Source organism: Porphyromonas uenonis 60-3 (assembly GCF_000174775.1).
Lineage (GTDB): Bacteria > Bacteroidota > Bacteroidia > Bacteroidales > Porphyromonadaceae > Porphyromonas > Porphyromonas uenonis_A.
The window spans coordinates 1-42362 of the sequence record NZ_ACLR01000069.1 but is presented as its reverse complement, the minus strand read 5'-3'; the positions used below and the strand labels follow the sequence as shown (position 1 = coordinate 42362).

Annotated in this window: 42 protein-coding genes, 1 tRNA gene and 1 CRISPR repeat array; of the genes, 8 read left to right on the top strand and 35 right to left on the bottom strand. The window is 53.8% G+C overall.

Annotation, left to right across the window (positions count from 1 at the left end; genetic code table 11):
* Positions 1 to 44 precede the first annotated feature (44 nt).
* Positions 45 to 816: direct repeats of the CRISPR family, unit length 33 nt; unit sequence GTTTCAATTCACGCACCCCGTGTGGGGTGCGAC.
* Positions 817 to 1014: 198 nt separating this feature from the next.
* The 11 genes from cas2 to PORUE0001_RS02140 all read right to left on the bottom strand — a co-directional run bounded on the left by cas2 (position 1015) and on the right by PORUE0001_RS02140 (position 11900).
* Entirely contained in the window at positions 1015 to 1305 is a 291-nt protein-coding gene (gene cas2 / locus PORUE0001_RS02190; protein ID WP_007364789.1) for a CRISPR-associated endonuclease Cas2, read from the bottom strand.
* Positions 1305 to 2336, bottom strand: a complete 1032-nt coding sequence (gene cas1c, locus PORUE0001_RS02185) for a type I-C CRISPR-associated endonuclease Cas1c (RefSeq protein WP_007364797.1) — start codon at positions 2334 to 2336, stop codon at positions 1305 to 1307. The genes cas2 and cas1c overlap by 1 nt, the downstream gene beginning before the upstream one ends.
* Positions 2333 to 3010 carry a CRISPR-associated protein Cas4 gene (gene cas4, locus PORUE0001_RS02180; protein WP_007364800.1) on the bottom strand — a complete coding sequence of 226 codons (678 nt, stop codon included), beginning with the start codon at positions 3008 to 3010 and terminating at the stop codon, positions 2333 to 2335. Before cas4 ends, cas1c begins: the two co-directional genes overlap by 4 nt.
* A 75-nt stretch (positions 3011 to 3085) precedes the next feature.
* Positions 3086 to 3949: a type I-C CRISPR-associated protein Cas7/Csd2 gene (gene cas7c, locus PORUE0001_RS02175; RefSeq protein ID WP_007364813.1), complete on the bottom strand. Its 864-nt coding sequence runs from the start codon at positions 3947 to 3949 to the stop codon at positions 3086 to 3088.
* Positions 3950 to 3960: 11 nt separating this feature from the next.
* Positions 3961 to 5808 carry a type I-C CRISPR-associated protein Cas8c/Csd1 gene (cas8c, locus tag PORUE0001_RS02170; protein ID WP_007364828.1) on the bottom strand — a complete coding sequence of 616 codons (1848 nt, stop codon included), beginning with the start codon at positions 5806 to 5808 and terminating at the stop codon, positions 3961 to 3963.
* The gene (gene cas5c, locus PORUE0001_RS02165; RefSeq protein ID WP_007364798.1) at positions 5805 to 6521 is read right to left on the bottom strand and encodes a type I-C CRISPR-associated protein Cas5c; all 717 of its coding nucleotides are present in this window, start codon (positions 6519 to 6521) and stop codon (positions 5805 to 5807) included. Before cas5c ends, cas8c begins: the two co-directional genes overlap by 4 nt.
* Before the next feature lie 4 nt (positions 6522 to 6525).
* Entirely contained in the window at positions 6526 to 8844 is a 2319-nt protein-coding gene (locus PORUE0001_RS02160) for a CRISPR-associated helicase/endonuclease Cas3 (protein WP_007364801.1), read from the bottom strand.
* A gap of 132 nt (positions 8845 to 8976) precedes the next feature.
* Positions 8977 to 9852 carry a protein adenylyltransferase Fic gene (gene fic, locus PORUE0001_RS02155; RefSeq protein WP_007364816.1) on the bottom strand — a complete coding sequence of 292 codons (876 nt, stop codon included), beginning with the start codon at positions 9850 to 9852 and terminating at the stop codon, positions 8977 to 8979.
* A 52-nt stretch (positions 9853 to 9904) separates the two neighbouring features.
* Positions 9905 to 10921 carry an SPFH domain-containing protein gene (locus PORUE0001_RS02150; RefSeq protein WP_007364817.1) on the bottom strand — a complete coding sequence of 339 codons (1017 nt, stop codon included), beginning with the start codon at positions 10919 to 10921 and terminating at the stop codon, positions 9905 to 9907.
* 22 nt (positions 10922 to 10943) lie between these two features.
* A complete protein-coding gene (locus tag PORUE0001_RS02145; RefSeq protein ID WP_007364794.1) occupies positions 10944 to 11399 on the bottom strand; it encodes an NfeD family protein in 456 nt (151 codons plus the stop codon).
* Positions 11400 to 11414: 15 nt separating this feature from the next.
* On the bottom strand, positions 11415 to 11900 hold the full coding sequence (locus PORUE0001_RS02140; RefSeq protein WP_007364803.1) for a glutathione peroxidase: 486 nt from the start codon (positions 11898 to 11900) through the stop codon (positions 11415 to 11417).
* 354 nt (positions 11901 to 12254) lie between these two features.
* Between PORUE0001_RS02140 and PORUE0001_RS02135 the strand changes: the two genes are divergently transcribed.
* The gene (locus PORUE0001_RS02135; RefSeq protein ID WP_007364795.1) at positions 12255 to 12626 is read left to right on the top strand and encodes a DMT family protein; all 372 of its coding nucleotides are present in this window, start codon (positions 12255 to 12257) and stop codon (positions 12624 to 12626) included.
* Between the two features lie 182 nt (positions 12627 to 12808).
* Here the strand turns inward: PORUE0001_RS02135 and PORUE0001_RS02130 are convergent, their stop codons facing one another.
* The 15 genes from PORUE0001_RS02130 to PORUE0001_RS02055 form a co-directional block, all read right to left on the bottom strand.
* Positions 12809 to 13828, bottom strand: a complete 1020-nt coding sequence (locus tag PORUE0001_RS02130) for a glycosyltransferase family 2 protein (protein WP_007364806.1) — start codon at positions 13826 to 13828, stop codon at positions 12809 to 12811.
* Between the two features lie 8 nt (positions 13829 to 13836).
* Entirely contained in the window at positions 13837 to 15186 is a 1350-nt protein-coding gene (mtaB, locus tag PORUE0001_RS02125; RefSeq protein ID WP_007364831.1) for a tRNA (N(6)-L-threonylcarbamoyladenosine(37)-C(2))-methylthiotransferase MtaB, read from the bottom strand.
* On the bottom strand, positions 15183 to 15785 hold the full coding sequence (locus PORUE0001_RS02120; RefSeq protein WP_007364799.1) for a chromate transporter: 603 nt from the start codon (positions 15783 to 15785) through the stop codon (positions 15183 to 15185). The genes mtaB and PORUE0001_RS02120 overlap by 4 nt, the downstream gene beginning before the upstream one ends.
* Before the next feature lie 12 nt (positions 15786 to 15797).
* Positions 15798 to 16328, bottom strand: a complete 531-nt coding sequence (locus PORUE0001_RS02115) for a chromate transporter (RefSeq protein ID WP_007364815.1) — start codon at positions 16326 to 16328, stop codon at positions 15798 to 15800.
* Between the two features lie 15 nt (positions 16329 to 16343).
* Complete coding sequence (locus tag PORUE0001_RS02110) at positions 16344 to 16541, bottom strand: hypothetical protein (protein WP_007364830.1); 198 nt, start codon at positions 16539 to 16541, stop codon at positions 16344 to 16346.
* A 14-nt stretch (positions 16542 to 16555) separates the two neighbouring features.
* Positions 16556 to 17452, bottom strand: coding sequence for an MlaD family protein (locus tag PORUE0001_RS02105; RefSeq protein ID WP_007364793.1), 897 nt, complete (start codon positions 17450 to 17452; stop codon positions 16556 to 16558).
* A gap of 16 nt (positions 17453 to 17468) precedes the next feature.
* Positions 17469 to 18575, bottom strand: coding sequence for an N-acetylmuramoyl-L-alanine amidase (locus tag PORUE0001_RS02100; RefSeq protein ID WP_007364820.1), 1107 nt, complete (start codon positions 18573 to 18575; stop codon positions 17469 to 17471).
* Positions 18576 to 18766: 191 nt separating this feature from the next.
* Positions 18767 to 18839: transfer RNA gene (locus tag PORUE0001_RS02095), tRNA-Lys, on the bottom strand.
* A gap of 714 nt (positions 18840 to 19553) precedes the next feature.
* Positions 19554 to 19895 (bottom strand): DUF2023 family protein, encoded by a 342-nt coding sequence (locus PORUE0001_RS02085; RefSeq protein WP_232501394.1) that lies wholly within the window; start codon positions 19893 to 19895, stop codon positions 19554 to 19556.
* 72 nt (positions 19896 to 19967) lie between these two features.
* On the bottom strand, positions 19968 to 20468 hold the full coding sequence (locus PORUE0001_RS02080; RefSeq protein ID WP_007364819.1) for a flavodoxin: 501 nt from the start codon (positions 20466 to 20468) through the stop codon (positions 19968 to 19970).
* 167 nt (positions 20469 to 20635) lie between these two features.
* Positions 20636 to 22708: a protein-disulfide reductase DsbD family protein gene (locus PORUE0001_RS02075; protein WP_007364808.1), complete on the bottom strand. Its 2073-nt coding sequence runs from the start codon at positions 22706 to 22708 to the stop codon at positions 20636 to 20638.
* Positions 22709 to 22729: 21 nt separating this feature from the next.
* Positions 22730 to 23755, bottom strand: a complete 1026-nt coding sequence (locus PORUE0001_RS02070; RefSeq protein WP_007364827.1) for a pseudouridine synthase — start codon at positions 23753 to 23755, stop codon at positions 22730 to 22732.
* A 9-nt stretch (positions 23756 to 23764) separates the two neighbouring features.
* Positions 23765 to 24142 carry a hypothetical protein gene (locus PORUE0001_RS02065; protein ID WP_007364823.1) on the bottom strand — a complete coding sequence of 126 codons (378 nt, stop codon included), beginning with the start codon at positions 24140 to 24142 and terminating at the stop codon, positions 23765 to 23767.
* A gap of 43 nt (positions 24143 to 24185) precedes the next feature.
* On the bottom strand, positions 24186 to 24557 hold the full coding sequence (locus tag PORUE0001_RS02060) for an FtsB family cell division protein (protein ID WP_007364822.1): 372 nt from the start codon (positions 24555 to 24557) through the stop codon (positions 24186 to 24188).
* An 18-nt stretch (positions 24558 to 24575) separates the two neighbouring features.
* Positions 24576 to 25424 carry a head GIN domain-containing protein gene (locus PORUE0001_RS02055; RefSeq protein ID WP_007364824.1) on the bottom strand — a complete coding sequence of 283 codons (849 nt, stop codon included), beginning with the start codon at positions 25422 to 25424 and terminating at the stop codon, positions 24576 to 24578.
* 118 nt (positions 25425 to 25542) lie between these two features.
* On the opposite strand from PORUE0001_RS02055, the gene PORUE0001_RS02050 reads away from it, so the two are divergent.
* Positions 25543 to 26175 (top strand): DUF4294 domain-containing protein, encoded by a 633-nt coding sequence (locus PORUE0001_RS02050; protein ID WP_039865311.1) that lies wholly within the window; start codon positions 25543 to 25545, stop codon positions 26173 to 26175.
* A gap of 12 nt (positions 26176 to 26187) precedes the next feature.
* Here PORUE0001_RS02050 and miaA read toward each other — a convergent pair whose 3' ends face one another.
* From miaA to PORUE0001_RS02020, 6 genes are all read right to left on the bottom strand, one after another.
* Positions 26188 to 27129 (bottom strand): tRNA (adenosine(37)-N6)-dimethylallyltransferase MiaA, encoded by a 942-nt coding sequence (gene miaA, locus PORUE0001_RS02045; RefSeq protein WP_007364810.1) that lies wholly within the window; start codon positions 27127 to 27129, stop codon positions 26188 to 26190.
* A 77-nt stretch (positions 27130 to 27206) separates the two neighbouring features.
* Complete coding sequence (locus PORUE0001_RS02040; RefSeq protein ID WP_007364790.1) at positions 27207 to 28709, bottom strand: IMP dehydrogenase; 1503 nt, start codon at positions 28707 to 28709, stop codon at positions 27207 to 27209.
* A 64-nt stretch (positions 28710 to 28773) separates the two neighbouring features.
* Complete coding sequence (locus tag PORUE0001_RS02035) at positions 28774 to 29235, bottom strand: DUF4293 domain-containing protein (protein WP_007364812.1); 462 nt, start codon at positions 29233 to 29235, stop codon at positions 28774 to 28776.
* A 32-nt stretch (positions 29236 to 29267) separates the two neighbouring features.
* The gene (locus tag PORUE0001_RS02030) at positions 29268 to 29603 is read right to left on the bottom strand and encodes a DNA-directed RNA polymerase subunit omega (RefSeq protein ID WP_007364811.1); all 336 of its coding nucleotides are present in this window, start codon (positions 29601 to 29603) and stop codon (positions 29268 to 29270) included.
* A 58-nt stretch (positions 29604 to 29661) separates the two neighbouring features.
* Positions 29662 to 30477: an outer membrane protein assembly factor BamD gene (locus PORUE0001_RS02025; protein ID WP_007364818.1), complete on the bottom strand. Its 816-nt coding sequence runs from the start codon at positions 30475 to 30477 to the stop codon at positions 29662 to 29664.
* A 145-nt stretch (positions 30478 to 30622) separates the two neighbouring features.
* Positions 30623 to 31561 carry a ribose-phosphate pyrophosphokinase gene (locus PORUE0001_RS02020; RefSeq protein WP_007364809.1) on the bottom strand — a complete coding sequence of 313 codons (939 nt, stop codon included), beginning with the start codon at positions 31559 to 31561 and terminating at the stop codon, positions 30623 to 30625.
* 246 nt (positions 31562 to 31807) lie between these two features.
* On the opposite strand from PORUE0001_RS02020, the gene PORUE0001_RS02015 reads away from it, so the two are divergent.
* The 6 genes from PORUE0001_RS02015 (at position 31808) to PORUE0001_RS01990 (ending at position 37910) form a co-directional block, all read left to right on the top strand.
* On the top strand, positions 31808 to 32317 hold the full coding sequence (locus tag PORUE0001_RS02015; protein ID WP_007364805.1) for an arginine repressor ArgR: 510 nt from the start codon (positions 31808 to 31810) through the stop codon (positions 32315 to 32317).
* Positions 32318 to 32419: 102 nt separating this feature from the next.
* Positions 32420 to 32695 (top strand): DUF4492 domain-containing protein, encoded by a 276-nt coding sequence (locus PORUE0001_RS02010; RefSeq protein ID WP_232501393.1) that lies wholly within the window; start codon positions 32420 to 32422, stop codon positions 32693 to 32695.
* A 17-nt stretch (positions 32696 to 32712) separates the two neighbouring features.
* Positions 32713 to 34344 (top strand): cytochrome ubiquinol oxidase subunit I, encoded by a 1632-nt coding sequence (locus PORUE0001_RS02005; RefSeq protein WP_007364825.1) that lies wholly within the window; start codon positions 32713 to 32715, stop codon positions 34342 to 34344.
* 28 nt (positions 34345 to 34372) lie between these two features.
* Entirely contained in the window at positions 34373 to 35545 is a 1173-nt protein-coding gene (locus tag PORUE0001_RS02000; protein WP_007364829.1) for a cytochrome d ubiquinol oxidase subunit II, read from the top strand.
* A gap of 488 nt (positions 35546 to 36033) precedes the next feature.
* Positions 36034 to 36573, top strand: coding sequence for an FHA domain-containing protein (locus PORUE0001_RS01995; RefSeq protein WP_007364832.1), 540 nt, complete (start codon positions 36034 to 36036; stop codon positions 36571 to 36573).
* A gap of 23 nt (positions 36574 to 36596) precedes the next feature.
* A complete protein-coding gene (locus tag PORUE0001_RS01990) occupies positions 36597 to 37910 on the top strand; it encodes a serine dehydratase subunit alpha family protein (protein WP_007364826.1) in 1314 nt (437 codons plus the stop codon).
* Between the two features lie 82 nt (positions 37911 to 37992).
* On the opposite strand, the gene asnS is transcribed toward PORUE0001_RS01990, so the two are convergent.
* The 3 genes from asnS to purB all read right to left on the bottom strand — a co-directional run.
* Positions 37993 to 39408 (bottom strand): asparagine--tRNA ligase, encoded by a 1416-nt coding sequence (gene asnS, locus PORUE0001_RS01985; protein ID WP_007364796.1) that lies wholly within the window; start codon positions 39406 to 39408, stop codon positions 37993 to 37995.
* Positions 39409 to 39436: 28 nt separating this feature from the next.
* Positions 39437 to 40855 (bottom strand): pseudouridine synthase, encoded by a 1419-nt coding sequence (locus PORUE0001_RS01980; RefSeq protein WP_007364792.1) that lies wholly within the window; start codon positions 40853 to 40855, stop codon positions 39437 to 39439.
* 172 nt (positions 40856 to 41027) lie between these two features.
* On the bottom strand, positions 41028 to 42362 hold a 1335-nt coding region (gene purB / locus PORUE0001_RS01975; protein WP_039865309.1), incomplete at its 5' end, for an adenylosuccinate lyase.

The window sequence follows — 42362 nt, the reverse complement described above, 5'->3', positions numbered from 1 at the left end:
GGGGTGCGACGGGTCGTGAGTTGGACGTTACTCGCTCTAAAGATGTTTCAATTCACGCACCCCGTGTGGGGTGCGACCAATTGTGCGTCCGTTATTAGAGCCGTAGTCTGTGTTTCAATTCACGCACCCCGTGTGGGGTGCGACTTGAGACCTCTAGGGTCTAGCCCTTAGAACTTAGTTTCAATTCACGCACCCCGTGTGGGGTGCGACTTTGTGTGTTGGGGTCTTTGACCTCAAGTCTTACGTTTCAATTCACGCACCCCGTGTGGGGTGCGACACCGCACCATATCAATCGCTTTCAACATCTGTTGAGTTTCAATTCACGCACCCCGTGTGGGGTGCGACTTCTTGTTACCTTTGCAGTAACAAAGGAGAGGAGTAGTTTCAATTCACGCACCCCGTGTGGGGTGCGACACCGCAGCCCAGGCTCTTCACCAGCTGCTGGATGTTTCAATTCACGCACCCCGTGTGGGGTGCGACACTCGAAAGCAAGCTTCTAGACCCCCAGCAAGGCGTTTCAATTCACGCACCCCGTGTGGGGTGCGACTCAATCTCTTGCAACATCTGTTGAAACTCATCTGCAGTTTCAATTCACGCACCCCGTGTGGGGTGCGACTGCCGCGCTACCTCGCCATGGCGCTCTCACGCAAGTTTCAATTCACGCACCCCGTGTGGGGTGCGAACCTCTGCGTCCACCAGCTCCACATACTGCTCGCGGTTTCAATTCACGCACCCCGTGTGGGGTGCGAATAACTACACGAGATCGAGGCAGGGCTAAACAGCGTTTCAATTCACGCACCCCGTGTGGGGTGCGATGCGATGCCCAAAGGTACGCATTAGTTGAGGATTAGACGATGATGAACTGCGAATAGGAGACTACGAGCGGACGTATTCGTTGCATTGGCGGTGACTGCGAGACGGTATGTGCTTGGATCTCAGCGTATGCGAATAGACTGCCTTTTCACTGATCGCTTGGCATTCGCAGAGGTGTACAAGAGCGAACGAGTCGGACCGCTAAATGAGTAGCACGCCCTCGGGATCTACGCCTTTTGTTTTGCCAATGGTGGTGATCTTAGACTGGTAGTTGGTACCGAGGTGGTAGATGCGTAGCGAGTCGCTCGAGAGGTTGATCGTGTCCGTGAGAGCAGCCTCCAACTCCACTCTTTGGGCAGGAGAGACGAGGCACTCAAAGACCGAGTTCTGGACACGCTGGCCGTAGTTTTGGCATATCTTCGCCACTTGGCGAAGTCGCTTAGCCCCGTCGGGCGAGGCAGTGTTCACATCGTAGGTGACAAGTAGGTACATCAGCTTTGGATTAGGAAGACAGGGTAGTCATCGAGGTCTCCTCGGAGGCATCGAGCTAAGAGCAACGCCTGAGCATAGGGGAGCAGTCCTATGGGTATGCGCTCCTGAAGGAAAGGGTGCATGATCTCCTCTCGCTTACGCTGCTGCCAAGCGGCTAAGAGCTCTTTGCGGGGTTCGTCTCTGAGGATGTAGCCGTTTTCGCCTTGGGTGATGAAGTCTGAGGGGGCTACTTGTCGTTTGTTGATGACAGTCAGGACGAAGCGATCCACGAGGTAGGCGCGAAGCTCCTCCATAAGGTCTAAAGCAAGGCTTGCTCTGCCTGGTCTGTCCGTATGGAGGAAGCCCACGTATGGATCCAGTCCTACGGTTTCGAGCGCTGCCGTGACCTCGTGGGCGAGGATAGTGTAGAAGAACGAGAGCAACGCATTGGTCTCATCGAGAGGCGGTCGTCGGGATCGTCCCTCGAAGGTGAACTCCGGTCGCCGTATGAGGTGGTGAAAGAGGGCAAAGTATTGCTGTGCTGCTAAGCCCTCTACACCCATAACGGTCATGCGGTCACGCTTGTAGGCTAAGCTTTTCTGCAAAGTTTTGAGCTGGCTGAGTGCCTCTTGAAAGGTTGCCTCCACGCCCTCTGTCGGGTGGTAATCTCTCACATATCTACTCAACACCGATCGCTGGTTGGCTATCTTGGCCGAGATAAATAGTGCAGCGAAGTGAGCTGCAGCTGGTTCGTCGTCAGCGATGCGGTACTGCGTGCGTCTCAGGAGGACGTTACCCCTCGTGGGTCCCTCTAGCGAACCTATGTAGCGACCTGTGGGTGTGAGGAATGTGAGCTTGACACCCTCCTGTACGCAGAGCTGCATCAGCCCTGGCGAAGCGCCCATATAGGAGAATGTAATGATCCCCTCGAGATTGTGTATCGGTATGCGAAAGGTCTCCTCTCCATCTATGCGTGCCACGACATTGGTGCCGTCCTTGAGGAGATAGACGTTGGGCGTGAGGATATAGAGGGTGTTGAGTAGCTTTCTCATAAGGTGAGTATGTCGTGATGCTTTAGGTAACTCTTTGCCGAACGGTGTGATGCGATACGAGGCATGCACTCGTCGAGGAGAGAGCAGGAGCGACACTGCCGGGTGTAGTGCGCTGGTATAGGCGTACGCTGTGCAAAGGCCTCGTGCATCTTACGCGCCACCTCGGAGCACGCCGTCCGCAGGGCGTCGTCCATCTCGACCTGTAGGCGATGCCGTGTCTCTCCATAGTAAAGTGCTCCGAAGGGAATAGAGACTTGGTACATCTCCTCAAGGGCTATGGCCTGAGCACAGAGTTGTAGCTTGTCAGCGAGGTGAGTCTTAGGCTTGCCACGCTTATATTCGACAGGTGTCGCCTGCCATGCCCCTGGGTACTTAGGGTGTCGGAAGGGGCTCAGGCATTGATCCCGAAGCGGGGTCAGCTCGACCGCATCGGACAGCCCGTATAGTCCCAAAGAGTAGGAGACGAGCGGCACCCTCCTCATAGTGATCGTGTCTCCCACGCGAGCACTCAGCTCAGGCTGGTCCACACGCTTGTGGAGGATCTGCCCTAGCGCAGTGAGGTGGTTGTCCTGCCATAGTTGCTCTAGGGTGATCAGTTGCCACTGACGTGGACAGAAGCAGTAGTGCTGTATCTCAGAGATTGTCAGTAGCTCCTCGTCGCTGTAGCGTCTCATGGGAAAGGTTGTTTTAGAGAAAAGCCCCTGCCGTAGTTGCGTGCGCTACGGAAGGGGCTTTTGTGTAAAAGCGGGCTAGACGAGCTCGACGATCTCGACACCCTGGAGTCCGTTGCGATCGATCTGGACGGTGTAGTCGGAGAAGTCGCGTGCGGGACCTGTGAGCCCCTCACGTCGTGCTACAGTGACACGCTCGAAGAGCTTGTGCGCAGAGGCATTGCCCAGAGGGGATTCGTGCTTGAAGATGATCAACTTCTGCAGGCTCATGAGTCCACGGGCTGCGGAGTGATCTAGGTCAAACATATTCTGGAGTGCCTCCCAGAAGAGCTTCAAGTCATCCTCCGTGAAGCCTGTGTCCTCAGCGAAGTGTGGCGTCACGAAGCCATACATCTTATAGAGTCCGTAGGGCACGGTGGCTTTGCGCCCCATGGTCCGGTTGCCGCCCTTGTCGTCAGCCTCTTCGTTGGCCTTTTGCTCCTTAGCGTCTGTGGCAGCCATACGTGTGATGGTATGCTCGTGAGGGAAGATCGGATCAATGGAGCGTGCGAAGGTTAGCTGGATGGGACCACGCACCTGACCGGCATTGTTGCCCGTGGAGAGGACAGCTCCGAAGGCACGTATGTCGTAGTACTTCTGACACATGAGGGCACGAGCCTTGTCACGGTCTGAGGCGTTTTTCGTCTTAGCATCCTTGCCTGTAGCCTCTTCGACAGCCTCATTGATGGAGTCATTGAGGACGGAGTTCTCTCTGACGAAGATACCTTGGTCAGTCGCCATCTGTATGTAGTTGCGCACCTTGCGCTTGATACATACATCCGTGACGAGTCCCTCGCCAGTCTCAGGGTCTACGCGGGGCAGGTTGCCACCATCAGGGTCTCCATTGGGGTTGCCATCCTTGACATCAAAGAGTAGGATGAAGTCATATCTATTCTGTAACATGATTATATGGGTTATTGTTCTGTTTCTTCTGTTGGGTTGGTTGTCTCTTCCTTCCTATAAGTATCAACTTTCTGATGATAGTAGCCTACGGCAAAGAGGCTCTGCTCATCTAGCGAGAAGGTCGCGGGGAATGTGGGCGCCTCAGCTGGGATCAAGGCGAAGATCTCTCCGAGGAGCTTCTCGAGATTTACTGCTAATCCAGGCTTCTCCTTGCGTAGCTTGCTCAGGTGGTGGTTGGACAGTGCGATGAGTCGTCCCATCACCATGTTAGGGCGAGTGGAGGCGCTGGCGTAAAAGCGATCTCGTATGGTCGCATTGACCCCTTTGCCTAGTGAAGCTTGCTGGATCTGCTCGAGGACGGCAAAGAGGCGTCCTGCGAGGTAGGCGATGTTGTCGTTTTGCTTGTCTAAAGCCATATCTAGTTCTTTTAGTTGTTTATATATTCTTGCTTTGCGGTTGATGCAGCCCTTGAGGATGGCCGCTCGTAGCTCGGAGACTGTGCGCTCCTGCGTGATGCGATTGACGCAGGCCTGCTGGAGGGTCATCGGATAAGGGTTGCCACTGAGGATGCTCTCGACGATGCTCTGCACAAGGTTCGTGGCGAAGGTGCTCGACTTGGAGGGCGTGGAGACACTCTTCACGATACCATAGAGTGAGCGTAGGGGAGGGTTCTCCTCATCTACGAAGCCATCCCAGCTGATGATGTTCATATCGACGAGATGCTGGTAGACCCTGTCGAAGATCTCCGATACAGTCCCCTGCTGCCAATACTTGATGGTGATGCGTCCGCCCGCTGTTAGTCCGAGGACGTAAAATTGTCGCGCATCTTCCCAATGCTCTCCTTGACCACGGTTGCCACGGATCGTTTTGAATTGCTCAAGTACTTTATAGGTGTCCTGAGTTGGGTTGGGGGCTTTCTTTTTACTCTTACCTTTTCGCTTAGGCTGTTCATCGTCTGTGTCGGATTGCTCCTGAGTATCGTCATCCCTTACGCCTTCGAAGGTTACGGTACGAAAGGTTTCGTTGATACTAGGATCGTCAAGGTCTGAATTCCAAAAGACATAGCTGATGTCTCCGAGCGTGTAGCGTGTCTGCTCATTGCGAAGCAACTCATTGAGCGCCGTGGTATGGGCAAAGGAGGCGTACTTAGAAATCGGCGCATTCTCGCCCTGCTTCTTGCCATAGGAAAGGTAGGCAGGATCGTTGAAGCTAGCTATCGTGGCTCCCGCCTGCGAGCCTGGAGCTACAATCCGAGCGTGAAAGGCTGCTAGGGGCTTCTCCTCTCCCGTGATGAGGCATCGCCCAAGGTTGTCCTCCGTACTGTAGGCTTGAGCGGCAAGGTCGTACGCATCATCTTGTGTAGCTAGCAGCTCTGTGTCTCCTTGTAGCTGGAAGGTCATCCAGTCTGATGCTAAGATGCGCTCGGTCTGAGCCTCTTCGGGGAGAGGAGTCTCGGCTCCGAGGTAGTGATCGTAGAAGCGACAGACCGCCTTAAAGCTAGCATTGTCTGGGTAGTGCTCAGCGATCTCGGCCATAACCCGCTTGAAGTCCTCAAGACGGTCCGTACAGGGTGACACCCCTTCGGCACTCTCTTCATACCCTAGGATATACTTGCGATTGTCCCAAAAGGGTTGAGCGGGTGGACACTTACCGCTACGCTTTAGTCCAGCTGGAACTAGATAGTCCTGCCCCTTGCTCTTCTTGTCACTTGGATCTTTGAGGTCTTTTAGTCGGACGAAGGAGCCATCTTCGCGAATGACTATGACCCAGCGAATGGGCTTGACCTCTAGTCCAGGGGTCGCTATGCGATGTGCCTTGCGCATCGCCTCGTAGTAGTTGTATAGTGCTTGTAGGATCATCTCAGTATCTCATTACTATCCATCGGGGGGACGAGGATGACACCATCGGTCATCTGCGCATGATAAAACATAGCTGGAGGATTCTTCCTATCCCGCTCGAAGTCCATGTCGTAGAGCATGATGCTCAGGTCGCGACTCTCAGGGATTGGCTTGGGCTCTAGGGATGTCTCTCCATGCTCTAGGTCCACATACTCAAAGGCGCAGGTGAACTCACGGCACCCTAGGTAAGGCATCGTGAAGCACTGCCCAGCTTTGGCTCTGCGCTCGAATATCTCTTGGTACTTCCTTGGGTTCTCCGCTTTGCGCTCGGCTTCGCTGTACTCCTCGTTGTAGTGCTTCTGACAACTAGCTGAGCGGTTCCTCACGGGGATGTAGACCATCTTGGCATAGATCCGATAGTCTACGTCACGCAATATGTAGGAGGCACGCTGTCTGCGATCCTCTGAAACGTTGATGCCAGTACTTCCTTTGCTCATGATAGAGGCCACCTCATTTCGCTTGATGGTAAACCGCTTGATCGGGGCTAGCACCTCTATCTTCGTGATCTCCCAGCGTATGGCGGGCTTCCAGTAGATCGCCTGAAAGATGGCTCGCGCTGCACTAGGCGTGATCACATCATAGCTGACACGCTCCACCTTCATCTCGGGGCGTGTGAAGCAAGCAAAAGGGCCACGCACACGCAGGCAGTACTCCTTGTCTATATACTCTTCCATATATCTATACTTTCAAGAATGTTGATGTCTGATCGATTATCTGTATCCCAGTCTCCGAGCTGTAGAGCTTATCATTGGTTAAATAAGCGATGCCGCTCTCGTTTACTGAGGTATTCCCCTCCAAAGTTAAACAATCTTTTCGTTTTAAACCAACGGTAAGACGATTCATTTGTCGGTACTCCTGTCGTGTCAGCGGAAGGTTGCTTTGGAGCTTCTTGATGATCGCTTTTCCCGCATCGCCATAGGGTATAACGATCGGGGTATCCTGATTCTCAATGTATCTAAAGTTCTCGCTCGCTGTCTCATACTCGAAGCGTAGCCCCTCACATCGATCGTCATCCACATCCCAAAGCAGTGGGGAGACCCTCTTATCTTTCTCCTTGGTCTTCTTGTTGTCGAAGCAGTCGACATCATTATAGAATGCCTGGTAGTAGCGCTCGATCTCGGCTTTCTGTGGAGCTCCCTGCTCAGTCAGCCGATCAAGCAGATCCTCCAGGGCACCTTGCGCCCAGCTCATCTCACCCGGGATGTCCGTCCCATCAGTAAGGCGAAAGATGTAGACCTCGCCAGGCTCTGCCATACGCCCCTCACGGTTGCACCGCCCAGCGGCCTGCATGACCGAGTCTAAACCCGCCATTGCTCGGTAGACCACGGGGAAGTCTAGGTCTACACCAGCCTCGACCAACGGTGTACTGACGACACGCACCGGCTCTCCAGCCTTCAGGCGATGGCGTATCTCCTCTATGCGCTTCTGAATGTGCGCCGAGCACATCCTTCGTGAGAGATGGATCAGCCCCTCGCCCGACTTGTCTTGAGCTTGCAGAGCCGCATAGAGACGAGCCGCATCCTTGCGACTGTTTACGATACAGAGGAAGCTCTCGTGCTCGCCCAACCGCTCGGCCAGCTCCTCCGTAGAGAGCCGAAGCGGATCCCAATGGTAGCGAACCTTGTCAAAGGGCGCGAAGCGCTCGGCATCATAAGGTACAACCTCCTGAATGCGCTCCTCGAGGAAGAAGAACTCATGGCCGATCCGCTTGCTGTCTGCTAGGATGTCTTTGTCAAAGACTGGTAGCGTGGCGGTGCAGAAGAGAGGCTCCACACGGAAGGTGTAGTGAAGACTCTCCACCACACGCAGGATCGGGTTGAGCAGCCGAGGGGGAAACATCTGCACCTCGTCAAAGACAACGACAGAATTGCAAATGTTGTGGAGCTTGCGACAGCGACTCACACGATGAGCGTAGAGCGACTCGAAGAACTGCACGTTGGTCGTCACCACGAGCGGCACATCCCAGTTTTCCGTCATGAGCTTGGTGTACTCCAGAGCTTCGTCGGGTCGCTCCTTGGCATCTACATCTGAATGATGCTCTAGCACTTGATCCGCCCCAAAGATGTCCCTAAAGGTTTGCGCCGTCTGGGTGATGATCGAGGTGTAGGGGATGACGTAGATGATGCGCTCACACCCTTGCGCTATGGCATGCTCTAGAGCCCACATCATCGAGGAGACCGTCTTGCCCGCACCAGTAGGGAGCGTGAGCGAGTAAATCTTGCGCTTAGCCGTGCGCCCATGGTTGCGGCATTGGTCGAGGAAGGCTGCTCGCGCCTCATTGATCCTCCCCTCACGGTTGAAATGCGACACATACTCCTCTAGCTGAGCGCGCATTTGCTCTAGTGAAGCCTTGGCACTCTGACGAACAAGGCTCTTGTCGGGAGACATAAACCGCTCCGTGTCAAGGAAGTCTGCGTCTACTAGACAGGAGAAAAGCATCCGAACCAGTAGCTGGTAGTCTTCCTCGTCTAGCTTGTCCCACATCGTAGCGACCTTGTCTAGAGAGGCTTTGTGAAGCAGCTCTTCAAGCTGGAGCGCCTCAGGTCGAAGTCCCTTGACCAAGTTCGCTACTGCTCTCTTAGTATCACTAGAACTGACAACTTGCCCTCGCCACTCGGAGTCATTGTAGAGACCTCGGTGGTGAGCCCCGATGCAGAGCGAGAGGATCTTGAGAAGTTGCTGACTACCGCCCGCTTGCTTTAAGTCGTAGGCGTAGCGTGCTCCTGCGGGGCTGTGTGGGGTGCGCCACCCGTTGAGCGTTGGGTCTAGACCTGACTGCTGACGTATGTAGCGCTGGAAGCCCTCCTGGTATTTACCCAAGTCGTGCAGGAGCCCCAGCAGGTAACCGATCTCGCCAAGCTCTGGATAATCGGTGATGCGCTCAGCGTAGCTCTGCGCCAGCTCCGCCACGCCGTGTAGATGATCTAGTAGAGGCTGCGTCTCGTAGGAGCCATCCTCTAGAGCCCTTACGTGGGCTATCTGCTCTGTGTTGCTCATAGTGTGGATTATTCGTTACTCGTATTGCTTTGATACAACGGACGCACAGACCATAGCCCTACTACGAGGCGATACGTCTGTGCGTCCGTTTCTGTTGCAATACTTAATGTCAATCTTTATCTTGATGGGGGGTTAGCTTTCTTGCTCATAATAATACGAGTAGTCGATCCCCTTCATAAAAGTTGCTCTATCGTTTACCTTATCCGTAAGTGCAGCGTGTAGTAGACCTCTCAAGCTTGTGGCATCTGCCACACTGGCTCTCATAGCTTCGAGATAGGTATACTTATCCACTTGGCTCCAGTCCACACACAGTCCAAGGTGCTTCTTGAGCATTAAGTCGAGCCAAATACGTGTGGCACGCCCATTACCTTCCCTAAAAGGATGAGCGATATTCATCTCTACATACTTATCAATGATCTGCTCCCATGTCTGCTCTGGCATTCGCTCTATACTAGTGAGGGTGTCAGGTAGGTACTGAGCCATGGCAAACTGAAAGCCTCCTTTGGCGATATTGACTTGCCTGATTTGTCCTGCAAAGTCGTAAAGTCCACCAAATAGATAAGCATGTATCTGTTGCAGTCCTTGCACCGTACCCACTTCGATACTGTCTAAGAGGTCGCTTTCAAAAAGGGTATACGCTTTGGAGCGACTGTGCCCATCAATAGTCTCTTCTCCTCCCACAAACCACTGCACGAAACGCATAGCCCGATCATTGGGAAAGTTCTGTGCGAGAGCCACGACTCCTTTGTCATCAAGGGTGTCCGTTAGGCGCATCTTTCCATCAGGAGCGAGGAGTTTCAACTGGTTAGTGGCACTAACCACTTCACTTTCCTCCCTTTTGAGTTTCGTCTTTAGATACTTCCAGTAGTTTCTGTTTTTGTTGTAATCGTCTTGGTCGTTGAGCACTCCTATGATGTCCAACACAGAGAACCACCACTTAGACTCAGTCTCGTCCCAAACGGCTCGTACATCTCGGTCATTGAAAAATCGTATCGAGATCTTGCTCATACGCTGCGTGTGAGTTTGCTAGGCATCTATGGCATACGCTACCAAGGCGGGGCTAGTGCTTGCCGACCTTGGTGAGGAGGTTGCCCACCTCGCTGGCGGAGACTTCCTTGATGCCTCCTAGAGCGGAGAGGATGCCCGTCGCCTCGTAGGGGAGGAAGAGCGTCTTGTCGGAGCTGTTGCGACCGATCTTCTCAAGCGTGTCTAGATAGCGCATAGCTATAAGGTACTGCGTAGGATTGCTGCCCGTGCTGGCGACTGCGGAGGTGATGCGCTCGATGGCCTCTGCCTCAGCCTCTGCACGAAGGATGGTAGCACGAGCGTCAGCCTCGGCAGCGAGGATCTGCGCTTTCTTCTCACCCTCGGCATGGTTGACCGACTCAGTCATACGACCCTCAGACTCACGGATCATAGCCTCCTTCTGACCCTCAGCGGTGAGTACCTGAGCACGCTTATCACGCTCGGCACGCATCTGCTTTTCCATTGCATCGCGTATGTCTCGGGGCGGGTTGATGTCTTGTAGCTCCACGCGGTTCACCTTGACACCCCACTTATTGGTCGCCTCGTCGAGGATGTCGCGCAGCTTGCTATTGATCGTGTCACGGCTGGTGAGCGTCTCGTCGAGATCCATCTCGCCGATCACGTTACGCAGCGAAGTCTGCGTGAGCATCTCGATAGCTACGGGGAGGTTGGAGATCTCGTAGACCGCTTTGAGCGGCTCGACGATCTGGAAGTAAAGAACCGCATTGATCTCAGTCACAACGTTGTCACGGGTGATGACGCTCTGACGGGCGAAGTCGTAGACATTCTCTCGTAGGTCGATGCGGTCAGTATTGATAAAGCGTACGAGCGTGCCACCCTTGCTGGATGAAGCTGTGATACGCCAAACCATAGGGCGTGGCTTATCAATGAAAGGAATGATCAAGTTGATACCCGAGGGGAGCGTCTTGAGATAGCGCCCGAGACGCTCGACGATCATTGTCTCAGACTGCTGGACGATAACCAGACCCTTGGCGATGATGTAGATGACTAGGAGGACGAGTACGCCCAGTACGATGAGGGATGCTTCCATATATGTGTAATGTTTGGGGTTGTTATTCTGCTGATTGTGTGATCGGTTCGACGATCATGACGATGCTATCGTTGCTGACGATGCGGACCATCTCGCCACGTGGGATGACCATGTCGGGAGCCACCGTGCGGGCGCGCCAGTTGTCCCCGTCCACAGCGATGCGACCCGTCTCTCGACTAGCGTCTATGCACTCGGTGACACGAGCCGTGCGCCCGTAGAGCGCCTCAACGCCTGTGCGAGCGGACTCTTTGTTGCGACTGAGGCGGCGAACCATAGGGCGCAGGAGCAAAAGGGCAAGGATCGACCCAATGCAAAAGGTAATCACCTGCCAAGTGATCGAGGCGCCGAGGGCTGCGGGCAGGATTGCCAGCAAAGCTCCTATGCCAAAGCAGGCGACGACGAAGCCGGGCGTGAGTAGCTCAACGAGTAGGAGCAGTAGCCCAGCGATGAGCCAGAAGTAGATGGGAGAGTCAAGCATAGCTTTAGTTGTGGATTAGAGGAGAGCTTCAATATCCTTGGCTAAGTTCTTCGGGAGCTTAGCCGATCCGTAGCGGGTTATCTCGGTGCCGTCACGGGAGATGAGAAACTTGTTGAAGTTCCACTGTATCGGCTTGACTGGCAGGTCTGAGTCTTGGCTCGTCTCCTCCTTGAGGAGCTTGAAGAGCGGGTGGGCGTGGGGTCCGTTGACCTCTACCTTCTGCATGATGGGGAAGGTGACGCCGTAGTTGACCTGACAGAAGTTGCGTATCTCCTCGTCAGTGCCTGGGTCTTGCCCGCCAAACTGATTGCAGGGGAAGCCCAGTAGGACGAGCCCCTTGTCGTGGTACTGCTTGTACAGCTCCTCGAGCCCAGCCAGCTGAGGCGTGTAGCCACACTTGCTAGCGGTATTGACGATGAGGAGCACTTTGCCACGAAGGCTCGCTAAGTCTAGCGGCTCGCCTTGAGAGGTCAGGACGGTGAAGTCGTATATAGTTGCCATAGTATTCGTTGTTCTTTACACTATGACAAAGATACACTTTAGCCGAGATAATTGCAACAGTCTTATGACGCATTTTTAGTTTCTCCTAGGTGAAACTCCAGTTTCTCCCGCATGAAACTCTAGTTTCTCCCGTATGAAACTCTAGTTTCACCTAGGTGAAACTAAAGTTTCAGGTAGCTTGGTACAAAAGTTTCATCCTAGTGGTACTGATAGTTAGCTTCGATTATGATATGTTCGTTGGGGAGCTACTTGTTGGTCTTGCTATAGACTTGGTCGGGTGGGAGGCGTGCGACGAGACGTAGAGTGCGGTAAGGTTGCTAACTTTGCACTCCGTAATGTCTTATCTACAGATCTATGAATCCTTGGTTAACGGTTGCTCTGCTGGTTGTCTCTAACGTCTTTATGACCTTCGCATGGTACGGACACATTAAGCTGGAGCAGATGCGAGTCATCACGGACCACACACCACTCTATCTAGTGATCCTGCTGAGCTGGTGCTTGGCGCTCTTTGAGTACTCCTTTCAGATCCCGGCCAATCGCTACGGCTACGTCGGCAACGGCGGGGCCTTTAGCTTGATGCAGCTCAAGGTGATCCAGGAGGTGGTGTCGATTACGGTTTTTACGCTCTTCTCGGTGATCTTCTTTCGTGGAGAGCCGTTGCAGTGGAACCACTTAGCCGCTTTCGCCTGCCTTGTTCTAGCGGTTTACTTTGTCTTCCTAAAGTGAGACTGTTGCAGTCAACAGTCTCACAATCTTGCTTGCAAGATTGTCCAGACTTTGCAGAAAGGATGAAGCGCAAGGCGCTGAGGGTGAGGTCTGAAGGGAGCATACCTCCGTATGTGACCGAAGCCGAATTCCGAAAGCAACGCAGCGATTCGCCTTTATGCAGCAGTCTTAAAGTAGGCGGCTCACGAGGGGAGCTGGTCGTAGGTGTGCCGACGACGGAGGTGGTACTGCCAGAGGAGCGAGTAGCGCGCTATGGGCGGGGTTGCCGTGGGCTGGTACCAGGGTTGCTCGGCGGAGAGGGCGAGCTGGCGACGGGTGCGGTAGAAGTCGCGCACGGCTCGCAGTACGGCTGATGCGTGCTGGGGCTGCCCCTTGACGAGGAAGGTGAGGGCGGCGAGCAGGTCTAGCGGTAAGCGACAGAGGAGGATGTGCCTGCGGGCATGCCGTGTGGGGAGGTTCTTGTAGAGCATGCGGAGGTTGTTGCGAAAGTTGAGGTAGCTCTTCCTCGGGCTCCCCATCTCGAGTGTAGCTCCTCCGAGATGGTAGACGACGCTGTCGGGGGTGTAGCGGAGACGACCGCCTGCAAGCCAGAGCCGCCACGACAGATCAATCTCCTCCATGTGAGCGAAGAAGCTCTCGTCGAAGCCGCCTACCTGCCAAAACGCTTCGCTACTGACGAAGTAGCAGGCGCCTGTCGCCCAGAGTATCTCGCACTCCTCGTCATACTGCCCATGATCCAGCTCGACGGTGTCGAAGAGACGACCCCGACAGTAGGGATAACCCCAGCGATCTAGCTCTCCACCAGCAGCGCCGGCGTACTCAAACGCTTCGGGCTGGCGGTCACTGCGCAGCTTGGGTTGTACGGCTGCGAGACCTTCCCTTAGCAAAGCTAGCGGACGGTCGCACCAGTGGGGCGAGACACGTACGTCGCTATTGAGGAGACAATAATAAGAGTAGTTGAGCTGACGAAGCCCTTGGTTGTAGCCTCCTGCGAAGCCGTAGTTTTCGGATAGACGAACGAGCTTGACTTGCGGGAAAGCCTCCTGCAGGTAAGCGAGCGAGTCGTCTGTTGAACCGTTGTCTATGACCACGAGGTCGGCCATCTCAGGCGGTGTGTGCGCCACGAGGGGCGGGATGTACTCCTCGAGGAGCTTGCGCCCGTTCCAGTTGAGGACGACGATGGCTAGGTCGGGACGGTTCATAGGTCGGCTTATGGTTTGGTGGTGAAGGTTTGTCGCCGCACGCTCCAATGCGCTAGCTGTGCGGGGGTGATGGCTCCGACGAGCTCGGGGTCGTACGGCTGGGTGACGCGTATATAGTTGTCGGTGAAGCCCTCCATCATCTCGCCGTGGCGTGTTTCCTCCCAAAGAACGGGACGGACAGAGCCAGCGAAGGGAGCACAGAAAGCGTTGTGCCGTTCGCTGGAGAGAGCGAGGAGCTCTTTCGTGCGGAGCTTCTTTTCGGTTGCGGGTACAGCAGGCTTGATCTCTAGAGCTTTGGTGCCTTTGCGCTCGCTATAGGGGAAGACGTGCAGCTGGCTCCACGGTTGCGTTTTGAGGAAAGCCAAGGTCTCGGCATGATGCTCGGGCAGTTCGCCTCGCATGCCCGCAATGACATCGATACCGACGAAAGCATCGGGGATCAACTCGTAGATGAGCTTGAGCCGCTCGGCAAAGAGCTCCGTGTCGTAGTGCCGCCGCATCAGGCGCAGCACATGGTCGGAGCCAGACTGGAGGGGGATGTGGAAGTGCGGCATGAACTGTGCCGTCTCAGCGACGAACTGGATAATCTCTGGGGTCAGTAGCTCTGGCTCAATGGAGCCGATGCGGTAGCGGGCGATGCCTGCGACTTGTGTCAGTCGGTGGAGAAGCTCTAGGAGCGTTTCGCCTGTGGAGCGTCCGAAGTCACCGATGTTGACACCAGTCAAGATGATTTCCCTGCCACCTAGCTCAGCGACACGCTCCGCCTGCGCCACCAGTGAGGCGATGGATCCGTTGCGGCTGACGCCACGTGCGGCGGGTATGGTGCAGTAGGTGCAGTAGTAGTTGCAGCCGTCCTGCACTTTGAGGAAGTGGCGCGTACGGTCGTCCGAAGAGACGCTCGGCTCGAAGTGTTGGAGCTCTCGGCGGGCGGTGACGTGGGGCGTAGCTGCTTTCGGCTGGGTGCGCTTTTGGCACAGCTCGGTGAGGAGTGCGACGATTTCGCTTTTGCGCCCCGACCCAACGACGAGGTCTACGCCTGGCATCTGTGCGATCTGCTCGCCTTGTAGCTGGGCGTAGCAACCAGTCACGACGATGAGCGCCTCGGGGTACTCACGGTGCAGACGATTGATGAGACTACGGCACTTTTTGTCCGCTGTGTCAGTCACCGAGCAACTGTTGACGATGCAGATGTCGGGGAGCACCTCCGTCGTGTGGTGATGCTCGTCAGAGATGCGCTCCACGCCCACGGTCGCTAGCTGGCGAGCGATGGTCGAGGTTTCGGCATAGTTGAGGCGACAGCCCAGCGTGTAGAATGCAGCTCGCTTGCCAACGAGGGGATGGAGTCGGGGAGTGATCATAGCGAGTAGAGTAAAACGCCAGCAATGCCCGCCAGGACTATGAGCAGGATCGGGTGAACCCACTTCTTGTACAGAACGAGTCCCGTCACGGCGAAGATGAGGAAGCTGCGGTAGTCGATGAAGTTCTCCGTGACGATGATATTATCCACCGTGATCGGCGTACCAGCGGGGAGCGTGAGGAGCGTCCAAAGCCCTGGCTGTATCATCAGCATCAGAGCGGCGGCTGCGATGAGTCCGACACTGGCGGGGCGTATGCCGAGGAAGGCAGCATCGACGTAGCGATTGCTCCTAAAAGCTTGGAAGCTTCGGGAGATGATGAGGCAAAGAAAGAAGGAGGGAAGCATTACGGCGGTGGTTGCGAGGAGCGAGCCGAGGATGCTACCGCCCGTGACGGAGTAGCCGATGTAGGTAGCGCTGTTGATCCCAATGGGTCCTGGGGTTACTTGGCTGACGGCTACAATGTCGGTGAACTGCTGGTTCGTGAGCCAGTGGTACTTGTAGACCACTTCGTTTTGGATTAGCGAAAGCATCGCATAGCCTCCACCGAAGCCGAAGAGACCGATCTGAATGTAGACCCAAAAGAGCTGTAAGTAGATCATTGCCTTGCCGTCCTATTTCCTTCTCATGACACTATAGATGATCCCTCCGAGGGCAGAGCCTAGGATAATCCAGACGGGCGAGACGCCCATGAGCCAGACCAGCAGAGCGGATAGGATCGGTATCCAGACCATCCGCCAGGTGCCTTTCATCGCCCGCCACGTGGTGATGACGGGGATCGCAATCATTGCCACAACTGCGGGACGTATGCCGTACATGACCCGCTGTACCCAGACGTTGTCATTGACCTCTTGGTAAAACATTGCCAAGAGCAGGATGATGATAAAGGAGGGCAAGGTCGCACCAATAGCACAAGTCACCGCTCCGAGATAGCCTTTCAGTCGATAACCGATGAAAATTGACATATTGACCGCAAAGACCCCTGGTAGCGACTGCGACACGGCAAAGAGGTCGATGAACTCCTCGTCGGTCATCCAGTGGTTCTTCTCCACGACGTCATGCTGTATGAGCGAAAGCATAGCGTAGCCTCCCCCGAAGGTAAAGCCACCGATGCGAACGAATGTGATGAAGAGTCTCCAGAGCATCCTATCCTGTCTCGTCTATAGTCGATTACGTCGTGCGAAGTAGAGGACGAAGAGTAGGTTGAGCACAAGTAAGCCACCGCCTCCGAGGAGGACGTAGAGCTTGGCTCCATCAGCGACGGATAGTGCTACGATCATCCCTACGATGACGAGGAGCATCAGGACGAAGAGTGTCTTGTCGAGCCAGTTGAGTGGCTTCTTTTTATTGCGTGGCATATAGAGATTAGAGGTTAGAAGAGTGAGAGCTTGACGTACTTCTTGGGGTTTGCCTTGATGTCTCGGATTAGCGCATCGAGACTAGTCGTGACGCTGTCGATGCGGTTGTAGAGTCCGTCCTCGTTGAGGAGCCTGCCCACGGTACCGTTGGACTGGTTGAGTCGCTGGGTGAAGCTCTTGAGCTCACGCGAGGTGCTCTCTAGATTACTTATCGTCTCCTGCAGGCGTAGCGAGTCAAGCCTAGAGGCAAAGCTCTCAACATTTGCTGAGGTGTGGTCAATGCGCTCCATAATCTTAGGTAGCGAACTTAGAGACCGTTGTAGCTGAGCTGACGAAGCATTGATATGCTGTGCCGACTGACGCACATCGGCGAGCGTCGGCTCTATGTTTGGATTGGAAAGGATCGTATTGGCTTGTAGCAAGACGCTATCCATGCGGCTGAGCGTGGCAGAGATGCGCGGTACGAACTCGCTCTGTAGCTGCTCTAAGCTCATCGCCGATCGCTCGGTGGACATCGGGATGGTGTCCTTGGCATGGAGATAAGCGCCCGTCTCTAGCGCTGGTAGTAACAAGTTGACGATAGCCCCGCTGAGGAGCGTCTGGGCGACTTGTACCGTGGTGCCTTGGGGTAGCTGTACCTTGGGATCCAGGGTGAGCGTGAGGACAGCTTTGCCATTGTGTGCGTAGTCATACTCGATCTTGCGGACGGAGCCTACCTTGTAGCCGTTGACGAAGACCCGCGTAGCCACGTTGACCCCCGTCACATCGTTCATCGAGACATAGTAGGTCTTAGAGAGTCCCGCTATGGAGAGCCCCTTGAGGTAAGTGATCCCTAGGTATAGTATGAGGATCGCTAGGAGGGTGAAGAATCCTATCTTGACCGTCTGGCGTGTGAGTCTATTCTGTGGCATGGGGCTACTGAGTCTCTTAGTAAATCTCCTTATCTCTTACGCCCTTGCGGTAGCGTACGATGTAGCAGTCTGGATAGCGCTTGGCTAGTCGCTGCTGAGCTTGGCGTGCCTCGCTGAGAGAGTTGCACTGCTCGGCTGTGTAAATGTAAAGCTTGCCACGCTGCTCCCGCTGTACATCGGTCACATTGCGAAAGTAAGGGTCGCTCGTCTCTAGCGGTTGGCGAGAGGAGGCTATCTGTATGCGGTAGTACTCCTTACTGTCTGAGGTCGTGGTACTTTGCTGTGCTGTCGCCCCTTCGTCTGATGCTGACTCGGTAGTCTCCTTTTGGCCCTTTTGCTTCTTGGGGCTGGTCACACGGATATACTTCTTGTAGTATCTAGAGAAGCCGTCGGCGATGCCTTGCGCCAGTTGCTCACGTCCGCTCTGACTGACGAGGTAGTCCGACTCCGCCTTGTTTGTGATGAAGCCTAGCTCTATGAGGATGCTCGGCATGGCGGTCTCTCGTATTACGAGGAAGGGCCCTTGACGCACACTGCGATTGCCTCGTCCTAGCTTGACAAACGACTTCTGCACCTCGCTCGCTATATTGATGCTAGAGGTGAGGTGGACGTTTTGCATAAACTCAAAGATGATGTAGCTCTCCGTGCTGTTTGGGTCAAAGCCCTCGTACGTCTCCTTGTAGTCCTTCTCTAGGAGGATTACTTGGTTCTCACGCTTAGAGACTGCTAGGTTATCATTAGCGCGACGCAATCCCAGCACATAGGTCTCTGTACCAGAGGCACTCGGGCTCTGTGCGGAGTTGGTGTGGATACTGATGAAGAGATCTGCTTTCTTCCTATTAGCAAAGTTGGCTCGCTCTCGCAACCCAACGAAGACATCTGTCGATCGGGTCATGTAGACCTTTATCTCGGGGTGAGCCTGCTCGATATACTTACGAGTCAGGAGCGCTACGGCTAGATTGATATCCTTCTCCCTGCGTCCGAAGGCGCAGGCCCCAGCGTCATGCCCACCGTGACCCGCATCGATCACGACTGTATAAGCTTTACGCTGCGCTAGCAAGCCCAGGGGGCAGACTATCGTGGCAAGAAGTATAGCGAGGGCGAGTTTGACCAAAGACTTCATGAGGTGGCGAATAACTACTGAGAGCAAAGGTAAGAAATATAGCGCAAAGCAGCAGAATCTCCATCGACACCTCATAGCCTCTCGACCCATGGGATGCTATGTCTAGAGCTATAAAACAAAAAAGCCTCTCAGTAGTTACCGAGAGACCATCTGAAGCGTTGTATCACTATAAAGTGCTAGGCAATCGTTCGTGAGCCGCATGGGGCTCGAACCCATGACCCCAACATTAAAAGTGTTGTGCTCTACCAACTGAGCTAGCGGCTCGCCCTCACTCTGAGATCATAGCGTATGCGCTGATCTCTCTTTGGGCTAAAACGTGATGCAAAGGTACGAAAAATATAGATACGACAACAGCCTCCTCCCCCCTCAAGTTGGCAGTGTTGACGCATCTCAATCCGCTCTTCTTAGATGATATACGAGGAATATGTGGCTAAAACCTCGCTCCACAGCGCTAGAGAGCCACTTGACAGCTACTCCTGCGTCTCCGCTGACGGCAATCTCTCCCGAGGAAATCGTGAAGCTCCAGGGAGCAAACGAAAATTCTCCACGGAACCGGGAAATAAAAGTTCGGAAGAATGAAATGAAAGTTCGGAAGAAAGATTTCAAAGTTCCGAAGAATTTGTTCGTTCCTCACTGGATATTCAGAAAGCTTCACCGAGGAATCGTGCGATTTCCTTGATAGTGCCGTGGATGATCTTATCCCGCACAATGCTTCATCTCTGGAGTGGAGCTCGTCCTCAACTCTGACACTTACCGACTCCTCGTAAGGATTTCCCCGCTTCTCGCAGGGTAATGAAAAAATCCCCACCGAGGAATTGTGCGCTCCCTCGGTGGAGATTTAAAACAACCAGTTGGCTGTGGTCCGTTAGCCCTGACTACGCAGTGCTATAAAACAATCGGATGATAACGAATCGCTCAGACTACTCCGAGATCTCCGATACCATCCGACTGCCTAACTATGTGACGCCGATTTTTTTGCTAGCTGGCGACTACTTGTCTAGCGCTTTGCTTACGTCTCTGATAGCGCTCGCACTGCTGACAAGTGTCGTAGCCGAGTAGGGTGCCGAGGATAAAGTCTTCCTCAGGCGAGAGCATCGTCAAGGACCGCCCTCTCACCATCTCAGAGATAATGGCGATACATAGCTCCTTGCCAAAGAAGAGATTGACACGCGGTGACACACTAGAGATCTCCTCTAGATGGTAAGCTATGCCAGCACGCTCCAAGCGTCTCATCAGGAGAGGTGCCACTTCTCTGCTTACAGTGCAGAGAAACAGAGGACGTATTCCTTTCTGAAACTCGTAAACCTTGTCACTCAGCATCACCCACTCGGTCGACATACACACTTAACTAACAGAAAAAAAAGAATTATGAAAGAGGCTCGCTTACGTGCGTTATGCCTTTTTGATAGCTTGTACCCAAGTGTCGAGACGGTCATCTGTCTCGTCACTCTCGTTGTCTTCGTCTAGGCAGCAGCCGATGAGCTGACCGTCCTCCTCACAGCGTGTAGCATCGTAGCTATAGCCATCAGCGGGGATCTGCCCGATGAGGGTAGCACCAGCAGCTTTGACCTGCTCTGCGATCTCTGCCATAGCATCACAGAAGGTGTCAGAGTAGCTACTTGAGTCACCACAGCCGAAGACGGCAAACTGCTTGCCAGATAGATCTTGCTTAGCGAGCTTGGGTAGGAAGCCCTCCCAGTCGTCCTGCAGGTCGCCATAGCCCCATGTAGAGGAGCCGAGGATGAGGAGGTCGTACTCCATAGCTGACTCTGGCGTAGCATTAGCTACGTTGTGTACGTCTGCTGCGTCAATCCCTAGTAGCTGGGCAACCTTGTCTGCGATGCCCTCAACGTGCCCCGTAGAGGAGCCGAAGTATAGTCCAGTTTTCTTCATTTGCTTTGAAACGTTATGTTGGTATTTCTGTTTGCAAAGGTAGGAGCTATCTTTGCGCCAGTCAATACCTTAACCTAGGTAAAATAACTCGCTTGCTAGACTATAATACAAGAGAGTCTCTACCATCTGAGTGGCAGAGACTCTCTCTAAGTAACTATGGAAGCTGACTACTGTGCAGACTGCTTCTGACGAGCTTCATACTCCTTGAGTCCACCCTTGAGGAAGTCGATATACTTACTGATATCGGTGTTATGGGCATATGAGGGGCTCAGAGGATTGCCCGCAGGATCGATGGCGATGTAGTAAGGCTGTGCATTAGCTGCAAACTTACTACGCTGTAGGTAGCTCCACTTATCACCGACGGTGCGAAGCTTCTTGATGGAGCCGTTTTCCTCTACCTCAATGACCTTAGGCAGAGCGGTCTTGTCATCGACCATGAGGGTGATGAGGATGTAGTCATCCTCGAGGAGCCCCTTGACGGTTGGGTCGATCCAGACGGAGTTCTCCATCTCACGGCAGTTGACACAGCCATAGCCAGAGAAGTCTAGTAGGACAGGCTTACCAGTCTCCTGGGCGTAGCGCATACCAGCGTCAAAGTCGTCAAACTGAGCATGCACCTCACCATCGTACAGGTTGAAGTCTTGCGTGTAGAGTGGCGGAGCAAAGGCGGTAATAGACTTGAGCGGAGCTCCCCACAGACCAGGAATCATATAGACGGAGAAGGCCAGGGAGATGATTGCTAGGAAGAGACGAGAGACACTAACCTTCTCCAGTGGCGTATCGTGCGGTAGGCGTATCTTGCCGAGGAGATAGAAGCCTAGCAGTGCGAAGATGATGATCCAGAGTGCTAGGAATGTCTCACGGTCTAGGATACCCCAGCCGTAAGCGAGGTCGGCGACGGAGAGGAACTTGAGCGAGAGCGCTAGCTCGAGGAAGCCGAGGACCACCTTGACAGAGTTGAGCCAGCCACCACTCTTAGGCATGTTTTGCAACATGTTGGGGAAGATGGCAAAGAGCGAGAAGGGTAGTGCCAGTGCTAGCGCAAAGCCAATCATACCAATGGCGGGTGCTACGATCTGACCAGAGGTGCCAGCCTGTACGAGCAGGGTGCCGATGATAGGACCTGTACAGGAGAAAGATACCAATACTAGGGTAAACGCCATGAAGAAGATGGAGAGTAGACCTGTGGTGCTGTCTGCCTTGGAGTCCATCTTGTTGGTCCACTTAGCCGGTAGAACTAGCTCAAAGGCTCCAAAGAAGGAGACGGCAAAGAGAACTAGTATGAGGAAGAAGATGATGTTAAAGACGGCATTTGTCGCCAGATTGTTCAAGGCACTCGCTCCAAAGATAGCGGTGATGATCAGTCCTAGAGCTACATATATGACGATGATAGAGAGTCCGTAGATCATCGCATCTCGTATGGCAGCCTTGCGAGACTTGGTGCGCTTGAGGAAGAAGCTCACTGTCATCGGGATCATAGGCCATACGCAGGGAGTAATCAGAGCGATGAGACCTCCGAGGAAGCCGTAGATAAAGATGTACAGAAGACCAGCGGTTGACTGCTTTTGGTTGCGGTCGCCATAAGCCTTGAGCTGATCCACGACGGGTGCCCAGTAGCTTGACTCTGATATGCTCTCGGAGGTAGCTCCTGCCGAGAGAGAGTCAGTCGCTGCGAGTGCTGTCGTCTCGGTGCTATCGGTCTCTGCCTCTGTGGCAGTCGCCTCCTCTGATGGACTGGACGCTGTCAGGGCGAGCAGTGCCTTGGAGAGCTGCTTGGAGCTAAAGTTGAAGTCGTAGTCTACCTGCACACAGTTGTCTTGGCAGGCCTGACCCTTGAGGTAGCCCTCATAAGCAAAGGCTTTGGCATCGGTTATCTCGAGTTGCTGGGAGAAGGTGACGCTACCCTCAAACTCGCGAACCTCTATATTGAAGATGTCATCGATGTAGCTTTTGGGCTTTTTGTTTGCCTTGAAGCCCCCGAGAGCTTTAGCTCCGACGAGCTTGTCCGTATGAAACGAGAGCGGGACGGGACCACCCTTGGGAAGGTTTTGGTCATAGAGGTGCCATCCGCTGTTGATGCGGGCGGTGATGGAGACTGTGACTACCTTCTTGCCGTCGTCGGTAATCTGTTGCGAAAACTTGACGGGGTTGACCATTCCTCCACCTTGTGCGACGAGGGTGGAGCCTGTAGCAAAGAGAATGCTGAAGAGCAGGAATAAATACGTTATACGTTGCTTCATAACCTTTTGTTTGATGTTGGTTTATAGATGTTTGTTGAGTTGCTTTTTGTCTTGATGCGACACGGTCTCCTCTATGACGAGAGCTTCCTTTTGGGCTGCGGTGAGACGTGTCTGTGCGATTCGGTCTAGGTTGACAAGTGGTTTGTCTATGGTGAACAGCATCTTCTGTCGCTTGATGGGATGGAAGATGGCTAGCTCGGTGGCTCGTAGCGCTAGGTACTTGCTGAGGTCTGGGGCGATGGAGTCGTTGGCTCGGTGATCCCCTAGGAGCGGGTGCCCTATGCTGGCGAGCGTGGAGCGGATACTGTTATTGCGTGTGAGTAGTGAGAGACTGAGTCTCGTGATATAAGGACCAGTGGAGAGTACCTCGTAGCTAGCTCTAAAGGAGGCTGGCTTCTTGTCTCTGCCCGATGATGTGGAGGTGCGACGCTTGTCCGAGCCTCTCTTCTTATCCTTGGTGGGGCGAGTCGTTAGCTCACCGCTACTGGTGTCGAGAGCGCCTAGGACGACCGCCTCGAAGCTGTTGAAGAGGACGAAGCTATGCCACTCGGCTAGTAGGTCTTGCTGTAGTTGTCGATCGCGCGCTACGATGATGATCCCTTCGGTGTCCCGATCGAGACGGTTTAGGAGGAAGATCTTTTCGTTGGGATCAACCTTCTTAAGATGATGCGTCACTACCTGAAAGAGACTACTCTTGCTGGCGCCTCCCACGGAGATGGTGGGGATGCCGGGGCGCTTGTGCAGAACGATGAACTGCTCGTCACGGTAGAGCTCCTCAATGAGCGGATGCTGTAGCTCCTCGGCGGTACCTATATTGTAGATCTCTATGGAGTCTCCGATGGCAACGGGTGCGTCAAACTGTGTGGTCGTCACCCCAGCCAACAAGACGCAACGATTTCGCAGGAACTGCTTGACCGTCGTACGGCTTAGCTGTGGAAGTAGCTGGAAGAGTAGCTCGAGGAGTGCGCCTGGCTCTGTCGCTGTAAAGCTGTAGACGCGCTCACGCTGGGGAGCTTTGCGGATATTCTTGGTGGGTCTGGGGGGCATGGTGAGTGATTAGTCTGCTTGGTTATCCTTTGGCGCCTGAGGCTTGTGATATAGGAGCACTGTATTGGAGTAGAGTAGTAGGACTGACGCAATCATGAGTACGAGTCGCCAGTATGACTGCTCTACGATAAAGAGGTAGGAGCCTGAGACAAAGAGTATCCCTGCTAGGAGAGCCATGCCTCGTAGTCGCTTCGTGCGCAGGTCTACGCCACGCTTGTCGACGAGCGCCTGACTGATGGTGTAGAGTAGTGCTCCCGTCATGAGGAGATAGCCAAAGAGCACGCTCGGATAGAAGAGGTGCAGGAGCAGGCTCCCAAACAGAAGGATGAGCCCAAGCTTATAGCAGATATTGATCGCCCGTTGACGAGAGGTTGATGGTTGAGACATAGGGTGCTTTTAGAAAAGTGTGTGTCAAGATGGATAAGCTAGCTCATTTACTTTCACTATCCTCCGAGTCGGGTCTATCTTTGATGAGAAAGACTACTTCGTCAGGGCGTTGCATACGGTACTCCTCACGAGCGATACGCTCTAGCGAAGCTTTGTTCTGCTTATAGCTGTCTATCTTCAGACTGTCGCTCTGATAAGCCTCCTCTAGTCGCTTGCACTCATCGGTGAGTGCCTGAATGCGATGCGAGTAGCGGAGCTGCTTGCCGAGGTTGGAGTCACTGATGACAAAGGTGTAGAGCCCCATGCCCAAGACGATCAAGCCACAGAGGATAGCTTGCGCACGCTTGGGGTGCTCTGCACTAAAGCTTTTGATCTGACCAGTGATACGCTCTACAAACCGACGGATAGAGGACATAGTATGATAAGGAGTAGGTTAGCGTATCTCAATGGATGAAGAGCGGTCGCTCTGCGAGTCGAGGACCTTCGGTGAACCGTAAATGGTGAGTTCAGAGGCGCCTGCGAGCATGTAGCGTAGGTTGCCACTGTTGCGAATATCAGCCGAGGAAGCTCCTGCGAGGGATATGTCTAGGTCTGATACGGTCAGCTCTTCGCCATCAATCTCAGAGGCACCAGCTAGTGTAGCTTGCAGATTGGTGATTGCTCCTTTTATCTCAGCCTCCGAGCTACCTGCGAGTTGCATCGTCATCTGGCTTAGCTGATTGGCTAGGAGGTCAAGATCTGAGGCTCCCGAGAGATTGACCATAGCTCGTGTGGCCTGTACGGTGCCTGATACTTCGCTCGCACCTGTTGCCTCGATGCTTACCTCGTCTGCTGCGACGGAGAGATCCTCGATACTAGAGGAGCCCGATAGGTGAGCTGTGAATTGTGGCGTCTCAAAGCGTCCAAGAAAGCAAGCCTCAGCAGCACCCGCTAGATCTATCTGCGAGATGTATGGCATCGTGATGTGTACGGTAATGTTGTCCGTGTCGAGGCGTCGTTTGCCTTTGTTGGCCAAGCTGACGTAGAGTGTCTCGCCTTCCTGCTCTATCTTGAGATCGTCCATATAGTTCTCAGGGGCAGAGACTGACACGGAGTACTCTGCTCCCTGAGTAATCTCAAGCTCGATGCCATGATTCGCATTGATCGCCGTAAAGTCCTTAAAGTTGAGCTCTTGTTGTGCTATCGTAGTGGAGCCCTTCTTGTAAGTGCAACTAGATATGCCACATCCCAAGAGAATGGCGAGCGCTAGTAATGAGCTGGTTAGGATAGATTTATAAGTCATAGTATGATTCGTCAGTAAGATTGATATGAGGTACTTTAATTAGTTGTATCTTTGTCTAGTACTTCATGTCAGTTGACAAAGGTAACAAATACTCTAATAAGACACCCCATTTGTAACTATGAAATGTTTCTCCAAACTCTACATCATATCGCTGATTCCTCTCCTGCTATTATCGACTAAAGCTCTGCGGGGAGGTAATTTGTCGCCGATTTATAACAGTATCGGAGAGCCTCTTGTGCAGGCTCCAGACACGCTTGCCGAGGAGGATCTCGTCGGCATCATGCTCCCTGAGATACATGTCTCGGGTACTCCGCACAAGCCTCTCTCGAAGACTGAGCGCTATGCCTACTGGCGACGCGTACGAGATGTCAAGAAGGTTCTACCCATCGCAGAGGAGCTCAGCCGAACGATTACCGAGACGTACGAATATGCCGAGACGCTACCTACTAAGCGTGAGCGTCGGGCGCATTTGGCTCGTGTCAAGAAGGAACTAATCCGAGATTACACCCCACGGATGAAAGATCTGACCCTCGGACAGGGACTGCTCCTCATCAAGCTGGTCAACAGACAGACGGGCTCCACGGGTTATGAGATCGTTAAGTCTATCTACGGAGGACTTACTGCGACGTGGTACAACCTCTTTGCGAAGTTCTATGGAGGAGATCTGGACGTTAAGTTTGACCCTGAGCATGTCGAGGACGATGCGGTCACGGAGCGCATCATCTACTTGTGGAGATACGGCTTGCTCTAGCACGCAGCCCTCTTACAAACTCTTAAGCAGTCGCAGCACTCGGTCTCGCTGATAAGTGACTGGCTGATGCCCATCGATCCAGTGTATCGGTAGACCACGACGACTCATGCCTCGGAACCAAGTCATCTGCCGCTTGGCAAACTGATGAATGGCCGTCGCTAGTTGCTCCTCCATCTCGGAGTAGCTAAGCTTTCCTTGCAAATAGAAGGTGATGAAGCGGTATTCCAGGCCATACGCAATGAGCGCCTCTGAGGGCACCTGCTGGTCAAGCAGTCGTTCCACCTCTGTGACCATACCCTCCTCCAGTCTGCTCCGCAGTCGCTGGTCTATGCGTCGTATGATCTCTTGGCGGGATAAGCGTAGCCCGATGATGAGCGGAGGCTTCTGTCGCTTCGCCTCACGGAGTGCCTGCTGATAAGCTTGGTAAGCCTCGGGATGCTGAGCGTAGTACCTTGCTATCTCAATGGCTCGTATACACTTACGTGCCGAGCTCGGGTCCACGCGATCTATGCGTGGATAGCGACTGAGGATGGCTCTCAGGTCGTCTAGGCTGAGTATCTCTAGCTCCTCTCTCAGAGTTGCGTCGGGTGGTACTTGGTGCATGGGTCTCGTCTGCAGAACCTGCTCGACATAGAGCCCTGACCCGCCGACGAAGATCGGCTTGAGTTGCTGTGCGACCACCTCGTGGTACGCTTTATCAAAGAGCCGTACATACTTAAAGAGATTGAACGGCTGCCCTGCTGGGACGATATCAATAAGGTAATAGGGAATAGTGCCTCGCTCCGTGGTGTAGGAGTCTAGATCCTTGCCAGTGCCAATGTCCATACCGACGAAAACCTGCCGGCTATCGCCACTAAGGATAGCTCCGTGAAGTTCTTCCGCTAGAGCCACACCGAGCGATGTCTTACCGCAAGCGGTCGGACCTACGACTGTGAGTAACTCGGGATAGTACACTAAAGAGGATACTTCGGCGAGGCGAAACTATCTATTGGTCAGAGAACTTACGCTCTGCTGATCAAAGAGCCTGCGCATTAGGTGCGATCCTTGCGAATGACATCGTGTGCGCCTCCCTCGATGATAGAGGTCGAGGAGACGAGCGTTAGCTTAGCATTTTCACGGAGAGTCTTCAGGTCCACCGTGCCACAGCTACTCATCGTAGCTTTGATCTTGCTGAGCGTTTGGTCTAGCGTGTCCTTCATCGGTCCAGCATAGGGGACATAACTGTCCACACCTTCCTCAAACTTCATCACCGTCGCTACACCTCCGCCATCATAGCGCTGCCAGTTGTGCGCACGGTTGGAGCCCTCGCCCCAATACTCCTTGACAATGTTATTGCCGATACGCAGCTTCTCCGTAGGTGACTCATCGAAGCGTGCGAAGTAACGTCCCATCATGAGGAAGTCGGCACCCATAGCCAGAGCCAGCGTCATATGGTAGTCATGCACGATACCGCCATCGCTACAGATAGGCACGTAGATGCCTGTCTCACGATAGTAGTCGTCACGCGCCTTGGCAACGTCAATAACTGCGGTGGCCTGACCACGTCCGATACCTTTCTGCTCACGAGTGATACAGATCGAACCGCCTCCGATACCGACCTTAATAAAGTCTGCGCCAGCCTCTACGAGATAGCGGAAGCCATCTTGGTCAACCACATTGCCTGCACCTACGATGACGCGGTCTCCATACTGCTCTCGTATCCAAGTGATGGTCTCTTTCTGCCAGACAGAGAAGCCATCAGACGAGTCAATACAGAGTACATCCGCCCCAGCCTCTACCAGTGCAGGCACGCGCTCCTTGTAGTCGCGTGTGTTGATACCAGCACCGACCATGAGCGTTTTGTTGTGTGGGTTCTGTAACTCTAGCGGGTTCTCCTTATGGCTATCGTAGTCCTTACGGAAGACGAAGTAGCAGAGACGTCGATCCTCGTCAATGATAGGGAGTGCATTCAGCTTGTGAGACCAAATTATATCGTTTGCCTCGCTTAGCGAGATCCCCTTGCGTCCTGTCGTAAGGCGCTCGAAGGGAGTCATGAAGTCAGCCACCTTGCGATCCATCGAGTCGGTCGATAGGCGGTAGTCTCTACTCGTGACGATACCGCAGAGCACTCCATCAGGGGTGCCATCATCCGTTACGCCGATAGTGGAGTGTCCCGTGTTCTGTGTGATGGCCAGTACGTCCGCAAGTGTGTCCTTCGGACTGACGTTGGCATCGCTCCGTACGAAGCCCGCCTTAAACTTCTTGACACGAGCGACCATCTCAGCCTCCTCCTCGATCGGTTGTGACCCGAAGATGAAGGATAGACCTCCGTTGCGTGCGAGGGCTATAGCCATCGTGTCGTTGCTGACGCTCTGCATGATAGCAGATACGAAGGGTATATTGAGATTGATGCGCGACTCTTCCTTTGCGGGGCTATACTTAGCCAGCGGAGTGCGTAGAGAGATCTTGTCTACAGTGCACTCGGGCGTTGTCAGGCCAGGGATGAGTAGGTATTCGCCAAAGGTGTGCGACGTGTCAGGGAAGATGATTGCCATAGGAAAGCGAATGAGTAGTGGTGGGTGAATGGAGGGATGCTCTTAGCGTCTGCGGAAGTCTGTCCTAGCGTAGTCTATTGGAGGCACGTACGAGGATGTCGTCCTTGATGATGTTACGCATAGCCATATATAGGCACAGTAGACTGATGACAGGCAGTACGATCCAGCCCTGCATCTTAGTAGTCGCCTGCAGGAGATCAGCCTGTTGCCAGAGCATATAGGCAAAGGCTACGATAGCCGCCACCATCAGGAGGAGACCGATGATCGTCAGACGTATCTGTAGCTTGCGCCACTTGTAGAGGAATATGGTTGCAAAAGAAAGTATCGTCACTAGAGAGGTCAGTACGAAGGTGACTAGGTTAAAGTACTTAATACTAGTCCAGCCACTGACGATGAGTCCCGTGAAGTTTGCTGTGTAGAGCACCTCCTGACCAGAAGGGTTCACCGTGAAGAGTGTGACGAGTAGCAGTAGGGTTGATGTCACCCCACTGATGAATAGGTATAGAGTCTGAATGCGCTGCCACATAGTAAGCGTACGGTTGTGTGGGTTTGCTTTGCTTAGTCTTGTGACTCTTCGGGGAGACGGAAGTAGACCTCGCCATTGAGAAACTCGGTGGTAGCTACAAGCGTTGGCTTGGGGAGCTGCTCGTAGTACTTAGAGATTTCGATCTGCTCGCTATTTTCAGTAGGTGTCTCGTCAAGAGCGTCCTGATAGTTGGTCACCTCTTGTATCTTCTCCCGTATCTCGTCGCGCATCTCTACCGATATTTGGTTAGCGCGCTTGGATATGATACGTACGGTCTCGTAGATATTGCCTGTCTGCTCCCAGAGCTCAGGGAGTGAACGTGTGATAGTGGACTGTGGTACAGGCTGCTTCTTATTGTTTGTTGTCATAATGCGAAGTTCGGGGGTCTTAGTATGAGATGTATTTAGGACGAGCGTCTTAGATTGTCTAGCTCACGATCATACGCTGAGCACGATCGCGTAGAGTCTTAGCCCGCTTGAGGTGCTTTCCATTTGGGAAAGCGTTTTCGTAGTTATAGTATGCGTCGATGACCTCGCGTAGTCGTCCTTGCTTCTTGCTCTCCACACTGTTGATCGCTTGCTGGTAGGACGCCTCCACGATGATAAAGAGTAGATCCTCACGATGCTTCGTGTAGGGATAAGCCTTGAGCGCATTGCGAGCCGTGATGATGGCAGAGATATAGTTGTTACCTATATAGGTGCCGAGATTGTAGTATAGGTCAGCTGTGATCAGTTCCTTCTTAGCTAGGTTGTCCTGAAGGTCAAAGAGCATCTGCTCTACCTCCTTGCGGTGCTCACTCTGAGGATAAGCCTCCAGGAAGCCTTGTAGCTCCTTGAGCGCGCTGTAGGTGATAGACTGATCCAGACGTGGGTCGGGAGCTATGCGGTAGAGCGCTAGCCCAGTCTTGTAGCGAGCCTCTGCGGCTCGTGCGTCCTGTGGGTACTTGCTGTATAGTCTACGAAAGTACTCAGCGGCACTAGACTCTTGCTTGTTCTGTAAGAGCGCGTCGGCCATGATGTAGAGCGCCTGAGCACCCTCCTGCGTACCCTCGTAGTGAGGTAGGACGTCAACCATTAGCTCTGCTACACGGCTATACTTCCCCTCGTTGTAGTACTTCTTGGCATAGGAGTATCGGAGCGTGGGGTCCTTGGATTTCTGTATACGCATATACTCAGCGCAGCTACTAGTGCATAGGAGCCAGCAGCTGAGTACCAAGATGCGGAGGAGCGTTTGTCTAGTCATACTAAATACCTACAGTTGCACGCAAAGGTACGAAAAAAGAGATTAGAACGAGACCGTTTGTCCCGCCCGACATAGAAAATGTGAAGATACCCTAGCCCGCTCGTCCGTGAGTAGGCTAGGGTATCTTGTTATAGATAGAGTGCGTCTAGAAGGTGTAGAGCGAGCTAATAGACTCGTGGCTACAGACTCGGCGGATAGACTCGGCAAAGAGCTCGGCGACGCTGATGATGCGTACCTTCTCGCTCTTCTTAGAGTAAGGTATTGAGTCGGTGAAGATCATCTCCGTCAGACCAGACTGGTCGATGCGCTTCGTGGCGGGGTCGCTCATGACGGCATGTGTCGCAAAGGCTCTGACAGACTTCGCACCATGCTCCAGCATCAGGTCAGCAGCCTTGGTCATCGTGCCAGCGGTGTCGACGATATCGTCCACGAGGATTACGTCCTTGCCCGCTACGTCACCGATGATCGTCATCTCGGCCACCTCGTTTGCCTTAGCGCGACGCTTGTGGCAGATTACCATAGGTACCCCAAAGTGGCGAGCATAGCTATTAGCACGCTTCGTACCACCCACGTCAGGAGTAGCGATGCAGAGGTTCTCCACGGGTATGTTGTGCTCGATATACTCAGTGAAGACGGTAGAGCCGTATAGGTGGTCTACCGGTACGTTGAAGAAGCCTTGTATCTGATCAGCATGCAGATCCATCGTGATCAAGCGTGTGATGCCAGCTACAGAGAGGAGGTCTGCGATAAGCTTAGCACCGATAGAGACACGAGGCTTGTCCTTGCGGTCCTGTCTAGCCCATCCGAAGTAGGGTATGACGGCTGTGATGTAGTGAGCCGAGGCACGCTTGGCCGCATCGATCATGAGTAGGAGCTCCATGATGTTATCGGCATTAGGGTAGGTCGACTGTACGAGGAAGATATCCTTGCCACGGATGCTCTCTTCGTAGAATACGGCAAATTCACCATCGGCAAAGTGCTCTGTACGCATTTTGCCCAGGGGGCAGCCCAGTGAGTCACAGATCTTCTCAGCGAGGTTCTGAGAGGCTGAGCCAGCAAATACTAAGTAGGGTAGTTCGTTCATTGCATTATCAGTATAGAGACAATCAGTGCCACAAAGGTACGACTTTAATAATAAACGGGGGTTACAGCGATTCTTCGGTTCAGGGCTGCTCGTCTGCTCCGATCTCCCCGAAGCCTTGGGGAGAACTCACCAGCAACGAGATAAAAAAGAGTATATTTGCACCATCGATGGGTGTCGTATGAGCTAGTAGCACACGCCTCTAGGTGACACCTTATGTAAGCAAACGAAGAGTCAGCCTATTATAATATGAGTAAGCAAACGAAGAGTCAGCGTCTCGGTGTCATCGCCGATCTGCTCAGGACCCACGAAGTGACAGATCAAGCGATGCTCCTTGAGTTACTGCGAGGTCGCAATATCTCCATCACACAGGGGACGCTCTCGACCTATCTCGCTGAGCTGGGTGCGACCAAAGGGGTGCGTCCAGGCTCCTTCAAGTCATGCTATCAGCTCCCCTTGATGCCACAGGCTGACGCTGTCACGACCCAACCCACGGGGCTCATCTCCCCGACGGTCGGCTTCCGTTCGTATGCGCTCTCGGGGCAGATGCTGGTCATTCGCACGGAGCCCGGCTTTGCCCAGTCTATAGCGACCGTCCTGGACAGCTCCTCGTCATCGCTCTCGCTCGGTAGCGTGGCGGGCTACGACACTATTATAGTAGCCCTTGCTGAGGAGGCGACCGATGCCGAGGTGATTGACTGGTTGCATCGCATTATCCCCGAGTCTATCCTTGCGATAGGGGGGAGACGGCGGTCGTGATTTGACAAAATCGGTCATTCTCGTGACATATTCCGCCAAAAGACTTCTTCTTTAATCTAGAAACACTACATTTGTCGCGAATATCAGCTAGTGCCGATGAATATGAATACAGAATCTACAGGTACAAAGGGCAAGACCCACTGGGGGCTTCGCTGGTTTTACGACCTCTATCGTGACGGGCTACGTAGCCAGAGTCGCACGAGTCGTATGCTGTGGATTATCGTAGCCATCAAGCTCCTGATCATGTTTGCCATCTTGCGTCCTATCTTCTTCCCGCGTGTCATCGCAGAGCAGGGAGATAAGAAGGCGCAGATAGAGTATGTGCAGGATCAGCTGACGGCACCAGTCGTCGACACGCTCCATCATAGTAATCACTAACTTAACTATATAGCATAATGAATGTAGACGCTTTACTCCTCTGGTCTAGACTGCAATTTGCTCTGACCGCATGCTATCACTGGCTCTTCGTGCCACTCACGCTCGGACTGGGTGTGATCATGTCGATAGCTGAGACTAAGTACTATAGGACCAATCGCCCCGAGTGGAAGAAGTGGGCGATGTTTTGGCAAAAGCTCTTCGGTATCAACTTTGCCATCGGTGTCGCTACGGGACTTATCCTCGAGTTTGAGTTCGGTACCAACTGGTCCAACTACAGCTGGCTCGTGGGTGACATCTTCGGAGCTCCACTCGCCATCGAGGGTATCTTAGCTTTCTTTATGGAGGCGACCTTCATCGCCGTCATGTTCTTCGGGTGGAACAAGGTGAGCCGAGGCTTTCACCTAGCCTCTACCTGGCTAACCGTCATCGGTGCGACCATCTCGGCCGTATGGATCCTAGTCGCCAACGCTTGGATGCAAGACCCTGTCGGCATGTCCTTCAACCCCGCTACCGTACGTAGCGAGATGGCTGACTTCTGGGCCGTGGCATTCTCTAGCTCAGCGGTCAATAAGTTCTGGCATACGACTATCTCCTCCTGGACGCTCGGCTCTGTCTTTGCGCTAGGTGTCTGCGCTATCTATATCCTTCGTGGTAAGCACAAGGAGTTTGCACTGGCCAATAGTCGTATCATCGCTCCCTTCGGACTAATTGCTGCGCTACTCACCGCCTTCACGGGTGATACCTCTGGCTACAACGTGGCTCAGCGCCAGCCTATGAAGCTCGCTGCTATGGAGGCTCTCTATGATGCTGGCGAAAGCACCCCCGACGGCAAGACTGCTGACGGCAAGGGACTAGGCCTTAGCGCTATCGGTCTGCTAGACTGCGACAAGCTCACACCACAGGCCGAGGCAAACCAAGATCCATTCATCTTCAATATCAAGATGCCCTACATGCTCTCATGGCTGGGCACTCGCTCTACCAATGGCTACGTGCCTGGTATCAACAATATCCTTGAGGGCGGTTACTACGACAAGGATGGCAACCAAGCGCTCTCTGCTGATGAGCGTATGCGTCGTGGCAAGATAGCTATCGAGGCGCTCGCTGCTTATGGCGAGGCGCAGAAGGCTGGGGACGCTGCCGAGATGGATCGTCAGAATGCGATCATACAGGAGAACTTTGACCACTTTGGCTATGGTTATGTTCAGGACAAGGCGGATCTAGTGCCGAACGTACCGCTCATGTACTACGCCTTCCGCATCATGGTGGGGCTAGGCTTCCTCTTTATCCTGCTCTTCCTCCTCATCTGGATCCTGCAACGTAAGAAGAGCTACGAGGAGTACGCTCGCTATCGCTGGCTACATATCATCACGGTCATCTGTATCCCGCTAGCGTGGATCGCCAGTCAGGCTGGATGGGTCGTCGCCGAGATGGGTCGTCAGCCATGGGCTATCCAGGATATGCTCCCGCTGAATGCGGCTGTCTCTAAGCTGGCTCCCGAAAACGTGATGACCACGTTCTTCATCTTTGCCGTACTCTTTACGATCCTCCTCATCGCAGAGGTGAGCATCATGGTCAAGGCGATCAAGCATGGCCCTGAGTCTCATCTGAATGATGTAGAGCAGCTCTTTAGCAAGCGTGAGAGTAAGTAATCACTAACCCCATAGACACACTATCATAATGGACTACGCATTTCTACAGCAATACTGGTGGTTCCTAGTCTCACTGCTGGGTGCCCTGCTTGTCTTCCTGCTCTTCGTGCAGGGCGGACAGACCTTCATCTTTGCAGCTCGTCGTGACGAGCCTCTGCAGCGTATGATCGTCAATTCAACGGGTCGTAAATGGGAGTTTACCCTCACGACTCTAGTTACCTTCGGAGGTGCCTTCTTTGCCTCCTTCCCGCTCTTCTATTCAACCAGCTTCGGTGGAGCTTACTGGGTATGGATCTTGATCTGCTTGACCTTTGTCATCCAGGCGGTCTCGTATGAGTATCAGTCTAAGCATGGCAACATATGGGGCAAGAAGACCTTCCAGACCTTCCTCTTCATCAATGGTGTCTTGGCTCCGGTGCTACTAGGCGCTGCGGTCTCGACGCTCTTCACGGGCGGTAACTTCGTAGTGGACAAGAGCGCTATCTACGACCTCTCGTCCTCGATGCAGACCATCTCCGTCTGGCAGCCCGACCCCCTCACGGGGCTACAGCTACACGGGCTGGAGGCTATCTTCAACCCCTGGAATGTGGTACTCGGTGTGACGCTGCTCTTCCTCGCACGTACTACAGCGCTCCTATACTTCATCAACAATATCGAGGATGAGGTCGCCTACGAGCGTGCTCGCAAGAGCTTGCTCCCCAATGCTGCTATCTTCGTCGTCCTCTTCGTCGCTTATGTGGTCTTCCTCATGGTGACCAAGGGATACGATGTAGACCCCAGCACGGGAGCCGTGAGCCTAGTGCAGTACAAGTATCTGCACAACTTCCTCGCTATGCCAGTGATTCTCATTGTCTTCCTCGTGGGTGTGGTACTTGTCCTAGCGGGCGTGATCCTCACACTGGTCAAGAAAGGCTTCCGCAAGGGTATCTGGCTCGAAGGTGTCGGTGTCGTCCTCGCTGTCCTAGGTCTGCTCCTCATCCTCGGGTACAACAACACGGCTTACTACCCCTCGATAGCTGATCTCAATAGCTCGCTGACGCTACAAAACAGTAGCTCCAGTCCTTATACTCTCAAGGCTATGAGCATCGTCTCGCTACTGATCCCGTTTGTCCTCGCCTACATCGTCTACGCTTGGCGTGCGATAGACCGCAAGAAGATCACACGTCACGAGATGGGTCAAGACGAGGAGATCAAGTACTAGTCACTGTGGCTGCCCCCGCTAAGTAGGGGCCGCACACAAACCTCACACAGGGGGCGACACTGAGACGAAGGAGTCTAGGTGTCGCCCCCTCTCTTTGTGCAAATCTTACGTTGTAGTACAGCGAGACGTGTAGCCCTTTGTAGGGACGCACGATCTGTGCGTCCGTTGTGTCAAAGGTTACGGCGTCAGGGTTTTAACGGGGACGGACGCACGACCGTGCGTCCCTACAGCCGTTACTCGTGAGACTTCTGAATGTTGCACTTTGGACTAACTGTCAGTGCATGAGGATGAAACTTTAGTTCCACCTAGGAGAAACTCCAGTTTCATACGGAAGAAACTCCAGTTTCATACGGAAGAAACTCCAGTTTCATACGGAAGAAACTACAGTTTCATGGGGAAGAAACTGCGGGTGGCTCCGAGCGACGCGAGCTTAGTTGGTATATTTGTGGTAAATTTGTGGGCAAGAACGAACTTTCGCACACATTTCCGTGAACTATATCCTCTGTCCTCACTGTACGACTAAGATCTCCGAAGAGACGATTCTAGCTAATGCCGACTGCCGTGGCAAGGTTGCTATGCTCTGCCCAACATGCTCCGAGAGCCTACGCTTTCGCCTTAGGGGTACTACGCTAGAGCATCTCAAGGCGCGCTACGCTGACTTTGCGCCCGAGGGGGAGCCCGTGCGGGCTTACTTACAGTTGATTGCCAACGACTTTGCCTACGCTGCTCTGCTCCCGCTCTATGAGGGGTGCAACACGATAGGCAGCTACAATGGACGTGGCACCTCGGTGACTGTCCCCATACATAGTAGCGATCCGAGCTTGGGACGCAACCATTGTCAGATCACGATAGAGCCAGATGGCCAGGCGATCATACAGGATTTGGACAGTATGACGGGGACCTTCGTGGCGGGTGTTGAGTACCTGCCAGATACCTTTCGCGAGCTACAGTCGGGCGATGTGATCACGCTCGGAGCGACCTCCCTGATCTATGTGACACGGACTGACTACGAAGAGACAAATCCATAATCCCTCCAAACTTATTCCTTCTTATGAAGACGACAAACACACTTACTCCCGCTCTACGTCAAGAGATTATCTCGCTCGTCCACCAAGAGGTGCTCCCCGCTACGGGCTGTACCGAGCCTGTTGCCGTATCGCTCTGCACTGCTTACGCTAGTGCTACGCTAGGCGACTTTACGCCAGAGAGCGTCTCGGTATTGCTAAGCCCCAACGTGCTCAAGAATGCTCTCGGGGTGGGCATACCAGGGACGGGTATGATTGGATTGCCGATAGCTATAGCGCTAGGCATCGTCATCGCACAGCCTGACAAAGGGCTCACGCTCCTAGACAGCTTTACGCCTGAACAACTGGCTGAGGCTAAGCAGTTGGTCGAGGCTAAGGTCATTACTATCGGTACGAAGCCTGAGCCTGTAGACAAGCTCTACGCTGAGGTGACGATACAGACGACTAGCGGGGAGACCGCTACCGCTATCATCAGTGGCAAGCATGACCATCTGACTTATCTTGCCAAGGGAACCCAAGTGCTAGAGGATCATCCGATAGGGCAGCAGGAGGACGTGGAGGACGAGGAGGAGCTTACGCTCAACTTTTCGCTCGTCTATGACTTCGCTACGACTGCTCCGCTGGAGGAGATAGAGTTTATCCTAGCTGATGCGGAGGTCAATGCAGAGGCTAGTCGCCTCTCGATGAAGTCTAACTACGGTCACGCTGTGGGGCGTATGGTACAGAGTGACTTAGGGCGGAAGTATCTGGGAAACTCGACCTTGACGCAGATCATCTCGGCGACGAGTGCCGCCTGCGATGCCCGCATGGACGGGGCCCCAGTGACGGTGATGAGCAATTCGGGCAGTGGTAACCAGGGTATCACGGCGACGATGCCTGTGCTGACCTTTGCCAAGGAGCAGCAGAAGAGTCACGAGGAGACTGTCCGCGCTCTGATGCTGAGCAATCTGATGGTGATCTATATCAAGCAGAAGCTGGGTCGCCTCTCGGCTCTGTGCGGTTGTGTCGTTGCCTCGACGGGCGCTGCTTGTGGATTGACCTATCTGCTCGGAGGTAATAAGCAGCAGGTGAGCTATGCAGTGAAGAATATGGTGGGCAATATCACGGGGCTCCTCTGCGACGGGGCTAAGCCGAGCTGTAGCCTGAAGGTGTCGAGCGGTGTGAGCACGGCTATGTTCTCCGCTCTGCTAGCGATGGAGCAGAAGGTGGTCACGGGTAGCGAGGGCATCGTGGATGATGATGTGGATCAGACGATAGACAACCTAACCAGCATAGGCCGTGTGGGTATGAATGAGACGGATCGTCTCGTGCTCAACATCATGACCTCCAAGAACCACTAAGAGGCTTTCGCCTGACAAACGAAAAAGGCTGTAGCACCGCTCTCGGTACTACAGCCTTTACGTTTGCTATGCTTTGCTAGAACTAGAAGTTAGCGTTGTTTGGTGTGCGGGGGAAGGGGATTACGTCACGGATATTGGTCATGCCTGTGACGAAGAGTAGGAGTCTCTCGAAGCCTAGTCCGAAGCCCGCATGTGGTGCTGACCCATAGCGACGGGTGTCGAGGTACCACCACAGATCCTTGTCCTTGATGCCGACCTCCTGGGCACGTGCCGTGAGCTTGTCTATGTCGGTCTCACGCTCGCTACCTCCGATGATTTCACCGATGTGCGGGAAGAGGACGTCCATACCGCGGACGGTCTTGCCATCTTCGTTTTGCTTCATATAGAAGGCCTTGATCTCCTTCGGGTAGTCGGTCATAATGACGGGCGCATTGTAGTGCTGCTCGACGAGGTAGCGCTCGTGCTCGCTGGCGAGGTCGGCTCCCCAGTAGACGGGGAACTCGAACTTCTTGCCGTTACGGACGGCCTCCTCGAGGATGGCGACACCCTCGGTATAGGTGGTACGTACGAATGGACGCTCTACGACGAAGCGGATGCGCTCGATGAGCTCCTTATCGTAGTGCTCGGCGAGGAACTCAAGGTCGTCCATGCAGTGATCAAGAGCCCACTGGAGACAATGCTTGGTGAACGCCTCGGCGAGGTCTTGGTTGCCCTCATTATCCATAAAGGCGACCTCGGGCTCGACCATCCAAAACTCTGCGAGGTGCCGTGGAGTATTAGAGTTCTCAGCTCTAAAGGTAGGACCAAAGGTGTAGATACCTCCTAGCGCCATGGCTCCTAGCTCGCCCTCTAGCTGTCCCGATACGGTCAGTGAGGTATGCTTGCCAAAGAAGTCTTTGCTGTAGTCCACGCTCCCATCTTTAGCGAGGGGGAGCTTGTTCATGTCTAGCGTGGTGACGGTAAACATTTGCCCAGCACCCTCGGCATCGCTTGAGGTGATGATCGGGGTGTGGAGGTAAAAGTAGCCACGCTCGTGAAAGAAGGTGTGGATCGCATAAGCCATATTGTGGCGGATGCGGAGGACTGCTGCGAAGGTGTTGGTACGTGGACGCAAGTGAGCGATCTCACGAAGGAACTCTAGCGTGTGCCCCTTCTTTTGCAGTGGATAGCGGACGGGATCAGAGGTGCCGTAGATGGTTATTTCGCTAGCCTGTATCTCGTACTCTTGCCCTTGACCTTGAGAAGCGACGAGCGTGCCGACGACTCCGATAGCGGCGCCTGTGGTGATCTGCTCGATGAGCTTGGGGTCGGTCTGGGTCTTGTCAATGACGATCTGTATGCTGTGTATGGTTGAGCCATCGTTGAGCGCAACGAAGCAGACAGCTTTGTTGCCTCGCTTGGTACGTACCCAACCCTTGACACAGACGGGCTGGGGGAGCTGACGCTGAGCAAGCTGGGGGAGCTCCTTGATAGTAGTGCGTGGTAGTGAGTTATTCATAGTATCTGCTGATATGGTTTATACCTATTTAGTCTTCTATCTCTTCGGATGAGAAGGGATGGTCTGGTGTCTCTTGGTGCTTGTGATAAACTTTGGTGGTGGGGGCTACGCCATTGTCCTCCTGCTCTTTGATACCCATGCGGAGGTAGCGCACCTCCTCGGGAGTTAGGTAGCGCCAGCGTCCTCGTGGTAGATCTTTCTTGGTGAGGCCTGCGTAGTAGACACGGTCTAGATGCACGACGCGATAGCCTAGATGCTCGAAGATGCGGCGCACGATGCGGTTACGACCCGAGTGAATCTCTATACCGACCTTGTCGTGGGTCTGTCCAGTGATATAACTGATGGCATCGGCGTGGATCTCGCCATCCTCTAGCTCGAAGCCGTGAGCAATCATCTGCATATGCTCTACGGTGACCTCCTTGTCGAGGGCTACCTCGTAGATCTTCTTCTTGCGAAAGGCGGGGTGCATCAGGCGCACCGCTAGGTCACCATCATTGGTCAAGAGGAGGATGCCAGTCGTGTTGCGATCTAGTCGACCGATGGGGTATATGCGCTCGGTGCAGGCATTGTGCACGAGATCCATGACGGTACGCCGACCCTCGGGATCGGTGAGCGTGGTGACGCAATTCTTCGGCTTGTTGAGTAGTACGTAGACCTTTGCCTCTAGGGTGACTGGCTTGTCATCGACCATAACCTGGTCGGTCGGTAGTACCTGTGATCCAAGCTCGGAGACGACGGCCCCGTTGACCTTGACACGTCCAGCAGCGATGTACTGGTCTGCCGTACGACGCGAGCATAGTCCAGAGTTGGAGAGGAACTTGTTGAGTCGTATCGGTTCGCCCGCCTCAACTAGAGGAGAGGTGTAGCGCACTGGCTCGACGGGTGCCTTAGGTGTGCGAGGCTTAGACTCGTCCTTGCGCTGCTTGTTAGTACGCTGACCAGCGCTCTTGCGAGGAGCCGAGGAGCGCTTGCTCTTGCGGTCGGTTGAGTCAGCCGAGGCTTCTCTCTTACGACGTGGCGATGAGGTGCGAGCCTCTCCGCTATGAGCTGTAGGACGCTTGCCCTTGCCTCTCTGCTTAGCGAATGGGTATATGACAGGGTCATCCTGATTGCCATCACCTACTAAAGATACGGATGTCGTCACTTTGTGAAGACTCCGTCCTCCTAGATGTTGCTCGTCGAAGTCAAATCTGCGCTCCAAAGCTTTCTCAGCATTGATGTCGCGAGGCTTGACCATCTCGGAAGCATCTATGTTACGATGTGTCACCGTGGCTCCAGCCTCGCCACTAACCTTGACACGAATCAAGGATTCGCTGGAAGCGGGTCGCGCTATGCGTTGACGTCTTCGCTTGCCAGTAGATGCGGACGATGGCACCTCGGCAGATGAATCAGCAGAGGTGCTTGTCTTGTGCTGTGCCTCTGATGTAGGATTGCTGTCTATAGACATGAAGCTATTTAATGACTACACAACAAGTTCGGACTGTTGCGTAGTATGTTCTGTATCTAATGGGTCTCTGTCGCTGGTCAAAACAGTGTCAGCAAGCTCTCCTTCGGATCTCACGAACGGTGGATCTTACTAGCTGATTGAGCTGAGACAAAGGTACTAATTTATTGGCAGACTAGAGCCCCACGTAGTTGTGCGGGGTGATCTGACGGAGCTCCGCCTTGACCTCCTCGGCAACTTCAAGCGTATCGATGAAGTGTGCGATCGTCTCTTGGCTTATCTCCTCGCCCGTACGGGTCAGAGCCTTGAGCGTCTCGTAGGGGTGCGGGTAACCCTCACGACGGAGGATCGTCTGAATAGCCTCGGCGACGACGGCCCAGTTGCAGTCGAGGTCATGAGCGATGCGCTCGGGGTGAATAACCAGCTTGCCGAGTCCCTTGGAGAGACTGCTGAAAGCGATCATCGTGTAGCCCATCGGGACGAGCTGATTGCGGATCACCGTCGAGTCGGTTAGGTCACGTTGCAGACGAGAGATAGGGAGCTTGGAGGCTAGATGCAGAGCCACCGCATTAGCTAGTCCGAGATTGCCCTCGGCATTCTCAAAGTCAATGGGATTGACCTTGTGAGGCATGGCACTAGAGCCAACTTCTCCCGCCTTGATCTTCTGCCCGAAGTAACCCATTGAGATGTAGTTCCAGAAGTCTCGAGCGAGATCGATGAGGATTGTGTTGATACGCGCCATCGCCTCAAAGAGAGCAGCGAGATTGTCGTAGTTGGAGATCTGCGTCGTGTACTGCTCACGCTCCAGACCTAATGATGTGAGGAAGCTGTTGCCAAAAGCAACCCAGTCAATCGCTGGATAGGCGACATGATGCGCATTGAAGTTGCCCGTGGCTCCGCCAAACTTGCCCGTGATGGGTACCTGCTCCAAAGCTTTCGTCTGCTGCTCCAAGCGATAGACGAAGACCATGATCTCTTTGCCTAGACGCGTCGGGCTAGCAGGCTGACCATGCGTACGAGCCAGCATAGCGACATCGTGCCATTCATTGGCGAGCTGACGAAGTTGCTCGATGAGCTGCTGAAGGGTAGGTAGGTAAACCTCGTGCAGCGCCTCACGAAGCATGAGCGGGAAGGCGGTATTGTTGACATCTTGCGAAGTTAGTCCGAAGTGGACATACTCCTCTATCTCCTCTAGTCCCAGCTGAGGAAGGTGACGCTTGATGTAGTACTCGACAGCCTTGACATCGTGATTGGTCGTAGCCTCTATATCCTTGACCTCCTGCGCAGCCTCCGTGGACCACTCCTTGTAGAGCTGTCGTAGAGCCTGTTGCTTAGGCTCCGTGATGGCTTTGCTCAGTGCGGGTATCGCTTGGGTGAGTGCTATGAGGTACTCCACCTCGATGCGTACACGATAGCGGATGAGCGCAGACTCGGAACTGTAAGCAGCTAGGGGAGCCGTCTTGCTCGCATAGCGGCCATCTAGGGGGAGAGATTGCTTGAAGAGCGGACA

Coding starts and splice junctions, on each gene's coding strand:
- PORUE0001_RS02050 (WP_039865311.1), top strand. CDS start 25,543: ATGAAATGTTTCTCCAAACTCTACATCATATCGCTGATTCCTCTCCTG.
- PORUE0001_RS02040 (WP_007364790.1), bottom strand. CDS start 28,709: ATGGCAATCATCTTCCCTGACACGTCGCACACCTTTGGCGAATACCTA.
- cas1c (WP_007364797.1), bottom strand. CDS start 2,336: ATGAGAAAGCTACTCAACACCCTCTATATCCTCACGCCCAACGTCTAT.
- PORUE0001_RS02035 (WP_007364812.1), bottom strand. CDS start 29,235: ATGTGGCAGCGCATTCAGACTCTATACCTATTCATCAGTGGGGTGACA.
- PORUE0001_RS02105 (WP_007364793.1), bottom strand. CDS start 17,452: ATGCCACAGAATAGACTCACACGCCAGACGGTCAAGATAGGATTCTTC.
- PORUE0001_RS02075 (WP_007364808.1), bottom strand. CDS start 22,708: ATGAAGCAACGTATAACGTATTTATTCCTGCTCTTCAGCATTCTCTTT.
- PORUE0001_RS02160 (WP_007364801.1), bottom strand. CDS start 8,844: ATGAGCAACACAGAGCAGATAGCCCACGTAAGGGCTCTAGAGGATGGC.
- PORUE0001_RS02015 (WP_007364805.1), top strand. CDS start 31,808: ATGAGTAAGCAAACGAAGAGTCAGCGTCTCGGTGTCATCGCCGATCTG.
- cas8c (WP_007364828.1), bottom strand. CDS start 5,808: ATGATCCTACAAGCACTATACAACTACTACGAGGCGATGCGCAAGGCA.
- PORUE0001_RS02135 (WP_007364795.1), top strand. CDS start 12,255: ATGAATCCTTGGTTAACGGTTGCTCTGCTGGTTGTCTCTAACGTCTTT.
- PORUE0001_RS02130 (WP_007364806.1), bottom strand. CDS start 13,828: ATGAACCGTCCCGACCTAGCCATCGTCGTCCTCAACTGGAACGGGCGC.
- PORUE0001_RS02070 (WP_007364827.1), bottom strand. CDS start 23,755: ATGCCCCCCAGACCCACCAAGAATATCCGCAAAGCTCCCCAGCGTGAG.
- PORUE0001_RS02080 (WP_007364819.1), bottom strand. CDS start 20,468: ATGAAGAAAACTGGACTATACTTCGGCTCCTCTACGGGGCACGTTGAG.
- cas2 (WP_007364789.1), bottom strand. CDS start 1,305: ATGTACCTACTTGTCACCTACGATGTGAACACTGCCTCGCCCGACGGG.
- mtaB (WP_007364831.1), bottom strand. CDS start 15,186: ATGATCACTCCCCGACTCCATCCCCTCGTTGGCAAGCGAGCTGCATTC.
- PORUE0001_RS02005 (WP_007364825.1), top strand. CDS start 32,713: ATGAATGTAGACGCTTTACTCCTCTGGTCTAGACTGCAATTTGCTCTG.
- PORUE0001_RS02020 (WP_007364809.1), bottom strand. CDS start 31,561: ATGAACGAACTACCCTACTTAGTATTTGCTGGCTCAGCCTCTCAGAAC.
- cas5c (WP_007364798.1), bottom strand. CDS start 6,521: ATGGAAGAGTATATAGACAAGGAGTACTGCCTGCGTGTGCGTGGCCCT.
- PORUE0001_RS02150 (WP_007364817.1), bottom strand. CDS start 10,921: ATGGAAGCATCCCTCATCGTACTGGGCGTACTCGTCCTCCTAGTCATC.
- fic (WP_007364816.1), bottom strand. CDS start 9,852: ATGAGCAAGATCTCGATACGATTTTTCAATGACCGAGATGTACGAGCC.
- PORUE0001_RS02025 (WP_007364818.1), bottom strand. CDS start 30,477: ATGACTAGACAAACGCTCCTCCGCATCTTGGTACTCAGCTGCTGGCTC.
- PORUE0001_RS02120 (WP_007364799.1), bottom strand. CDS start 15,785: ATGATCTACTTACAGCTCTTTTGGGTCTACATTCAGATCGGTCTCTTC.
- PORUE0001_RS02115 (WP_007364815.1), bottom strand. CDS start 16,328: ATGCTCTGGAGACTCTTCATCACATTCGTTCGCATCGGTGGCTTTACC.
- PORUE0001_RS02110 (WP_007364830.1), bottom strand. CDS start 16,541: ATGCCACGCAATAAAAAGAAGCCACTCAACTGGCTCGACAAGACACTC.
- PORUE0001_RS02060 (WP_007364822.1), bottom strand. CDS start 24,557: ATGTCCTCTATCCGTCGGTTTGTAGAGCGTATCACTGGTCAGATCAAA.
- PORUE0001_RS02055 (WP_007364824.1), bottom strand. CDS start 25,424: ATGACTTATAAATCTATCCTAACCAGCTCATTACTAGCGCTCGCCATT.
- PORUE0001_RS02010 (WP_232501393.1), top strand. CDS start 32,420: ATGAATACAGAATCTACAGGTACAAAGGGCAAGACCCACTGGGGGCTT.
- PORUE0001_RS02100 (WP_007364820.1), bottom strand. CDS start 18,575: ATGAAGTCTTTGGTCAAACTCGCCCTCGCTATACTTCTTGCCACGATA.
- PORUE0001_RS01990 (WP_007364826.1), top strand. CDS start 36,597: ATGAAGACGACAAACACACTTACTCCCGCTCTACGTCAAGAGATTATC.
- PORUE0001_RS02030 (WP_007364811.1), bottom strand. CDS start 29,603: ATGACAACAAACAATAAGAAGCAGCCTGTACCACAGTCCACTATCACA.
- PORUE0001_RS02085 (WP_232501394.1), bottom strand. CDS start 19,895: ATGCTGAGTGACAAGGTTTACGAGTTTCAGAAAGGAATACGTCCTCTG.
- asnS (WP_007364796.1), bottom strand. CDS start 39,408: ATGAATAACTCACTACCACGCACTACTATCAAGGAGCTCCCCCAGCTT.
- PORUE0001_RS02065 (WP_007364823.1), bottom strand. CDS start 24,142: ATGTCTCAACCATCAACCTCTCGTCAACGGGCGATCAATATCTGCTAT.
- cas4 (WP_007364800.1), bottom strand. CDS start 3,010: ATGAGACGCTACAGCGACGAGGAGCTACTGACAATCTCTGAGATACAG.
- PORUE0001_RS02145 (WP_007364794.1), bottom strand. CDS start 11,399: ATGCTTGACTCTCCCATCTACTTCTGGCTCATCGCTGGGCTACTGCTC.
- PORUE0001_RS02140 (WP_007364803.1), bottom strand. CDS start 11,900: ATGGCAACTATATACGACTTCACCGTCCTGACCTCTCAAGGCGAGCCG.
- cas7c (WP_007364813.1), bottom strand. CDS start 3,949: ATGTTACAGAATAGATATGACTTCATCCTACTCTTTGATGTCAAGGAT.
- PORUE0001_RS01980 (WP_007364792.1), bottom strand. CDS start 40,855: ATGTCTATAGACAGCAATCCTACATCAGAGGCACAGCACAAGACAAGC.
- PORUE0001_RS02000 (WP_007364829.1), top strand. CDS start 34,373: ATGGACTACGCATTTCTACAGCAATACTGGTGGTTCCTAGTCTCACTG.